Below are 54,890 nucleotides of genomic sequence, written 5' to 3'. Positions count from 1 at the left end.
ATCGTGTCCACGATCGCGGATCGCGGACACGATCTCCCATAATCTACACGGACTCCATCACGCCATCACCATCGTGCCCCACGCGCGCGTGAACGGGGAAACGGCCGGGCTGAGTCGCTTACGATTATGTGGAAATGGGCCGGTATTCGAGAGGACGCCAAGACGCTGAACGCCATCTTTCGCGTAAAGACGCTGGTTGCCGAATCGGATAGTTTAACGACGGCCATCCTCAAGGAAGAGTGGGATCGAGTGAAGCAGGAAGTCGCCTATCCAGAGCGGATGATCGCCAAAGTTCCCCCTCCCTGAGGTCTCCACGTCCGGAAATAGTCTTTCATTCACCTCGGAAGCGGCCCTTCATCTGCTGCGAGTTCGAATGACGGTAGAGCGGTCGGGCGCCGCCAAGCAAAACGGTTTGCCAGCTTTTTGCCAGCATCGCCAGGTGGTGCAGCGATTACGACGGGGATGCCGCACCCTCGGCGGCCCGCGCTAGGTCGGCGGTCCGCTGCAGTTCGAGTTCCAGGAACGCCATATTCAGCGACGAGACCAGTTGTGGCGCCTGGTCCTGCGTGAGTACGACGGGCTCGACATACTGTTCGACGAGTGCCAATTTGACTGCCGCTATTTTGAGGATGGTTTCCAAGGTGCTAGTCAATTTCGTATTCGTTGACATCTTTGGTCTTATAGGTAGTACTTCCATAGCAGCGTCGAGACCGTCATCGTGGTCGAAAACGCAATGAAGGCACCGGAGAGAACGAGTGCGGCCCAGTTGCGCCGTTTGCTCGTATCCCTTGCGCCGAGGACGCATGCGGCAAGGAGGGCTGGCGCGATAAAGTATCGCCCCTGCACGCCATTGATCACGTCAGCAGGCAGATCGGTCCACGACATCAGGAGCGCCATAAACGTTAGCGGGACAGCTAGCATCGCGGCCATTACCGCCAGCGCCCGAGTGGCGCCGCCAATTCGCCTGGAGAACGATATTGCGACCGCGCAAACCAGCGCAGCGCCCGCGACTTCGTATGCGACGGCGGGCATCGGCCGGTCAAGCCACCCCAGGATGCCGACGAACTCGCGCCAGTAATCGCGGATAACGGCGTGGTCGGTGACAGTTCGCCATGTGATTCCCACCAGATCAGATGGGTGATGTGCGTAAAATTCGACAGCCTGTTTCGATGTCACAGAGCGCGTCAAACGAAAATCGACATTCGAAGACATAGCGTAGCCTACCCATCCTACGGCCGCCACCGAGCTGACAACGGATGCGACGAGGGCACGTTTGTCATTGCGGACCAAGAACACAGCCGATGGCAGGACGAGGACGCCAGCCATTTGCGGGCGGCTCGTGACCAGCATGAACGCTGAAAGAATTAGCAGCGCTCCTTTCCAGGCAGAGAACACTTCATCGCGTTGCATGCCGACGCGGAAGAGACTACCGGCAAGAACAGTCCACGCGAATGACATACCGTCGGCCGAGGCGCTTGATATTTGAAACATGGTCATCGGCAGCGCAAGCAGGCATATCACCAGCGCATTCGGTGGGAAGATGCTAAACGCATAAGCGATGATCGTTGCGACCGCCGTCAGCGCTGCGAATCTAGCGAGCCGGTAGGACGTGCCGACGCCCAGATCGAGCGTCTGTCCTATCCGAAAGCCAAGGGCCTGAGGCAAGTACCCGAGTGGGAAATACGGGGCCGCGCCGGAAAGGCCTGTGTAATCACGTTCATGTGCCCACCTGATTTTCGAGGTTTGCTGGGCCGTCTCGCGGCTAACCCTCGCGTCTGGCTTCGCAGCGAGCGCTTGAGCCCACGTGGCCTGGTATTGCTGCAAAGCGTCGTCAACGTCACCGCCGGTCGATAGCTGCGGCAAGGTCCTGGTGTGCGACAGGATCGAAAGCAGATACGCCCGATCGGTGTGTCCGATCTCGTCGGGCGACTGCATTGGCGGTATCAGGGCAGAGAGAATGCTGCCGATGATGATAATTGAGAAGAGGGCGATCGCGCTGCGCTGAAAGTGGCTCATTCATTCCTCAAACGTTTCTTTTTTTGTGGAACGAATGAGATCTCACGCTCTTCTCATCACCTGTCCCTAGACACTACTTGACTGCCAGCTTTTGGCCGGCCTCGCGGGCTGGTGCAGCGATTACGGCGGGTATCCGGCACCCTCGGCGGCCCGCGCCAAGTCGGCCGCCCGTTGCAATTCCATTTCCAGCAACGCCATATTCAGCGAGGAGACGAGTTCTTGCGCCTGGTCGCGCGTGAGCAGGACCGTCTCGACATGCTGTTCGACTCTCCAGGCGTTCGGGAACGCCCGCCCGCATAGGCGGATGGTGAACTGATCGTTGGGCGAGTCGACGGCAACCTTCCAGCGGCCGGTCGGGATGAGTATTCGCGGCATCATGCTTTCGCCCGTGGACCGGGTCTTCCTGTAAGCGACATAGATAAATTAGAAACTTATAAAAGCCTGATAAGGCCGCATGATGCGGTTGCGGAAAACTTCACCCAGTTATCGAACTTGCCTACGCGCCCCGGCACCCTGCGCGGGTTCCGCGGTTGTGCCGCCTTGCGTCCGTCATTCAGCCTTCGGCTTGCGTGGCTTGCGGGCTTTCTTTTCGGGAACTGGTGACTCTGAGGCTGGAACCTTGATGGCATTCACCACCGCCGCACTGTAGGCGTTGCGTGCCGTCTGCGCGATGGCAAGCTGCTGTTGCAGGCGACCGATTTCAGCGTCGACAACCTGGATGTTCTGCACTTGCATGCGAGCTTCTTCGGGCAGCTTCGCCGTGGCGTAGTTGGTGCCGTTGAGCGTGATGTATTCGGGTAGGGACATGGAGTTACTTGGAAAGGACGTTCTCATTAAAGCGAAAAACCCCGCCTCCTTGTGAGAGACGGGGTTCATCTGGTTCACCGGCACCGCTCACTACGTAAGCGGTGCATGGGTGGATACAGATTAGGCGATATGCACAACACCGGCGCCTGCTGCCGTGCCAATCGACGTCGCACTCACGCCAACCAGTTCAACAACGTGCGTGGAAGCTGCGCCCAAGGTGCCGCCGTGCGTCGATTCGACCACGTAGGTATTGCCACCGTTGACGAAGGCTGCAACCGTGTCAATAGCGCCAACCACAACCTTCTCTGCGGCGCTGATGAGCTGAGCAACCGTCGCCGTCGAAAGCGCCGAGCCTGCGAACGTAATCAGGCCGCTCGCGGTCGTCGCCGTCAGATTTGCCACGCCGGTTTGCGCTGCGGTGAACGTGCCAGCCGTTGCAATCGTTTCGGTAATAGCAGTGTTGGTCGCCGTCGAGAACTTCAGGATGTCCGACGTAGCAGCCGTCGAGCCAAGCGAGAAGCCGTTCACCAGCGAGAACGCGCCCGTACCGCCGTCAATGAACGCGCCATCAGTGACGTTGATGGTGTCTGCAGCAGCGTGAGCTCCCAACGTGATGGTCGCGTTGCCCGTACCAACAGTCGCACTGGTGCTGCTGGTGTTGACCGTGCTGCCGCCCTTGACGTTGGCCGAGAGGTCAACGACGTCACCAGCCACTGCGGTGTTTTGCAGCGTGATGGTGTTCGCACCAACCGAGCCCTTGATTGCCAGAGCATTGGTCGTTGCGAGCGATGCGTCGAGCGTGAACGCGCCAGACAGGCTGTGAGCGTCGATGACCGTATTGGCGGCCGGTGCGACTGCACCCGTCGTCAGCGATACGGCACCCGCGCCGTCGAAGGTGATGCTGGAAGCAGCACCCATGCCGGTCAGCGCGCTGATATTCAGCGTGTCGCCAGCATTGACCACGTGGAACGCAACGTTCTCAATACCTGCAGCCGTCAGTGCACCCACCTTCACGATCGACGAACCGGCAGCAGCGCCTGCAGCGACGCTGTCGTTGACCGTCACGTTGAGCGTGTCGATCTGACCAACCGTTGTCGCGCCCTTGATGCCGAGCGTCAGCGAGCTGCCTGCGTTCGAGTAATCAATCGTGTTGACTGCACCTGCGGTAGCGTTGGCCGAGTTCTGGATGGTCACGCCTGCGCCTGATGCCAGGTTGGTCAGCGACGTCACTGTAGCAGCACCAGCTATCGCCCCACCATTCACGACAGCGGCCGTGATGGTGTTGTTTGCCGCCAGCAGGCTTGCGTCTTGCGCGACACCGCTCTCGACTTGCAGCGTGTTGAAGCCCTTGTACAGAGCGCCAACCGCTGCCGTTGCCACGTCACCCATGGCAGTAATGTCCAGCGTGTTGCCCGTACCCGTGCCCGCATTGACCGAGGCGGTGCTGTTGAGCACGATACCGCCGGTCGATACGAAGTTGTTGTTTGCGCCGCCCTTGAACGTCAGACCTGCGCTACCGTTCGTGAACTTGACGCCGCCTGCAGTCATGCCCGAAGCGTCAACGGTCGTCACGGTGCTGGACAATGCTGCGCCCGACAGATCAACCAGAGCCGCTGCACCGGTAACCGTGACGGTTTTCAGTGCTGCGTCGCTGATAGCGCCGGTCGTCAGGTTCGTCGATGCGTTGATCGTAAGCCCCGTGTTGGTCGCAGCCAACGTCAAGCCGCCCAGCTTATTCGCTGCGCCAGTCGAGTTGATGGTTGTCGACGTCAGCGACGCGCCGGTTTCCGTAATAGCACCACCCTTGGTACCGCCGGACACATTGAGCGTGCCCGCAGTAACGGCGGCGGCGTAGTTAGCCGTCAGGTTGCCGTTCGTCATCGTACCGTTGCCGATCAGACCAGCGCTTTGACCAGTAGCCAGATTGTTGACGGTAAGGTCATTGCTCGACAGGTTGGAATTGAAGGCGGTTGCGCCTGCAAAGTTGCTAGCGTTGATAACGTCGGCAACACCGGTGGAACCAACTCCTGCAGTGCCATCAACAACAACGATGGATTGCGTTGCTACACCGGTTCCGCCAAGAGTCAGGTTAGGAACGTTGCCGGTAGCCGTAGAAGTAAACACTAGGGTCGAGCCGGTAGAAGACGTCACTGTGTAGCCAGCCGGCAAGTTTGCTGCGAAAAATGCAGCCACCTGAGCGCCCGTCGAGCCAGTACCGCCATCAGTGAACGTCACGCCACCGAGGGTAACCGTTTGACCGTTCGTCACCGCACCAAAGGTCACCGTAGCGGCTTCCTTGGTTCCTGCCGTGGCGGCCGTGCCGTTGACGTTCCGAACGTTGATGGTTTGAACGCCGCTAACTTGCGCAGCGGCAATATTGCCACCGGTAGTGCCGCTATCCGTGTAGTTGAAGACGTTATTGGCGCCGGTACCCTTGACCGTGTCAGCAGCGCTCAGTGTGGTCTGGTCAGCATTGAACACGGTGTTGCCGGTCGTGCCCGTGATGCTATCCACACCCGTAGTGAGCGTACCGAATACCCCTATCTACATGGTTGATTTCGTTTACCTATTTTGATGAATTTCCGTGAGTCAGTAGTAGTGCTGACCGAATCAACCGGAAGATGAAATTAGATTTGTCGCAACACCTGATGCCACGGCAGTTAGCGGAGGAAGGAGCCTGAGTCAGCAAGTCAGCGAATCTCAAATATCTTCCGTCCATACCTGTTCGAGAAAAGAAAAAGCCCCGCAGAAGCGGGGCTTGGCAGGTGCTTTCTCTGCAGCGCGCACTCATCTAAAAAGGCCGGTTGCATGCGCAGCTGCGTTCGCGTTTGCGCGCTTTCGGCCCTCAGTCAGATGCAGATAAACCGCGGTCGTTTTCAGTTGGGTGTGTCCCAGCGCTTGCTGCACGTCAACTATGTCGGCTCCTGAATCCAGCATCATCGATGCGTACGTATGCCGGAGATCGTGCATTCGCAGACCTTCGAGATTGGCCTTATTCCGCGCGGTTACCCAGGCGGATCGACATGATGTGTAGGGTTTCCCGGTGGTCGGGTTGGGAAAGACCCACGGCCCCGCGGCGGCTTGCCGACGATCATGTAACAGTTCTAGGACGCCGACGGAAAGGTGTAGGACGAAACCCTTCTTTGCCTTGTCGGACTCCGCGGGCACTGTCAGCGTACCTCTGGCCTCATCCAGCCACTCCCATTTCATCGCCAGGACGTTTTCCCTTCGCAACCCGGTGGCTCCCATGACACGAAGAATGTCAGCAAGGCTGTCATTGTCCGACTCCGAGGCGGCGATCAAAAGTGCTTCCAGTTGCGACCGCGTCAAAAACCGCCCCTTCACCCTGCGGACCGTGGTGAGCTGCAGCGCGTGGCTCGGGTTCTCGGTCAGCGTATTACTCTTGTCCCGGATCGCCGCGTTGAAAATGTGCCGTAGGAGAATGAGGATGCGCTTGACTGAACCGTCCGAGAGGCGCGCATCCGGTTGCGTTTTCCAGCGGCCGCCGGCTACTAGCTTCTCTCTGAGAGCGGTGTTGAACTCAACAACGTCGTGCCCGCTAACCTCATCCAAACGCTTTTTGCCGAACACAGGCTGGATGTGGTTCCGATAGATCGATGCATGCGCCCGGTAGGACCGGCTTGTGTTCTTCACCGCAGGTAAGAACGTATCGAAGAAGAAAGCGTCCATCGTTGGGAACGACTTCCGGCGAGGACGTGCTGAGTCGCCTCTGCTCAGCTCCAACTCTGCGAGGCGCGCTTTGGCCAGTGCGCGGGCAGCGTTCGCCGATACATCCCCGACGCGGGCCAATTTTTCCTGCCGTTGGACACCGGTCGCGTCGCGATAGACCATGACATAACTCATGGTGCCCCGGTGAGTGATGTTGACTGCAAAGCCGGACTGCTCCTGGTCAAACACCACTACTTTGTTCCTGCCCGCCGGCATGACGAATTCTTTCAGCGCCTTCTCGGTAATGTGTAGGTTCATTTTGTTTTTAACTCCTCGTGGACGGGCAACCGCCCTTTGATCCGTTGTGTCTTGGGTATTGCGCGAATCTGTCCTATCGTTGATTTCTCGTGTCCTGTTGCCCGATGGGAGGCGGTCATGACCGATACCGGGTTCTGGCTATGTATCCGCTGCCGTCAAGAGATTCCGACCAAGTTGGTCGAGCCCGGCATCGACGACTTCGGCCTCTATTTCATTTGCCCTTTATGCAAGCGACGCAACCAGCTCGAGAGCCTTGGGCGTCAGCGCGGGGCGCTTGTCCTGCGTCAGACTGGTAAATAGCAGTTCCTTGCAGATGGCTCAGTTCAGATGCGCTTGAATTTGACGACCCATACCCACGGGTTAGCGTCCCAGCCATTGCGTCGGGCGTCTGAATCAGCACCTTCGAACCGAGAGGCAAATCCGGACTCGATGAAGATGCGACGGGGCGACCAAAGCTTGTCCGGAGCGACGACGAGTAGAGCAATCTTTTGGAGACGGCCATGCAGTTTGACTACAAGGAGTTCCACATCGACGCTTCGCCTCTCGATGAAGGTGGCCGTTACTACGCTCGTGCAAGGATCTACCAGCGGCCCTCGGCGGGTGGCGAGTTCGTGGAAGTGAAGTATTCGGGCGACCTCGGGGACTATCGCTCCGACGCGGACGCTTTCGAGGCGGCGCAGCGTTGGGCCATCCAGTGGTGCGACCAGCATGGCGCTTAGGCAGCGTGCTGCGATTTCTCGAAAATCACGATGGAGACAGCCATGTGGGACAAGATCGAACACAACGGATACGAAGTCTGGGTCCTGCCGATCCTTGCATACGGTCCCCCGGCCCCGACCACCTTGTGGCATTACTCGGCCTACATCTGTCGACACGGGTCCGATGCCCACCTCGCTGGGCAAAGCATTCGCTTCCAGGAACTTGTCGCCACTTTCCGCAGTGAAGAAGCAGCCCGAGAGGCGGGGTATGTCGAAGGCAAGCGGCGCGTCGACATGATTCTCAAAGGCGCTTCCGGTGCCGACAACGGCTGACCACAGCTCTAGTTGTTCGAAATGGGACTCTGGATTCAACCCTGCTCGCCTTGCGCTGACCTTTACGGACAGCCGGCCGCCGTAGCGCCACACGAAGACCTGACGCTCAATGGCGCGGGCGCCGTGAAGGATGCACGAGTAGAGGAGCACTACACCTGCCTGCGCTGCGGCGGCGTGTTTGCGCGCCTTCTCGCCGGGCCGCCGGAGCGCCAGATTTGGATGTTTTTGAACGCCGGGCAGCATTGACGGGGTTGTTGAACTTATCGCCGGTACTATCATCATCCGTGAAACAGGGAGGGCGACATGCCTCCGCGCACGAAGTACTTTAATTACTGGTATGAAATCTCGGCCACTTCGGCGGGCCCGGATGCTTCGCAATGGCAGGGTGAGCTGAGGCTCGTCAGAGAAGCGCTTGACGGAACTGAGGAGACTATTTTGGACCGGCACCTCGTACCGGGCTTCTTCGATACCGAGCCTCAGGCGCGAGACGCTGCCGACGCGTATGCGCGTGTATATATCGATCAGCTCTGACCGAAAACAGGTGAGGGTGTAGGCGGTCATGGCTGTGGGCTCCATTCGAGCAGCGGTTGATCGGCCCGGACATAGAGCGGATGACGCGGCGAGCCGTCTTTCGTCGTCCCAAGGCACCAAAGGCGCGCCCCGGCGTCAAGCATAATGCTGGCGACGCGGGCGGCCCGCTCGGGCTTGGCGTTCGATCCCCATGCGCACACAACGTCGCCGCACTCGCGGGCAAAGTTCCACAGGTAGTCGTCGTTATCGGGGCCGACCGGGTCACGGTGCGTCCAGAGTGCCGCCGGATTCGTCGAGCGCAGCGCGTAGAGGTTTGCAACCGCGAGGCCGTTGCAGTTCCATAGCTTCGCGAAGCCGCGGCAGCGGCGAATCGTCGGGTCGTCGAGCTGCGCATCGGCGGTGCTTGGGTTGAGCATGACGAAAAGCGCCGTCGACTTCATCGGCGCCAAGGATTCAGCGGACCGCGTCAGGCGATAGCGATAGGTGCCGCAAGGGCTGATAACTGCGCTCACGAGCCGACCTCCTGCTCACCGGAAGATGAAGCGGCAGAGAACACTTCGCCTTCGAGCGGCTCGGCCAGTTCAATCACCCACTCGTTGAGCTTGCAAAGTTCGTCCATCTTATTTTCTCGTCTGCTTAATTCGATACGCATAAAAGCGCCTTCAGAAGCCGCTCCGAATCGGCTTATGGCGGAATAGGCGCATATAAGGCTGCGGTCGTTCTTTGGGTGGTTAACTAAAATGCATAACTGATTCATCAAAAATAAACCAGGCTAGAGAGGGCCACATGATTGCCCACGAGCTGGAGACATACCGCGGCTTTACTATCTACATAGCGCTGCATGAGACCCCGACACACTGGGTCTGCGAGCTCACCTTCGAGCGAAAGGAAGGGCCGGGATGCAAGCGCAGTCCACCCATGTTCAAGCACCAGGCGCGCAGACTTAACAGGAGCATGCTCACTCTCTCCATGGAAATGCAGTTCAAAGCGCGGATGCTGATCGACGAGTGGATAGACGAGCACCCCAATTGACGGAAGCGCCGTCTCGATAGCCAGTCGTAGCCTGCAACTGGAACCGCTTTCTTGAATTCGGTGCGGCGATTCCATTCGGTCGCCGCATTGTGCTTCGAGCGATGCCAGCCGATCGCCCAAGGCCCGTTCATCAACTGGAAATCGCAGTTCGGGCAGCCGATGCCGAAGCAGTCTTTCTCAATCGTTTCGATTTCCGCTTTGCCGCTGCAAAACGGGCACGGCAGCAGGCTCGGCACTGGGTCTGTATGAGTGGTCATGGTGTACTCAATTTCTCCCCGTTATCGAACCATCGCCCGGACTTCCCGCAGATCGATGGCATACGTTCTTCATCTTCACCGCCGAATGCCCTGTGAGATTCGGCAAGCAGGAAAACTGGGTATTCGTCAAACAGGTCGGCTCTGAGATTTCTCGGATGCCGGCACTTCGGGTGCTCGCCGCTCGTGCTGTGTATGCAATCCGAGCAATCAAGTTTCATGTGGGCACTACCTGCTTGCGGATGTCCGCAGCCTTGGTCTGCGAGCAGCCGAGAAACTTCCGGATCTCGGTCACGGTCGCTCGCAGCGTGCCAGCGGCGACTGCTTCCCGCACACGGGTAACGTCATCAGGACTCTCGATTTCAGCTGACTCCGTCGCCGCTACTGCGTTACTGGCGTCCGTTACTGCCGTGACTGACTCGGCGCTACTGCCTTGCGGGGCGGGCGCTACCGCGATTTCAGCCACGTCGTCCGATTGGAGCGCGAGCAGCCAGGCGAAGCAGGCGACACCTTCGAGCACGGCGGCGAACGCTAGGCCGGCGATCAGATCGGCGTGCGCAACGGGCAGGCCGAACGCCGTCAGCGCACCAGTCACCGGGTCAGCCATCGCCGCGGCGCGCGCGGCGGCGGCGCGGTCCTGCGCAGCTTCGGCGCGCTTCGCTTCAGCCGCTTCGACGTCCAGGGCATCCAGTCGCGCGGCCAGCGTCGCGCGCTCGATCCGGACGGTTGCGCACCAGTCGCCGCAGCGGCGTTCGGCGACACGAGCCAGTCGCGCCACGGCGTCGGCGCGGTCGGCGGCGATCTGCCCCAGGCCGCGACTGTGAGTCACGACCACCGGGACGGCCCCGGCCCGCAGCTCGCCGGCATGCTTTTGCGCCATCACGAAGAAAACCGCATGGCCGTAGCAGGTAGCCGCCATGCAGGCGAGCCACAGCACGGCGCCGAGCACGCGGATACGCCAGCCATGCGAACGGCAGAGGGCAGGGAGCAGGTGAGCGGCCACAGCAAGCACGGCGCCGACGGCGATCCACAGCGCGCGCTCTGCAACCCATCCGCCGCGCTGCCAGCCTGCGAGGATGGACAGACACGCAGCAGTAGCGGTCGCCGTGACTGCGAGTAATGCCGGTTGCGTTCTCATGGGCATAGCGGTCATGCCTTCGGGAAACCGTCGTGCGTGCGGCCGTCGAGCTGGCGGCCAGCCAACTTTTTGCCGACGCGATCCATCAGCATGCGACCGTCGAGCCGGACGTTGCCGGCCGCTGCGAGCCGCGCGCCGTCATCGAATGGAGGCACGTAGCCTTCGGTTGCCAACAGGAATTCACCGGATGGCAGTACGCCTGCGGTATCGCGCAGGCCGGCGCGCTCGCCCCAATCCTCATCTGTCCACTCGCCCCACTGCTTGAATAAGAACGGGACGCCAGCGGCTTGGCATTGGTTGCGAAGCATGCGGGGCCATGCTGGGTGCATCGGGCGCGCGCCGTGGCCGCTCTCGCCGCCGACGATGACCCAATCAATCAGCGACTGGAACTTACCCGGCACATGCCACGGTCCAATCATGGGGCGAAGATCGACCGGTCCAAGCAAGGGTTCCATCGACAAAAACCGAACGCGCGCCGGCACGGCGAGCAACTTCGGGATGTCACGGTCGGCTTCCGCTTGATTGACGATCGTCGCACCGAGCCACACATTCCACGGCAGGTGCGTGATACCGATCTCGGTCAACATCGACGGGACGTTGCCGATACGCTTTGTCAACAACAGCCAATCGAGGTTCGGCGTCTGCTTGATCAGTTCAAACAGGTCCGCTCGCCACGCCGGATCCACAGCGTTATCGAACACGTCGGCGAGCGACGCGCAGAACACGCGCTGCCGGCGACCGTGCTGATACAGGAAATTGCCGTGCACCGCGTTCCAGTGCAGAGGCTTGCGCCAGTTGGCGGCCGACGTGCGGCGCCGCGGCGCGCCCGGTCCCCAGTTGATCGCGGTGCCGCCGGCATAACGTGCATTGCGCGTCTCGGCATAGCAGTGATCGCAGCCAGGGCCGACCTTTTGGCAACCTTCCCACGGATTGAACGTGTGATCGGTCCACTCGATTTTGCTGTTCTCGCTCACTTCTTCCTCCGTGCATGCAACCAGCCCATCCCCACACCCACCGCTATCGCTCCCAATACAGAGAGAGCGAACCATTCGAGGGCGGTCATTCAAATGACTCGCTTGAACTCGACGACCCACACCCACGGGTTGGCGTCCCACGCTTCGGGGCCATTGATCGATTCCCAAAGGCAGTGGAACGAACTGCGCGGCGAGTAAGTGCCATCCACGCCGCTTCGACCGTAGGTGCTCCAGAAGCCGGAAGCTGTCTTGCCGATGCCCTCAGCAATGGCGTCTTGCTCGCTGATGTCCTGTAGCCGCTCGACGCGCACGCCGGTGACTTCGAGCGTGATACGCGACGCCCAGCGCGGCATGTGGATGGACGGCTTCCACGAGCCATAGACGTATTCGTCGGGAGTAAAACCGTCAGCTTTGTAGACCACGTCATCGTCGCGCCTCGATTCGGGGGCGGCGTTGCCGCGGTACATGTGAGCGAACGTCTCGCGCACCCACAGACGGTCACCGGGTTGGCCGTTCGGGCACACTAGGCTATCGCCCGTGCGTGTGTGCCAGATCCCGCCTTGCAACGGCAGAGCTTCACAGGCAGCCGTACGGCCGCCGTTCTCACCGCCAATGGTTGTCGGCTCCCACTGGCCGAGCGGGTTGTTGTGCGGCAGCTTCACAACGCGACGCGTCTGTGTCTTGCTGCCGTCGAGCAGAGCGCGCACCATGTGCCCGCTGAGAAGGATCGGGCGTTCCTTCACGGCGCCACCTTCATGGCGATACCGCCCACGAGCGGACCAATCGGCAGGCGACTCCTCGCTTCAGCCGTGCGGGCGCGCGCAGAATCCAGAGCACCTTTGATCTGATCGGGCGCCTTTCCCGCCAAGATGCGGCGGCCGTTTTCAATTGCGAAGTCGATTGAGTCGCCCATGCTGAGCCGAACGCCGGTCTCAACATGAGAAACGTGCCAGTAGCAGATGGCATTGGTATCGCCGATGTGCGGGCGGTGCACCGCGTAGATCTCGCCCGGCGCCTCTGCGAACTCGACTGGCTCGCCGATCACTTCTTCGAGGCAAATGTCGCCAACAATGAAAAAGCGCATGTCAGGTATCCAAAAAGAGTGGGCCAGTACAGGTCCCACAAAGCCGCGGCCTTCGGTGCGGCCGGACCGGTTACTCGGGTGAGCCGAGCAGGATCTTCGTGGTGGTTTGCTCTTCGATCTGAGACCAGATCGCGCGGAACGCGACTTCGAGCACCTTGTGCGGGCGCACCAGCTCGTACCAGATTTTCAGAGTGCCGTTTTGCACGCGGTATTTGATCCGGGCGTCGACGGAGTAGGGCGCGCCGTTCTCGAAAACCGGAATCGACAGGGTGATCTGCGACGGCATCGCGATCTTGTTGCCAGTCGCGTTGACGTCTTCCTTCCAGACGAAGTTGGTGCTGCCGTCCTGGAGGCGAGTTGCCGAGACGAAATTGCCTTCCTTGCTGGCTTCGAAATTCAGCGCGACGCTGAGCATGGTCGAGCCGTCCGGGCTGACGATGTCCGGCAAGTTGTCCTCGATCAGTTCCGCGAGTTCGAGCTGGGTCATCGGCTGGCGATCTTTGCCCGTCCACGTCTTCCATTCGCGGGACGCCGGAACAGCGAACTCCAGCCGATACCCGCGCCAGTTGGCCCCCTTCGCCCAATGGTCACCCGACAGCGCATCGTCGTACGCGAGGTGGTCATCGACGACGCCTAAAATCTTCGCGGGGTCGAGCGACGCGTAGATGAGGCTTTCCGGGCGCTTCTGACGGTTGAAGTAAGACACGAAGCTGTTGGCGTCGCGAAGTTTCACAACGCCAGCAGCACGTGCCGGGCTTTCGTCGCGTTCGAGCAGGTGCTCGACCTTGTAGCCTTCCGGCACGACCACAAACGGCACGCCGTCGTTGAGGGGGCTCTTGTGCGGACCGGCGAGCGAGATGCCAGCTGCGAGGATAGCGGCGGCGTCTTTTTCGCCTTGGAAGTCTTTAAGCATGGGTTATCCGTGTGATGTAGAGGGTGAGGTTGGTTGTGCGGGCGTTAGCCGTGCGCAACAGAGCGGGAATCGGCAAGCGAGATGCCGGGCAATTCGGTCTGCCGCTCGCTGTGACGCGACAGGTTGTTTTCGACGGTCGGGAAAAACACTTCGGCCGACTCTTTTTCCTTCGGCAGCGTCGCGACTACCTTGCCGGTCACTTCAAGCGCGTCCTGCACTTTGGCGAACGGCTTAACCTCGACGGTGATCGTGATCTTTCCGGCCTTACCGGTGTCGCGGACCATTGCGACCAGGGTGTTTAGTTCGTTCGTTGCTTCCTCGACGACAGCGCCCCCGCGCAGTTCCATCAGGGTTTGTGTGAAGGCCTTCTTCATTGTTTGACTCCGTGTTGTGAAGGACTGCGGGTTAATCACCGACGCGCGGATAGTGCGCATCGAATTCGTGTTCGCCGAAGGCCTTGTGGTGCGCCCTTGCTGTGCGATTCATGCCGCCCACCATGCTCCCGATCGCCGCCCCAACGCATAGGGAAGAAAGGACTGCTAACCAGAATGTGATGATCGAGACCATGGGTGAGCCTTTACGGGATCAGGTGTTATGCATCGACACGCGAACACGTTCGGTATCAGCGTCGTCCCATTTCTTTGTGATGCCGAGAATCAGGATGATCACTACAAAGGCGGCGCACATGCGCAGGCAGAATTTGAGATCGCGCATCACAGAGCCCCGGCGCGGTAAGCGACGCAGAGGAACCACACGCAACCCACTGCAGCGCCGCACACCAGCATCATTCCGAAGGCCTTGATCAAGCCGCCATGCACGTGATAGCAAGCGGCCAGCAGATCGTTGTCGCAAGCGGTGCGATTCATGCACATCTCCTGTGGATATTCCAGCCAGCTTTCAGTGGAGCGTCTCGGGTCAACCACACATGGGGACGATCCGATACGGGCTATTTAGAGTCGCCGCGCCGACTTGAAACGCCCCGCTCAAAGCTGAGTGCGTGAGACGAATTTAAGCACACTTAATTCATCCCGGCAAGAAAAATTAAGCGTGCTTAAATTGACGAAAAGCTTTCTACGCGCCATACTGTACATTCATACAGTATTTAATGCGCAGAAGACGAGAACGCGGGGAAGCTGGGATGAGAGGGCAGGCAGGAGAAGCGAGAACTGGCGTGGGGCCGGGCAGCATTGCGATTATTAGCCGCTGCAAGAATCCAGCTCATATAGGCATGATTGTCCGCGTTGTTGGTCGGCATGACACGCCGGATTTCGATTGGGATGTGGAGATGCTTAGAGCGCCGGTGAGGGGTTACGCGACGCGCACGGGCGATGTCGGGGTCTTTAAGTACGCCGCGGTTTACGACTGGAACCTGAGCCCGCTGGAGGGGTTGGGGCATTCATGTCAAGCAGCTGAGCTTGAGACTGCTCTTGCAGCTTGAGCACGGCGGTTAATGCGCCTTGCATAGCAGGAATGGCGATTTCAGCGACGCCAATTGACGTCGCCCTCTTAAGATCGGAGAGCAGCCCTTTCGCCGAGTCTGGCAGCTCGTCCAATGCGTCGCGCATAGGCCCGCGTTTATCCCAAAGCCAATCAGGCCGCACACGAAGAAACCGCGCAACGCGGAAAACGTGAGCCGCCTTGAGATTCTCGGTATTCACATCCCCATGCATCCACTGAGATACGGCCGATGGGGAGATTTCAGCCTTCGCTGCAATCTCCTTGTTCCCAATGGGTGCACCCAGCTCCGTCTCGCGGATTTTGGTTGCGTGCATCAGGCGCCCTACGAAGGTGTCTAAGTCATTCATTTCAGCAGGCTAAACTCTCGCAGTTAAGTGCACTTCACTTCTAGAGTTAAGTGTGCTTAAATTCGGGCATGAGCAAATCCAACGTCAACTCGGAAGCAAGCCGCATCATCGACTGCCTTGGCGGCACAGGCGATGTAGCTCGCCTCTTTGATGTCGACCCCGCGGCCGTGTCGCAGTGGCGCCGGAATGGAATCCCGCGTGCACGACTTCAACTTCTTCGCCTCACGAAACCGGAGTTGTTCGCTGCAGACGCGCCCGTGCGTGAGAAGGCGATCTTTCAACCTCAGGTAGCTTGATATGAAACGAGTGTATGCGCGAGTCGTGCTGCGACTGATCTGCATGATCGAGTGGCTGGTCCGCACCGCTCTTAAGGAGCGGGAGTGGAGCGCTACCCGCCTTAACAGAGAGGCTGCCTGACATGAAAAAACTGTATGCGCGGTTTGTGTTGTGGCTAGCAGAACCGGTGTTTGAAATGCGAGAGCCGCAGTCGGTGGCCGCACTCCAGCCGATTCTTGCTGACATGGCCGCGTCCCTGCGAAAGATGGATCGCGCTAGCAGGGCGATGGCTCACTTTTCTGGCCAGTTCACGGACACTCACCATTTTTTTACGCAAGGAGTTCACATGCATCTTCCGCACCATCAAGACATGCTTCGCCGCGCAACGAGCGACACGCTCGATTCAGTCATCGCGAAGATCCGCGCAGGGAACCCGGCCGCATTCCATGTCGAAGAGACGAAGGGCGGGACGGTCGAAACGCTGTCGTCGCGCGTGTTCTTCGACCAGCCGGTGCGCAACGAGCCGTGCAAGGGCTTCGTCATGGCCTACATGCTGCCGGCGGCCTGAAATGGCGCTTAACGCATCCGAGCAGAAACAGATCCGCGAGACACTGTGCGCGATTGTCGTTCGCGGCCTACGGCATCCCGATGAGTTGAAGACAGTACGCGAGGCTTTGACGGAGTCGTTTGAGGCGTTGAAAGAGGCTGCAGCGCCGCGAGCAGCAGTAACGAAGTGATCGCGGCGCCGTCCGCGGCAGTGGTTGCCGTAGCGTAAGCGGTAGATGTCATTTTCATTTTTCTCTCCCTGTCGCACGCGTTGGCTTAGTAGTCCTCATCGCGTGCAGCCAATATAGCCACTAACGGGTGACAGATCATGCGAGACAATTCGCACAAGTCGCGAATCCAGATCATCCGCGACCATGTCGCAGCCTGGCGCAAGTCGCATGGCTGGAGTCGCGAGACGGCCGCGGCTGAGATCGTTGCAGCGCATGAGCGCATCGGCGGCCATCTGTCCGGCGTTATCGTTTTCGATCGCAGCACGGACGTCTACTCGACGCAGAAGAACCACGCTGATCGCATCTGGCGCTGGCTCGACGACGAGTCGAAAGACAACAACCTGATGCCGGCGAACTTCGAAAACTCGATTCTCGCCGCGCTGCCGATCCAGCGCAGGGTCGACCTGCTCAACGAGATCCTCGCGCAGATTGATTGCGTGAGTCGCGCCCGCCATTACGACCCCAAGGCGGAGCTCAATGCGCACGAGCTGGTGCAAACGATCATGCGCGCCAACCACCGGACCGAAGCCGACGCAGCCGATCTGCTCGACGGTATCGATCCCGGCGAGCTGCCGCGCCTTCATAGCAGCCTGGTCGACGACATCCGCATCAAGCAACGCACTCTGCGCGTCGTCGAGTCGGCTCTTTCGACGACCGGCGAACCGGTCAAACCCGAACAACTCCGGAAGGTGTCCTGATGCGATCCACACATACGCAACTGGCCGGATACGACGCGGTCACCGGCACGAAACGCTGCACGCAGAAGCAGATGATCCTCAACCTGTTTTACAGCCCGCACCTGACGCTCACGCGACAGGAAATAGCGGACCGCACGAACTTGCGCCTGTCGAGCGTGTGCGGCCGCGTGCGCGATCTGCTGGACGACGAGGCGCTCAAGGTGCGCGGCACGCAGAAGTGCGCGGCGACCGGCGTCCAGAACGAAACCTTGGGCTTGCCCGCCGGGGTGGATGCGTGAGCATCAAGGTCCAGACGATGGTCTGGGATCGCTACCCCGGCGAGGATCATGAGCTGCTGCTTGCGCTGAAGCTGGCGGACTTTTGCGACGACAACGGCGAACACATCTTCCCGAGCATCGACACGATGGCGGAAAAGACACGTCGGTCGCCGCGCGCGGTTCAGTACCAGATCCAGAACATGGTGAAGAGCGGATGGCTGATTCTGGTCGCGAACGCCGGCGGTGGCCGTGGTCGATCCTGCGAATACCGGATCAGCCCCGACTGGATAAACGGTGCAGAGATTGCACCCATTTCTTCTGGCCCAAAGGGTGCAACGATTGCACCCAAAAAAAGGGTGCAACGGACGACAGAAAAGGGTGCAACGGACGGCGTAAAGGGTGCAACGGGTTTCGCAAAAGGGTGCAATGGGTTGCACCCGATTCACCATGAACCACCAGAAGAACCATCAGAGAACCACCAACCTGCGCGGCGTGCGCCGCGAGTTGCGTTGCATGCGGAACTCCTGAACATCGAATTGCCCGGCACGATTCCGTTCGCCGTGTGGGACATGTGGTGCGAACACCGCGAGGCGAAAGCCAAGGACGCACCCTGGACCCGGCCGGCGGCCCGCGTATCAATCAAGAAGCTCGAAATGCTGGCGGCTGCAGGCCAAAGCCCCGAGGTTAGCGTCGAAGAAGCGGTGCTGCGCGGCTGGACCGGTCTGTTCCCGGTGAAGGCTCAGCCGATGGCGGTCGTCGGCGGCACGGGCGCGGCAGTTCCTGCCGATTGGCACAAGTCGAACGCTGGCGTCGCTGAGCGCGCCAAGCAGCTCGGCGTGACCCAGAAGGACGGTGAGGTCTTCATGCGTTTCAAGGCGCGCGTCGTCAAGGCGGCTGGCCCGGGCGAATGGATGGAAGACATGCTGCGCGACGCGGCGCGCTTCGGCGATGAGCAATACGACGCCCTGTACGGCTACTTCAACGACATCCCCCGCGACAAGAACGGCAACACGGAGGCCGCGTGACGAAGCGAGCACCCTGGCCGATGGTTGTCCCGGCGGGCACGACGACCGTCGGTACCGCACGTGTGCGCGACGACGCGCGGCCGATCATGACGACTGCCCAACGCCGGATCTATGAAAAGACCGGCAACCCGCCGCAGACGAACGCGTTGGACGACGTCGACGATAACGATCCGTTTGCACCGGCGCTGATCAAGCAGCACCCGGTGACGCTCGCCGCGAAGAAGCCGTCGAAGTACCGCAACACGAAGTGCGAGCACGAAGGCATCAAATTCGACAGCCAGCGAGAGCGGTCGCATTGGTTCCTTCTGATCCAGCAGCAGGCCGCCGGGCTCATCGGCGATCTGCGGTTGCAAGTCCCGTTCGTGCTAACCGAGCGCAAGCAGCGCGACGATGGCACATGGGAACGCAAATCGACATACGTCGCGGATTTCACCTACCTCCGCGACGGAAAGCTCGTGGTCGAAGACGTCAAGTCTGAAGCGACACGAAAGAACCGGACCTACATCCAGAAGCGCAAGCAGATGCTGGACAAGCACGGCATCACGGTGAAGGAGATCAAGTAGATGGCATACACGACCATGAGCAAACAGCAGCGCGAGATCTGCGAATTTCTGGCGCTCAATCCCAATTCGACCAATGACGAGATATGCACTGCGACCGGCTTCACGTACGAGAGCGTCAAGAAGAAGCTGCGCGTATTGAAGGAAAGCGGCCACGTGAAGGGGAGCGAATCGCGCTATCGCTCGCTCTATGAGCTGACTGGCAAGCCGTTCCCGCGTAGCGCGGACTATCGGCCGAATCCGCGCTATCTAGCCAGGAAGGACAGGCTTGCGACGCGTGTGCAGAGCAATGACACCCTGTTCGCCGTTATGCATGCAATGGTCGCGACCGGACGGGTGGCCGCATGAAACTTTATCTCGCAGGCCCGATGAGCGGCTATCCGGAACTCAATTTCCCGCGATTCCATGCAGAGACGGCCCGGCTCCGCGGCCTTGGCTTTGAAATTGTCAATCCTGCCGAGATCAACGCCGATGCGAACGCGGGCTGGCTCGCATGCATGCGCGCTGACATCAAGCAGCTTGTCGACTGTGACGGGGTCGCGCTGCTGCCGCGCTGGAACGAGTCACGCGGCGCGTCGATCGAGCACAACCTCGCGCGCGATCTCGGGCTACGAGTATTTCAGGCCGCCCACGTGATCGGTCTCGCCGGCGAATTCCCTGTGCTCTCGCAAGGTGCGGTGGTCGAGCTGCTGGAATCGGAGGCTGTTTGAAGCGCTCGGCACCAATGCCGCGCAAGACGTCGCTCGCGCGGACCGGCTTCAAGCGCAAAGAGCCGGGCGTATTCAAGGCGCAGCTCGACCGCACTACGCAAACCATGATGCGCGCGGGCATCAAGCGCAAACCTCGCAAGCCGAAGGCCGGCGACGACAAGCGTATGCGCGATGCGTGCCGCGAGGAACCTTGCTACCTGCGCATCGCGGGTGTGTGTACGAGTGACCCGCAGAAAAGCGCGCCGGCGCATCGCAACGAAGGGAAGGGCATGGGGCTGAAGACTGCCGACTATTTCACCGTGCCGGCATGCCCGACGTGTCACCACGAATACGACCAGGGCAAACGCTTTCTGCGCGAGCACAAGCGGGCGCTCTGGAACATGGCGTTTGCGCGCTGGGAGCCGATGCGCGCGAGCAAGTTGGGACTGGAAATTCAGGAGGCGGCTTGAGACTGATCGTGAGACTCCGTCTGCCATCGACGTGGCTGGGCAGGCGGTGGAAGGAAGACTACGAAATATTTGAGTGCGTCGTTGTGCGGATACACGGGCCGGAAAAGAGGTTCTCGCACGGCAAGGCTGGCGCGACATATATCCGTGCCGACGTCGATTTGCCTGAAAAGTACCGTACGCAAAAACTGCTGGATCTGTGGAACCCGGACGGAACGTATCCGGTGGAGGTAGTGGTGAACCACAACCGAAAGACGCTGGCGGCGTTTCTCGCCAGTGGTGATCTGGAATGGGACGTTAGGGGGCAGTCGTGAATCAAGTGCCTTTCGTTCTGCCGTCCTCCTCGCCGAAGCTAAATGTGGACGGAGGAGACTCTGCGACCCAAGCCACAACGCTCGGCGGCAATGCAAACCAGTTCATCTCATCACGGTTACCCCGCCCGCGTTGTGGTTTATGTGGCACGAGTTGCAGGAAGCCGTACCCCGTGCTTATGACTTGTTCGCACCTAATAAGCAAAAGCTCGGGTTCGCCTGGACCAGTATTCAGACGCATGACTGCCGGGCTACTTTCGATTTGCATAATGAGGTGTCTTATCGAGGGATCAAACCTGACAGCTACGAAAAGTTCACGCATTGAATTTTTCCTATTCAATCTTTTGCCGCATTTAAAAACGCTTTTGACACTTTCTCGATCCAAACAAATCGAGCAACTGGCTTGGGATGCAATCTATCGGGCACCTAATGTCTATTGGATTTGCCAACCGAAAGTGAAGACTACACCGCACGAGATGCCCAATCAATGAGTGCACACGCCTACATCCAATACGCCGACGTACCTGACGCGTTGACGGCATCGAGCAGCCAGCACGTCGACAGCCTCACCGGCGCCAAGGTCATTGCCTTCCCGGGCTGCCCGCTGTGCGGTCACATCGAAGTTCTCAGCGACAGCCGCATCCAGATCGAATTCCCGTTTCCCCGCGGCGCCGAGCTGCGCGGCGTGCTGGTGGACTGGCTGATGCATTGGGGAATTCACTTCACAGTGGTCATGTGACGGCCGCAGCCAGCCATCGAGCGCATACACAAAATCAAGAACAAAGGATCGACATGGAAACCAGCCGACACGAAGGCATCTTCAGGAGCGCACAGGAGGCCGTCGTCTTCGCTTGCAACTACTCCAGCCAGCAATACGCCATGTCACCCATGGCAAAGATGCTGCAGCGCGGCGTGCACGGCAGTGGGCGCGGGCTGATCGGTCTGGATGGCGCGGGCCAGGCTGGCATGGTGTTCGCCGAACTGCAGCGAATTGACTACTGGCAGCTCGCCGCGCTCGTCACGGGCAGAATCGTGCGCAGCGAGCGATGCGATTGCCGTCGTTCGTGCTGCCGCGGCTGGAAGCTCAACCCGGTGTTTGAGGAAGCAGTGAATCAGCTTGCGGATCATGTCGCACTTACGCTGACGCCCGTGCCGCCGGTCAAGGAGTTCCGCGTTGCCGTGATCATGAAGTACTTCGGCGAGAAGGTGAGCCCACAGGAAACAGCAAAGCACCTGGGGATTTCGAAGAACGCAGCCGAGCGTCACATCACGGCGATCCGTAAATGCATCCGTGAGTTGGAGAAGAACGGCATGACGGCATTCAGCGAACGGCTCGATGAAATCGGCATGCTAGTAAGCAATGCTTGACGTGCGGGAAACACCCGCATAAACTGCGTTTTCATATACCGTACCAATGGTGCGAACAGAAAGCCCGCAACGCGAAAGCCGAGCGGGCTTTTTCATTTGCGGTATCAAATTCAAGATCCTTAAGGCCAGTGATGACGACGATGCGAGCGAAGTTGCAGGTAGGTTTCGTGCAGGAACATATGGGCTGGGTCGATCCGACCTCCGGCAAGACTCCGGAAAAGTCGATGGAGACGCTGACCATGCATGCTGTGTGCAAGTCGACGCCCTATGGCGATGACGGCCTCGACGAAGACAACACGTTCGCGAAGTGGTCGCCGGGCGCGAATCTGTCAATCAATATCGCGAACCCGGAACTGTGGGGCAAGTTCAAGGTGGGCGACAAGTTCTACGTCGACTTCACGTCGGTCGCCTAAGCTTTAAATGGCGCAAACACGGTTCAAGCCGCGCGTGACATTAGCATGGTGGCTCAAGCCATACTTGCGCGCGCCCGTGAGCTGCTGCGTTCTCCGTGGCTATGCGCCAGATCAGGCGAAGCTGGAGGCAAAGACCAATCGCGCAATGCGCGTTGTCGTTCAGTAACCATGCCCGGTCGCCCGCTGCGCCCGTGCAAGCATCGCGGATGCGCGGCGCTTGTTCCGGGTGGTTCGAGCTACTGTGCCGCTCACGCGAGCGAGGCAACAAACTGGAAGGCAGATCGGGAGCGGGGCAATCGCCATCAGCGTGGATACGGCACGGCCTGGGACAAACTCCGCAAGCAGATCCTGCAGCGCGACGCTGGCCTGTGCCAGCCATGCCTGCGCGCGGGGCGCGTCGCGCGCGGCACGCATGTTGACCACGTCGCAGCGAAGGCGCGCGGCGGCTCTGACGACCACTCGAACCTGCAGACGATCTGCATCGAATGCCACAAGGCGAAGACCGCGACGGAGCGGCGCAAAAGCGCTGTGGCCGGTCGGCCCGCCCAAGGGTCGTGACCGGGTCGCGGCGTACGCTGGAGGGCCGTGCGGGCGCTGCGCGGTGCGAACTTTTTGCAAGGGTGGGGGTAGGCAATCCCTGTGGTCGATCGGCTTTAGGACCGCGTGTTTGGTTTGATTTTTACGACCGCGAAAAATGAAAATCGGGTTTGCGGCCTCGGGGCGATCGCAACGCGTAATAGTTACAACGCCAGATTGGCGAAAAATGATTGCAAACGGAGAAGAAAATGGCCGGTGTCAAGGGTCGCTCCGGGCGCCGCGCCAAGCCAACGGCCATAAAGGAACTGGCCGGCAACCCCGGCAAGCGGGCGTTAAACAAAGACGAGCCGGACTTTGGTCTCGCAACCAATATTGAGTGCCCCGTCTGGATCAGAGGCCACGCGGCCGAAATGTGGGACCGGGTGGCGCCAGCGTTGTGTGCGAACAAAATCATGCAGGTCACGGATCTGCATAACCTCGAAGCGTTTTGCATGGCGTATTCCCGATTGCGGCTCGCGGAGGACGACATAGGGAAGAACGGAATCGTGGTTGCCGGCGCGCAGGGCGGCCCGATGAAAAATCCCGCTGCAACCGTAGCGAACGAGGCGGTCCGGCAAATGGCCACGCTCGGTTCACTGCTCGGCCTTGACCCATCCAGCCGGCAGAGCATGACTGGCGGCAAGAAAAAAGACAGCGGCAATCCTTTTGCCGCATTGCTCGGCGGCTAGACCTGATGGCGACAACAATTTCGCGGGTGGAGCGAGGGCTCCAGTTCGCGCGTGACGTCGTGCGCGGCAAGAAGCCCGCCGGTCGCCTCGTGGTGCTCGCCTGTCAGCGGCACCTCGACGACATCGCGGCGAGCCGGAAGAAAGAATTCAGGTGGAAATTCGATGCAGCGGCGGCCGAACGCAAGATCGCGCTGATCGAGCTGATGCCGCACGTGAAGGGCGAGTGGGGCTTCAAGCGCCAGCTCGTGACGCTCGAGCCGTGGCAGATATTCGGCCTGATGGTCACTTTCGGGTGGCTGAACAAGCGCACCGGCAAGCGCCGCTTCCGTGAAAGCTACTGGGAAGTGCCCCGAAAGAACGGTAAATCGGTCATCGCGGCCGGCGTCGGCCTCGGCATGTTCCTGATGGATGACGAGTTTGGCGCGGAGGTGTACGCCGGTGCGACCACCGAGAAGCAGGCGTGGGAGGTTTTCCGGCCCGCGCGTCTGATGGTGAAGCGCTCGCCGTTGCTCATTGATGCGGCAGGGATCGAAGTGAACGCATCGAACCTGAACAAGCCCGCCGACGGCAGTCGGTTTGAGCCGCTGATCGGCAACCCGGGCGACGGTTCGTCGCCGTCCTGCGCGATCGTCGACGAGTATCACGAGCATGACAGCTCGGCGCTCTACGAGACCATGCTGACGGGTATGGGCGCACGGCGGCAACCGCTGATGTTCATCATCACGACCGCCGGCGCGAACATCGAAGGGCCGTGCTACGACAAGCGGCGTCAGGTCATCGAAATGCTGGAAGGCACGGTACCCGATGATGAGCTTTTCGGCTGGATCTGGACGATCGACGAGGGCGACGAGTGGACCGATCCTCGCGTGCTCGCGAAGGCCAACCCGAACATCGGGATTTCGGTCTATCAGGACTATCTGGAGAGCCAGCAGAAGCGCGCAATCAACTCCGCGCGCTTCACGAACACGTTCAAAACCAAGCATCTGAACGTGTGGACATCGGCCAAAACCGGCTATTTCAACCTCGAAGACTGGCGCAGCTGCGAGGATCTGACGCTCACCCTCGAGCAGTTCGAGGGGCAGGACTGCATTCTTGCGCTCGACCTCGCGCGCAAGCTCGACCTGAACAGCATGGCGCGGCTCTTCTGGCGCGACATCGACGGCCGGCGCAATTACTACAGCGTCGCCCCGCGTTTCTGGGTTCCCGAAGACACGGTGAAGAACACCGAAAACCGCCGGATGGCTGAGCGGTACCAGAAGTGGGTGAATCAGGGGTGCCTGCTCGAAACGGCGGGCGCCGAGATCGATTATCGCGACATCCAGCACGAGGCGACCGAGGCGAACCGGGTGTGCCCGGTGCAGTGCGTCCCGATGGACCCGCACGGCGCAACGAACCTCGCGCATCACCTTGAGGACGAGGGGCTGACGCCGGTCACCATCGTTCAGAACTACACGAACATGTCCGATCCGATGAAGGAACTTGAGGCCGCGGTTACGTCAGGGCGGTTCCATCACGACGGAAACCCGATCATGACGTGGTGCGTGAGCAACGTGGTCGGCAAAAACCTGCCGGGCAACGACGATGTCGTGCGCCCGATCAAGCAGGGCAACGACAACAAGATTGATGGTGCGGTAGCACTGATCATGGCGATCGGCAGAGCGATGCTGTCGGAGCTCAATGCCGGCTCAATTTACGACCAGGGGGTGGGAATTTGAATTTGATCGGTATCTCGGCCTGGATTGTCGGCCTGCTCGGCTTCGCCCTGCTGGTGGCGGGCGTGGCCCTAATCAGCGTACCCGCCGGACTGATCGTCGCGGGCGTATTGCTGCTGTGCTGGGCCTATCTGGCGGACCGTGCGGCAGCGCGCATCGCGCTGGGCGTGGTCAGCGCGCCGCAAGAGAAATAAGTCATGTTCTTCAGCAAGCAGCTCCTGTCCAGCCTCGCGATAACCCAGATGGGCTCGTCCGGCTGGGTGTCCGCACTGATGGGCAGTGCCCGGTCTGATGCCGGGCAGGTCGTCACCGCGGCTTCTGCGCTCTCCCTGACAGTGCTGCAGAACTGCGTCTCGCTGCTGGCCGAAAGCATCGCGCAACTGCCAATCGAGATCTATGAGCGCTCGGGCGAGGATCGCGTTCCTGCTGTCGACCATCCGTTGTACACGATCCTGAAGTATCAGCCTAATCCGTGGCAGACCCCGTTTGAGTATCAGGAGCAGGCACAGATCGCCGTCGGCTTGCGCGGCAACAGCTACAGTTTTATCGACCGCGACTCGTCCGGGGTAGTGCAGGGGCTGTATCCGCTAGACCACGAGGCCGTGACGGTCATGAAGGGCTCTGACCTGATGCCCGTGTATCGCGTGTATGGGTCGGATCCCATGCCGCAACGGCTGGTGCATCACGTGCGCTGGATGTCGATCAACGGATACACGGGGCTCTCGCCGGTCATGTTGCACGCGAATGCCATCGGTCATGCGCAGGCCATCCAGCAGTACGCCGGGAAGTCGTTCATGAACGGCACAGCCCTGTCCGGCGTCATCGAGCGGCCCGGTACGCCGATCAAGGACCAGGCATCGATCGACAAGATCACGGATGCGTGGGCGGCCAAGTTCGGCGGGTCAGGGAACGCGAAAAAAGTGGCGTTCCTGCAGGAAGGGATGACGTTCAAGCCTTTGTCGATGACCAATGTGGATGCGGCCCTCATCGAGGCGCTACGGCTGTCGACCATCGACATCGCGCGCATCTACAAGATTCCGGCTCACATGGTCAATGAGCTGGAGCGCGCAACGTTCAGCAACATCGAACACCAGGAAATCCAGTTCGTCATCTACACGCTGCTGCCGTGGATCAAGCGCCACGAGCAGGCGAAAACGCGGGATCTGCTGCTGCCGTCGGAGCGCAAACAGTATTTTATTGAGTACAACGTGGCGGGCCTGCTGCGCGGTGATCAGGCATCACGCTATGCGGCCTACGCAGTGGGGCGGCAGTGGGGCTGGCTGTCGATCAATGACATCCGGCGTCTGGAAAACATGCCGCCGGTCAAGGGTGGCGACGTGTATCTGAGTCCTCTCAACATGGTGGACGCGTCAAAGCCGATTCCGGTGCCCACTACTGGGAGCGGGCCGACCAAACTCGCAGTCGAAGACATTCAAAGGATCCTTTCGTGAAACCTCACCTCAGACTCGCGAGCCTGATCTTCAACCAGCCGCAGCTTGTCAGCGACCAGATGATGTCGCTGGCCGTGCAATGGGCCAATCAGGCCCTGCACCTGAACATCGTCAACCTGTCCGTGCACGGCGCCGAGCCGAAGATCATGGAGGACGACGACTACGCCGGGGGCGCGCAGATGGCGACAGCGGCAGACCGGCGTCGAGCCGTGGTAGCGGATACGGGTCTGGACATCATCCCCGTATCGGGCATCCTTGTGTCGCGCTCGGCGCACATGAATCCGTGTGAACCGATGACGAGCTACGAGGGCCTGCGCTCTTCGGTGAATCAGGCTGCCGCAGATCCCGCGGTCGAGCACATCATCCTTGACATTGACAGCAACGGTGGCAGCGCGACCGGCGCATTTGAGCTCGCTAACGACATCCGCGCGGCCGCGCAGATGAAACCCATCACGGCCATCGTCAACTTCTCGGCTTTCTCGGGCGGCTATCTCATCGCGGCCGCCGCGTCGAACGTGATCGTCAGCCAGACTTCGGGTGTGGGCTCGATCGGCGTGATCGCGAACCACCTTGACGTCTCGAAACGGGACGAGCAGCAGGGGGTCAAGGTCACGTCAGTCTATGCCGGCGACCACAAGAACGACCTGACGCCGCACGCGCCGCTTACCGACCAGTCGCTGCAGTTCCTCACCGGCATGGTCCAGAACAGCTACCAGCAGTTCGTCGATGCGATCGCGAACTTCCGCGGCCTGAGCACGCAGGCGGTCAGGGACACCCAGGCGGGCATCTTCTTCGGCAGGCAGGGCGTGGACGCGGGGCTTGCCGATAGCGTCGAGACGCCACAAGCGGCAGTCAATCGGATCGCTTCGGAGGTTCGTGCATCCCGGGCAGATCGCCAGTCGAAGATGGCGTCCCGCAAAAGCGTGACCGCCCAGGCTGCAGCGATGAACATGCGGACCACCTACTGACCCACCCCGATTCGAACTTGAGCGCGTTCGCGTCTCAGTCGAGTACCGCCGCCTTCGGGCGGCTTTTTATTGGAGATCACCTTGAACATCAATGAACTTCGCCGCGAACGCGCCAATATCAACCAGCAGGTCCAGGCGCTTGCCGCTATTGAGGCCGGCGGCGCTGCGCTATCGGCCGAGCAGCACACAGAATTCACGAATCTGAGTGCGAAATTCACCGACATCACGGCTCAGATCGAGCGTGCCGAGGCCGCCGAGCGCATGGCTGCTGCCGCTGCTGTCGCCGTGGACCCGACGCCGGCCGCCATCGCGGCGCCCGCTGCCCCGAGCATTCCGGCTCAACCGAAGGCGCCGGAGGTAAAGGGCGCGAAGATGGCTCGCATGGTCCGTGCGCTGGCTGCCGCGCGTGGCGATGCGCAGCTCGCCTCGAAGCTCGCCATCGAGCGCGGTTTCGGGGAGGAAGTCGCCATGTCGTTGAACACGCTCACGTCGAGTGCGGGCGGCATTCTGGTGCCGGCGAACCTGTCGAGCGAGGTGATCGAGCTGCTGCGCCCGAAATCGGTGGTGCGCAAGCTCGGCGCCCGCACTTTGCCGATCTCGAACGGCAACGTCACCATTCCGCGCCTGAAGGGTGGCGCGGTCGTTGGTTATATCGGGGCAGACACCGATATGCCCGCGACGGAACAGCAGTTCGATGATCTGCAACTGACGGCGAAGAAGCTCGCTGCGCTGGTGCCGATCGCGAACGACCTGCTCAAATATGCCGGCGTGAACCCGAACGTCGATCAGATCGTGATCGCCGACCTGACTGGTGCCATCGGTGCGCGCGAGGACAAGGCGTTCATCCGCGATGACGGCACGGCCAATACGCCGAAGGGCCTGCGCTTCTGGGCGCTGGCCGGCAACCTCATCCCCGCAAGCGATGGGTTGACGCTGCAGAAGGTCGAGACTGACCTGAACAAGGCCATTCTCGCGCTCGAAAACGCGGATGCCAATCTGACGACTCCGGGCTGGATCATGGCGCCGCGTGTCTTCCGCTACCTGTCGGGGATGCGCGACGGAAACGGCAACAAGGTCTACCCGGAACTCGACAGCGGAATGCTGAAGGGCTACCCGGTCGGCAAGACCACGCAGGTGCCGATCAAGCTGGGCGTCGGCACCAATGAGTCGGAAATCTATTTCGCGGACTTCGGCGATCTGTTCATCGGCGAGGAAGAAACGCTCGAGATCGACTACAGCAAGGAGGCGACCTACAAGGACAGCGAAGGCAATGTCGTGAGCGCATTCCAGCGCGACCAGACGCTTATTCGCGTGATCGCGAAAAACGACTTCGGCCCGCGCCACGTCGAGTCGATTGCTGTGCTGACTGGCGTGACCTGGGGCGCGTAAGCGATCAATCGTGATCATCTGGCCCGTGCTCGTTCAGGCGGGCCGTTCGTCGGAGCAAAAGCATGAAGCTGGTCAAAATCAGGCGCCACCACCGGGAGTATACGCCGGGCGACATCACCGGATTTGGTGAAGCGCACGCCCAACGGCTGATCGACGCGGGCATCGCTGAGGAGCACATTCCGGAGGCGCAAGACGCCAAAGAGGCGAAAGCGGCCGCCAGGAGCGACGCGTCGAAGCCGGCTGCCGGCAAGGGGTAACCGGGATGGCCGCTGTTCTCGTTGAGTACCTTGACGCCGCCGAGCCGCTCAGCTTTGAAGATGTCGCGGCGCAAGCCCGGATCGACGGCGAAGACGAACGCGATTTCGTCGTGTCGGTAGTGATACCTGGCGCCCGGCAGGCGGCCGAAACGAAGACTGGCGCCGCCATTCGAAAGGCGCGATACACGGAGCGGCTTCCGGCATTCCCCGCGGGTGATTTCCCGTTGTCGATCGGTCAGGTCACCGCCGTTGACAGTGTCACGTGGCGTTCAGCGTCGGGCGGCACGGTGGTGCTCGATCCGTCGCTGTATGAGGTCATCCAGGAGGGGCGCGAGACGCGTCTGGCGCCCATCGGCACAACCCCATGGCCGAAGGCGTCGGCGGTGACGATTACATATCAGGCAGGCGCCGATCTCACCCACTTCCCGACTGTTCGTTCGTGGATGCTGCTTGCCGCGGGATGGGCCTACGACCAGCGCGAGCTTTTCGCGCTTGCGCTGGGGCGGCAGGCGATTGAGGAGATGCCGTCCGGCTTCGCGGACGCGCTTCTCGCTCCCATTACCGTTCCGCCGAGGTTCTGAATGAAAGCGGGCACCCTCAATCGCAGGATCTTGATCGAACAGCCGGGCGCCGCGAGGAACCACACCGGGGGACTGGCGGCACAGGCGTGGGTCGCAGTTGCGACTGTCTGGGCTGGTGTTCGCCACCTCTCCGGCGTCGAAAAGGATGCGACCGGAAAGTACGGCGGCATTGTGTCGGTCGCCCGTACCGAGTTCACGATCCGTCAGCGCACGGACATCGACGGGACGATGCGCGTGTCTTTCAAAGGCAGCTATTACGGCATCGTCCACATAAACGATGTGCTCGATGCGCACGACCGAATGGTTATCACCTGCGAGAGCGGCGCAAAGGATGGAGCGTGATGGCGAATCCCAACAGCATTGCCGGGCTGAGTGCGCTCAGCTCGAAGATTGCATCCCTGAAAGACGATATTCAGAAAAAGGTCGCGTTCTCTGCATGTCTCGCTGGTGCAAATGTGATCAAGCGGGAGGCGATAGCGATCGCTGCGTCCAAGGGTTTGAGGCTCACCGGCGCGCTGATCAACAACATCGCAGTGAAGCGTGAGAGCAATCCGCCGCCGGGCGTTGCGCAATACAACCTCGGTGTGCGGCACGGCCGCGCGCTCGGAAGCAAGGCTAAGGTCGAGTTTTCAGTGCGCGCGGACGGCAGTATCCGCAAGGCCTATGTCGATGATCCGTTCTACTGGTGGTACCTGGAATTCGGTACGAAGGCGCACGACCAGTCGGCACCGAAGGCACGCAAGCTGGCTTTCGAGTCCGACGGCAAGGCAGTCTTTGCCATGAAGGTGCGCAACCCGGGCATCCAGCCAATGGGTTTCATTGGGCCCGCGTTCGAGCGCAAGTCGGACGACGCGCTTGCCGCGATGAACGCGCGAGTCGCGAAGTTTATTGCAGACGGTGCGGCATGAGTCTGAAAGAAGATGTCTATGCCGCGCTGAGCGCAATTCTGCCGAACACCTACAACGTCGAATTGCCGCAAAACCCGACGTGGCCGTCAATCGTTTATTCGGTGCACACCGAGGAAGAGGATGGCTGGGTGCTGGGCGGTGGCTACGACCTGCACACCGTCACAGTGGCGATTCTCGATCGCGATACCGATGCGATTGGCGTGCTGCGCGATCAGATCGTCGCCACCTTCGAGCAGATGGACGATTTCATCATCATCGAATCGGAGGGAGACAGCCAGTACGAAGGGAACGCTGCGGTGTACGCGTACCTGATCATGCCGAAGCTGCGAACTCGCCGTTTTTGAAACCGAGCATTAGCCCGCTTATGCGCCCGCACCAGCGGGCTTTTTTATTTGAGGATCCTCATGTCTAAACTCACACGCAAGACCCTGATTCTGGCGGTCATCGAGACGGTCGTCGGCACGGATGCAGTCCCGACCGCAGCATTGAACGCGATTCTCGCGCGCAACTGCACCTACACGCCGACCGCCGAGTTTGCCAGCCGCGATGTCATGCGCCCGTACCTCGGCAATAGCGAGCAGTTGCCCACCGCCATCCACGGCCAGCTTGACTTCGAGATCGAGCTCGCCGGCGCTGGTGCGGCGGGCACGGCACCCGCGTGGGGTGCACTGATTCAGGCGTGCGGATTTTCCGAGACGATCACCGCAGGCGATAACGTCAAGTACGAGCCGATCTCCGACAACCTGCCGACCGTCACGCTGTACTACTACCTGGACGGTTTGTTCCATAAGTTGACGTCGGGCCGCGGCACAGTTGCGTTCGACATGACGGCAAAGAGCATCCCTGTGATGAAGTTTAAGTTCACGGGGCTGTATAGCGACGTTGTCGATCAGGCGATGCCGGCGGGCGTCGATTACACGCATTTCCAGAAGCCGCTCGTCGTCAACAAGGCGAACACGCCGAACTGGTCTTTCCAGGGGGCAAGTTCGCCGCTGCAGGCGCTGTCGATCGACGTCGCCAACTCGGTCAATTACCGGAATCTGGTTAAGCAGGAATCCGTCGACATCACCGATCGCAAGCCGGCGGGCAGCGCGACGATCCAGCTTGACTCGGTCGCAACGAAAGACTGGTGGGCTGCAGTGCGCGATGCCGTCACGGGTCCGCTCACGATCACACACGGCAAGACCGCCGGCAACATCATCCAGATCGATGGTCCTGCAGTGCAGGCGACGAACCCGGCGTACAGCGACCAGAACGGCACCGCCATGCTGGGCCTGAACCTGACGTTCGTGCCGGTGACCGGCAACGACGAAATTGTCATCACCGTCAAGTAAACCAGCGCGGCGCGGTCCCGCGCCGGCTTCACACACTGTTCACGCCCGCGCTGCGGGCTGCTCACCAGTTAAAGGGAATTTCAGGGATGGCATTCAAACTCGCTCAATCGGAAACCTACCAGCAGAAGATCGAAGTCCAGCTCGTCGGAGAAAACGGCAAGGTGGAAAAGCATGACTTCAAGGTCACTTTCAGGCGCTGCTCGAACGACAGGCTGGAAGATCTGCGCGGCAAGACCGGCAAGGAAGTGCTGCAGGAAGTCATCACCGGCTGGTCGGGCGTGACCGATGACGACGGCGCGGCGATCGCATTCAACGAAGAGAACTTCGATGCTCTGCTGCAGATTCCCGCCGCGTCGTTCGCGCTGGTCAAGGGCTTCTGGGAAAGCATCGTGGTGGCACGCGAAAAAAACTGATCGGGGTGGCGCGTCATTGGGCTGGCGATAAGCCCGATGATTTCGCTGCCGATGAATCAGTGGTCGCCGCGCTTGAGGCGGCGGGCGCGCCGCGTGAGGCGGTCGATGCGGCGCGCGCGCAGTGTTCAGCTGAGCATTGCTATGTATGGCGGGAGAACTGGGAGGTCTTTGAGACCTTCGTCGCGCTGTCGGGGCAGTGGCGGTACCTGGCGGGCCCGATGGGACCACCTCAGACGCTCGGTCTCGATTACGCGCTGGTTGAGTCAGCGCTGCGCCTGATGGGCTTCAGTTCCAAAAAGCGCGTCAAGCTGTTCCCCTGGCTTCGGCTGATGGAGGGCGAAGCACTCGACGTGATCCGTGCGCGCGAAGAAGCGCAGCAATCTCCCTGATAGTTGTCCAACGCCCGCTGCACGCGGGCTTTTTTACATCTCACGCCCATGCCCTCTCTCGGTTCCCTGATCGCCAAGGTTTCGCTCGACTATGCCGAATTCGAGCTGGGCGCAGATCGCAGCAGCCAGGCCGCGCTCAAGATGGGCAACGACATCGAGCGCGCGGTCACGCGGGCGATGGGTTCCTACAGGAAAAGCGTCGGCGACATGTCGGCGGCCAATGACGATCTCGGCGCGTCAATGGCGCGTGCGTCGGCCGGCGCGGCGGCGCTCGCCGAGTCGGAGGACCAGGCGACCGCCCGTATCAAGGATATGATCGCGCGGTCACTGGAAGCCCAGCAAGGGTTGCAGCAGGTTGCGTCCGCATCGCAGAGTGCCGCTGATGGCATGGGGGCGCTCGGTGCGTCGGCTGATCAGGTCCGCGCTAACGTGGCTGCACAGACGCAGGCGATGATCGACACCCAGCGTGCGACGGTGCTGATGAACGACGAGATGCAGGCGCTGCGCACGACCATGGCACAGGGCAATGCGACATTCGCCACGCTCGGAGACCAGTACTCCCGGCTCGATCGCGCGATGGCGACCGGCAAGCTCTCGATGCAGGAATACGATGCGGCGCTCGCGGCGCTCGGGAAAGACGAGGACAAGCGGCTCCAGGCGCTCAATGCGCTGACCGCCAAATATGATCCGCTTGGCGCGGCGACGCGCAAGCTCGCTGCGGATCAGGCGCTGCTCGACGATGCTTACAAGTCGGGTCAGGTGACGACGGAGCAGTATCAGCAGGCGCTCGGCGGAATCAAGGCGGATCAGGCCGTGGTCGAGCTTCGGCGTCTGGCAGACCAGCAGGCGCAGCTCGAGCGGGCGTTCAGGTCCGGATCGGTTTCGTCCGCAGACTACAAAAAAGCGCTTGCCGACATCGGCACGAACCGGACCGCCCTGAGCGAAATCGCAGGCGCGGCGGAGACCGCTGGCGCCGGGATGAGTCATTTCGGTCTGGGGACGGCCGGTGCGCGCACGGAAATCCTGCGCCTCGCCAATGATCTCGCCAACGGCAACTTCGGTCGGTTCGATCAAAGCGCGATGGTGCTCGCCGAGCGCATGGATCTGCTGGGGGCCCTCACGTCGGGCACGGCTCTGGCCATCGCGGCCATTGCCGTACCGATTGTTGCGGCAGGCGCCGCGATGGTGATGGTCGCGCGTCAGAACGATGCGATGAACGAGGCTCTGGTGCTGACCGGGAACTATGCCGGCACCACGGTGGACGGGCTGCGTTCGATGGCGCAGGCCGCTACTGCTGGTGGGGCTAGTTTCAATACTGCGGCCGATGCCGTCACGCAACTCGCCGCGACCGGCAAGCTGACCGGCGAAGAGATCTCGAATCTCGGGCGGACCACCGCCGATGTAGCGACGTACACCAGCATGTCGGTCAAGCAGATGGTCGACGAGTTCACGAAGCTTGCGGAAGACCCGGTTAAGGCATCGGTCAAGCTTAACGATACGTACCACTACCTGACCGCCTCGACCTACGATCAGATCGAGGCCCTGGTGAAGCAGGGCGACGCGACCGGCGCCGCCCAGGTCGCAGTTGAAGCATTCTCGACGTCAATGGATGCCCGCACCCAGGAGATCGCCAGGAATGAGGGCGTCATTCTCTCCGGCTGGCGCGAAATCAGGAACATGATCAACGGAGCCATCGAGGCTGTCGGGAAGTTCGGGTCAGAGAGTCCTGCGCAAAACATGCAGTTCTGGCAATCAGCGAAGCAGCGCGCGAACGCTGGCATTGGCGCGTCGTGGACCCCTGATGACGAGGTTGAGCTGCAAAAGGCAGTTGCCGCCTATCAGGCCGCCGTGAAGACGGCAGAGGACAAGGCGCGAAATGACCGCCAGCAGCAACAGCTCATCGATGGAAAGCGTGCGTACGATACATGGAACGCGCAGTTTGCTACGCCAGCGGAAAAGCGCGCGAAGGAGATCCAGACGTACATGGATACCATTGCGACGCCGCTCGGCCTCGGTCCTGATCAGCAGATTGCCGACGAGCAGAAGATCAACGACAAGTACAAGGACAAAAAGACGGGTTCGTCGCGCAGCGCCGGCCTGGTCGACAGGACACAACTGCAGGGCGAAGTGCAGGCGATCAAGGACTCGCTCGATCAGGAGCTTTCCTACGTCAGGAGCGCCCAGACGCAGCTCGATGCGCTGTACAAGAGCGGCGGGATCAGCGAAAACGCCTATTACACGCAGTCGCGCGAGAACCTCGTAAAGGCGGCGTCCGATCGGGCGAAAGCGTTTGACGACGAGGCGGCCATCCTCGCCAGGGGGCTGACCAACCACAAGCTCACCGCGGCGCAGCACGCGACGCTCCAGAAGCAGATCGATGATCTGCACGCGAAGTCAGCGGCGGCGATCGAGAGCGGGATGCTGGGTATCGCTGACTCGGCGGGCAAGGAACAGGAGGCCCTGGACAAGGCAAACAAGGCTTTCCTCGACTCGATCGACAAGCAGATCACCGCTGCCGACAATCAGGACCAGTCGCTCCAGGACCAGATCGATACGTTCGGCATGACGAAAACCGCGCTTGACCAGCTGAATGTCGCGCGCGCCGACGAGGCAGTCGCCACGATGGAAGCCGGTCGTGCCGAGCGGCTCCGGAACGACGACATGGCGGATACGACGGTTATCGACGCCAGAATCAACAAAGAGAAGGAGCTTGCCGCAACTCTGCGCGGAGTCGCCACCGATCAGGCTGCGCTCGACGACAAGAAGCAATTCCAGAAACAGCAGGACGATCTGGTTAAGACGTGGCAGGGCACGATCGACGGCATCGGCACGGACTTCCATAACGGCTTCCTGCAAATGCTGGGCGACGGTGCGAAGGGTTGGGCGAGCTTCACGGATTCGCTGAAGAACACGTTCGAGACGACGGTCGTGAACGAGCTGTATAAGGCGTTTGCGAAGCCGATGGTGATCAGCGTGATTGCGCAGATTGCTGGTATTGCTGGCGGCAGCGATATTCAGGCTCAGATTCTGCAAAACAACGGCATGGCATCGAGCGCGCTCGGCGGCATGAACAACCTGTCGACTGGATACAGCGCGCTCACGAAGGGCTATGGGATGCTTCAGGGCTATCTTGGCCTTGGCGAAACGGCGTCAATGACCTCTGGTGCGGCGTCTGCGATCGGAGGCACCCTTGCCGGCGGGTTTGGCAGCAGTGGTCTCGGCGCAGGAATCGGCGGCGAGGTGGCGTCATCTACGGCGGGGATTGCCGCTGCTGAAGGAGTGGGGGCTAGCGGTACGTCCAGCTTCGGCGCGGGCGCTGGATTGACCGGCGCAGCATCGTCTTTCGGATGGGTTCCTGTCGTCGGCTGGATCTTGGCCGGCATGGCGGCTGACGCGAAGTTGATGGGGCAGGGATGGAATCCCGACAACGGCTCGATGAGCGGCGCCGGCAAAGTGCTCGGCTCCGCAACCATGGCCTCGTATGATCTGGCAAAGGCAATCGGCATTCCGTCGGGTATCGCAAATATCCTGACCGGCGCGTCGACGATTTCACGCCTGTTCGGTCGCAAAGATCCGACAGTAGACAGCGCTGGCGTCGATGGCAACGTGACGGTGGCCAACGGTTTCCAGGGGCAGGACTTCACGGACTGGACCGCGAAGGGCGGCTTTTTTCGTAGCGACGCTCACGGCACTGTCAATACGCCTGCGACGCAAGATCAGCTCGACCTCATCAACGGCACTGTCGTGGGCACGGTTGCGGTGATCAATCAGCTTTCCGGTGCCATCGGCGGCATTGATGGCCTGCAGGGCAAGTTGTCGGCGTTTAATTACAGCATCCGCAACGACTGGCGCGACCAGACGAACGTCACGAAGTCGCTAACGGACCTGTCAAATGGCCTGGTCGACGCGATCATTCCGCTTGAACAATACCAGCAGACCGGAGAGACGCTCACGCAAACCGCCGTCCGACTTACTGGCGTGTTCACGTCGACGAACACGCTTGCTGATTTGCTCGGCAAGACGATGACGCAGGCGTTCGGTGCGGTGGGCATTGCCGGCACGCAAGTTCGCCTGAACCTCATCGCAGCGGCTGGCGGCATCGACAATTTCAATTCGGAGGTGTCCGCCTACGTCAAGGCGTATTACAGCAACTCGGAGCAGCTTGCGCAGGCGCAAAGCCAGATGACGCAGACTTTTGCGTCGCTGGGGCTGGCGTTGCCCAAATCGAAAGATGCATTCCGCGCCGTGGTTACGTCGCTCGACCTCACGACGACGGCAGGGCAGAACACGTTTGCCGCTCTCATGGCGCTGGCACCGGCTTTCGACCAGTACACGCAGGCAATGAAGCAGGCCGCCGATGCGCAGCAGGCGCTTTGGAATCAATACTTCAGCGCGGTCTACACGCCGACGCAGCAGCTGGCGATGAACACGAAGCAGTTGCAGGACCAGTTCAACGCGCTGGGCGTTGCCATGCCGAAGACAAACGCCGATTTCCAGACGCTGGTCGAGCACATGGACACGTCGTCGCAGCCGGCCAAGGATCTGCAAAACGCATTGCTTGCGCTTGCACCGTCCTTTGCGCAGGTAACGTCGGCCGCGGATCAGGCCACGCAGGCGGCGCAGCAGGCGGCGGCACAGAACCTGCAAACGGCGCTTGGCGATGTTCAGACCGCCTACGACACGCAGTCGAAGGCGATTCAGGCGAATATCGACTCGATCAACCAGTTCATCAGTTCGCTGACGAGCCTGAAACAGTCGTTGTCGCTAGGGTCGTTGTCGACGCTCTCGCCACAGGACAAATACCTCGCCGAAAAACAGTTGTTCGAAACGACGTCGGCGAGCGCGGCCGCTGGTGACGCCCCGGCCAAAAGCAATTTGCCACAGATCGCTCAGGACTTTCTCACTGCGTCGCAGGCATACAACGCAAGTTCGCAGGCGTATGTCGACGACTACAACGAGGTCCAGCAGGCGCTCAGCGCGAACATCGCGGTGGCGCAGCAGCAGCTGAGCGCAGCGCAGCAGCAGCTCAATGCGACGAATCAGATGGTGCAGGGGATTTTGAACCTGAACCAGACGACTCAATCGCTTGCTGATGCGCTGAAGACGTACTTTGCGGCGGGCGGCACAGCGTCTGCGGCGGCCAATACGTATGGTGGTGCGGCGGGCGGCAACCTCAACGCGGCGCAAGTGCAGGCGACGGCCATTAATGGCCTGATCCCGTACAGCGCCGCAAATCCGTATGGGCCGATGGGCGGCTATTCGGTTGGCGACTGGCAATCGTCGATGTCAGGAGTTTCTGATGCCGCAAAAGCTGCACTGGGCATGACGCTCGGCGCGGACGGCACGTATGGCTGGAATGTGGTCAACGGCTCACACGCCGGCGGTCTGGATAGCGTGCCGTTCGACGGATACCGCGCCGAGCTCCACAAGGGCGAGGCGGTGGTGACGTCGACGAACAATCAGAAGTTGTCGCGGATGTTGAGCGGTGACTGGTCGCGCTTCGGCAATAGCGATAACGCTGCGCTCATCAATGAGGTCAAGGCGATACGCGCAGAGATGGCGCGGATGAAGGAGCAGCTCGTTGCTGTAGGCGTCGCCCGTTTGCAGCAGGCAGACCAGCAGCACGGGGAGAGCAAGTCGGAGCTGAGCAAGCAGTCGCGGCATCTGCAAAACGCTGTCGATGCGGCATCGCGCACCGCCAACCACACGAGCAAAATCAAGTGACGATAGCCATTGATGCGACTGGCTACCGGCTGTCGGACGGCACGTTGCAGACCCTTCGTTTCTCCGACGATGGGTTTATGACGCTGCCGTCCGACACGCCGGCCAACGCCTATTACGAGCCGCGCCTGAGTGCTCCTCCGCACTTTGCGCGGTCCCTTTTTAATACTGCACAGGCGAGCTTCGGCGCATCGCAATCGACGCCCGGCGACATTGTTCTCGAGAACAGTGACGGCGGCATCGATTACCTGCTCACCGACTATGCATTCGACGGCCGGCCGTTCACGATGCGCGTCGGCACGCTCGGCACGCCGTTCGGCGCATGGACGGTAACAGCATCGGGCACGCTGAGCGATGTGAAGGTCAGCAACACGACGACGCTTAGCCTGGTGGTCAATGATCGCCTGCAAAAGCTCACGCTCACGCAGCAGCGCCCGACGTACGGCGGCACCAATGTGCTGCCGAACGGCATCGACGGAACGGCCAACGACCTCGCGGGCCAGTACAAGCCGCGAGTCTATGGCTCGGTGCTGAACATCGCGCCGAAATGTGTCAATACATCGAACCTGATCTATCAGGCGTCCGATCAGGCGAACTGCTTGATCACCGCGGTCTATGACAACGGCGTCTTGCTCACGCAGGATGCGGACTATCCCGACCTTGCGACGCTGCAATCGACGCAGCCCGCGTCAGGCCATTACCGGCGCTTTCAGGGCTATTTCCGGCTCGGCGCAAGCCCCGCGTCGCAGGTTACGTGCGATGCAACGAGCGGCACAACCGGGCCAGCCGGCATCCTGCAGCAGATCGCACTCGATGCGGGCTTCATTTCGGCCGACATCAGCGCCGCAGATGTGACGGCGCTCAACGCGCTGACCTCGGCGCCGTGCGGCGTCTGGGCTGACGGCCAGGTCACGAGTCAGTCGCTGATGGATGCCATCGCGGTCAGCATCGGCGCGTACTACTCGTTCGACCGCTTCGGCGTGTTGCGCATGGGTCGCGTGACTGCGCCGACCGGCTCGCCCGTCGCAACCTTCGATGATGTCGTGCTCGAGCAGGTGAACATCAAGGAAGCTGGCATCCCAGCCTATCAGGTGACGATCAACTACGCGAAAAACTACACCGTGCAGAACCAGCCGGCCGGCAGCGTGACCGTCGACCGGCGCACGTGGATCTCCCAGGCGTCGCGGAGCCAGGTGGCGACGAGCGTAGCAGTGCAGACCGCATGGCCCTCCGCAACAACGCAGACGTTCGACACAGTGCTCATCAACGCATCAGACGCGCTGGCCGAAGCGAACCGACGGCTCGCGCTGTTCAGCCGCCGGATGCTGCTGTCGGTCGACATCGACCTGTCGCAACTCGGCACGCTTGACCTGGGCAGCGTGGTCGGCTTCACGTTTCTGCGCTACGGCCTGCCATCGAAGCTGATGGTGGTCGTGGGCGTCGACGCGGGCGCCGATACGCACCTTGCAACACTCACGCTATGGGGATGACGTGGCAAATGTCCTACTCGCATATCCTAACCTGACGGACGGCGCGACGCTCTCGGGCGGCAGTTGGCAGGCGCCGCTGACCAACCTGCAGGACCGGCGTCTGGCGCGCGTCGCTCGCACTACCGACTGCACGACGCCGAACACCCAGTTCGCCATCGACCTCGGCAAGGATCGCAAGCTTCAAGTCGTCTCGCTCGTCAGCCACAACATGAGCACGCAGGGTCAATGGCGCGTGCTAACGGGCGACGACCCGACTTTCGTCACGAACAAATACGACTCCGGCTGGCAAGTCGCATGGCCGGTCGTCTATCCGTTCGGCACGCTCGAATGGGAAGACGACAACTGGTGGGAATGCACGATCTCGCAGGACGCCCGCGCCGGGTATCCGGGCATTCTGCTTGACCTTCTGCCGAGCATTGTGCTCGCGCGCTACGTCAAGGTGCTGTTCAGCGATGCGGCAAACGCGGCAGGGTATCTGCAGTTTGGCCGTCTGTTCCTCTCGCCTGGCTGGCAGCCCGCCAACAACATGTCATACGGCGCGTCGTTCAATTGGGAAACGGATACGAAGGTTGCGCGCTCGCTCGGCGGCACGCCTTACTTCGACCGGAAGAACCCGCGTCGAGTCGACAAGTTCTCACTCGGGTTTCTGAGCGATGCCGAGGCGAAGGCGACGGTGTTTGAGATGCAGCGAACGCTCGGCATGGATGGCGAGCTGCTTGTCGCGTGGGATCCAGGCGACGCGCTGAACCTGATCAGGCAATCGTTCGTCGGCCGCATGCGCGCGCTCAATCCGATCGCCACCGTGTTTCTGAACAACAACAGCAACGCATTTGAAATCGAGGAAACGTCCTGATGACGAACCAAGTTACTTTCCCGACCAACGTCGGCGGCGATGGCTCAACCGTCACTGACGACAGCAGCGCGACGACTGGCCTCGCCAACGGCGGCTTTCGCACGCGGTTGCTGCCGATGTTCACGAACATCATCAACATCGCTAACTGGATTCTCGGACAGGCGGGCAGCATCGCTGCGAAAATCACGGATGCCGAGACATCCGCCTCAAATGCGGCGGCCAGCGCAGCGACGGCCGTCAATGCGCCCGGCACAGCCGCCACGTCGACGACACCGCTGACGATCGGCACCGGCAACCAGTCGCTGACTGTGCAGGCCGGAAAACTGTTCGTGGTGGGGATGACCGTCACGATCGCGAACACTGCATCTCCGACGAACGTCATGTCGGGAATCGTCACCAGCTACAACAGCGCAACGGGCGTCCTCGTCGCGAGTGTGACTTCAATATCTGGCAGCGGGACTTTTGCGGCGTGGACGGTGGCGCTCTCGGGCGCCGCGGGTGCCACGGGTGCAACTGGCCCAGCTGGGGTGCTCCCTTCTGGCACGATCACCTACTCGGCCGTCAGTCCTGGAGCCGGCTACCTTAAGGCCGATGGCTCTGTCTACAGCCAGTCCGCATATCCAGCATTGTTTGCCGCAGTTGGAAGTTTGCCGGCGCTTTCTGCCCCAACGGGTCGCAGCACTGCGGGCCCAGGGAACTACACGTCCGTGGCCGCCTATCTGAACGGGAAATTTCTGGTCTGCGATACCGCAGCCTCCCTGTCCACATCTCCCGACGGCATCACATGGACCTACCAGAGCTCACTCACGACAACTATCGCTGGCTCGGCGGGTGGATTTGCATACGGAAACGGCAAGTATGTATGCGTCGGCTGGTATCAAAACGGCGGGTATGCCGTCACCACGACATCGACAGATGCCGTCAACTGGACCGGACAGAGCCGTCCTTTGCCTTCGAGCGCTCAGTTGATCGCTGTGGCGTTTGGCAGCGGCTTGTTTGTCGCAGTCGGGACTACTGGGGTAATTGCCAGTTCATCGGACGGAGTGACGTGGACGCAGAGAACGAGTCCGTATAGCAGCACCTGGTATTGCATTACATATGCGGCGGGGTTGTTCGTCGCCGCCGGCGCTAGCGGGACTATCGCAACATCTCCCGATGGCGTGACCTGGACTGCGCGTGCCAGCGCGTTCGGGGGGAATGAAATCCGATCCATTGCATACGGCAACGGTAAGTTCGTCGCTGTGGGTGCAACTGGAATGCTGGCGACGTCTCCGGACGGTGTGACGTGGACTGCTCAAAACACAGTCTTTGGAACAAGCGAAATCTACGCTGTGACATTCGGCAACGGGTTTTTCGTAGCCGGCGCATATGGAGGTGTGCTTGCCGCGTCTTCTGACGGCGCGACCTGGACAGCGTTCAATAGCGGCGGCAGCTCAAGCGGCCAAATTTCGGGGCTGGCCTACGGTAATGGAATGTTTGTGGTCACCGGCACATCCTACGGCGCGGCCACTGTGGAGACGCTGTCAACCACCTACTCATCCACATCGCAGTTCGTGCTGCCCAAGCCGGCTGCCTATCTCGGCGCAAATCCCTACATTAAGACGTGACCATGCAGACCCTCTACGGAATGAACGCGTCCGGCGTATCGACGGGCGAAACACGGCAGATTGACGATCAAGAGGGCATCGAGCCGGGCTGGGTTCCGGCCGAGCCGCCGGCGCTCGCTGCGGGTGAGGTCGCGATCTGGGCTGCGACTCAATGGCTAGTTACTCCTGAGCCACCGCCCGACGTCGATGGCGCAAAGGCATCGCAGACAGCGCTCGTATCGGCAGCGTGCCAAGCCGCCATCGTCGCGGGCTTCACATCTTCGGCGCTCGGGGCGCCGCACACGTACCCAGCCAAGCCGACCGATCAGCAGAACTTGAACGCATCGGTCGTCGCGTCGATCCTTCCGGGCGTGGCTGCGGGCTGGACTACGCCGTTCTGGTGCGCTGACGGCTCGGGCACATGGGCCTACGTGATGCACACCGCAGCGCAAATCCAGCAAGTCGGGCAAGACGGCAAGGCGGCGATTCTCGCGTGCCTGACGAAGAACCAGCAGCTTGCTGCTCAGATCGATGCCGCGACGACCGTCGAAGCCGTGCACGCCATCGTGTGGAGCTGACCATGAGCCGACTGAAACTGCTGATGGTATGGCTGCTGTGCACGCTTGCCGCGCCGATCCTTTCTATCGCAATGCTCTGTCAGGCTGCGTTCGGATCGACCGACCGCGCGCTGTCGATGGCTGTTGCGCAAGACGAGTGCGGCAATGCGCTGTTCGGCGGCGCTCGCGGCGAAACCATCTCGACGCGCACCGGCAATGCGCTGATTCAAGGGAAGCGCTGGGCGAAGATCGCGGCGCCATGTATCGACGCTCTGTTCGGCGCGGGGCACTGCCTGGCCAACGCGACACTGCCTCACTGATCCCGTAAAGGCTCACCAACTCCCTGACCCGCCACCCGGCGGGTTTCTTATTTGAGGCCTTGATGATTCAAAACGACACGGTCGCCAGCGTTGTAAAAGTCGCGCCTCCCGTCGCAGTGAGCGCAATACAGGCGATCACCGAATCGCTGCCGAGTTTCGTGCTGTGGGTTACGGCCATCTACACCGTTCTCCAGCTCTACGTTTTGATTCGCGACAAGATTTTGCGACATGAGGAGGGCGGTGATGAGCAGTTTTGATGACGCTTTCGATGCGCTCATCGGCAACGAGGGCGGCTACTCGAACAATCCAGCGGATCCGGGCGGCGAAACGATGTGGGGCGTCACGGCGCGGGTCGCGCGCGCGTCGGGCTATAGCGGCCCGATGAAGGACTTGCCGCGCGACACGGCGAAGGCGATCGCAAAGAAGCTTTACTGGGATCCGCTGCGGCTCGACGAGCTGGACGGGCGCGTGGCCTTCCAGATCTTCGACGCCAACTACAACGGCGGCCATCCGGTGATCTGGATGCAGGGCGCCGCCGGCGCAAAGGTCGACGGGCTGATCGGGCCTGCAACGATCGCGGCGGTGCAGGCCACTGATCCGCTCCGGTTCATGTTGCGCTGGAACGCGCTACGCCTCCGCTATTTCACGTCACTCAAGATGTTCGGCACCTTCGGTAAGGGCTGGACGAATCGCATCGCCAACAACCTCATGAAAGGAGCTGCATGATGCCGCTTATCCCTATTGCAATGGCGCTCGCGCACTTCGTACCGATGATCGCCGGCTGGCTCGGCGGCTCGAAGGCCGAAGACGTCGCCAGCAAAGTGGTGAGCATCGCCCAGACTGTGACAGGGCAGTCAGCGCCCGACGCGGCGCTCGCTGCCATCCAGTCGGACCCGAATCTGGCGATGCAGTATCAGAAAGCGGTGCTCGACCAGCAGGCGCAGCTCGCACAGATCGCCGCTGATGTCGAGAAGGCCGAGCTCGCCGCCGACGAAGCCAACACGGCAACGGTCAACCAGACGATGCAGGTTGAGGCCAAGGCGGATCACTGGCCGACCTATGCATGGCGGCCGTTCGTCGGATTCTGTTTCGGATTCGCCTGGATTGGGGCGTACTTCATCATCCCGCTACTGCGCGGCTGGTGGCCGAGCATTGCTCAACCGAGCATCCCGCCCGAGGCGTGGATTGCAATCGGTGGCGTGCTCGGCGTGGCGAGCTTCTTTCGCGGGAAGATGCAAAGCGACCCGCGTGTGATGAGCGACAACCGCGGATGAAGTTTTGCGTACCAAAGTTAGTTTAACCGCGCTTAGTTGGGCGGAAAAAGACAGAGCGACCGGGAGCATGTTTGCGCATGCTCCCGGCCGCCTCTTACCCCGTGGGCGCTGGTGGCCGCGAAACAGCGCGTAAGGAGGTGATTAACTTCAGCTGGGACGATGCCGCGCAGCCAGCCGGACTGTTTTAATCGGCCCCAAAAGTAAAGAGTCCGCTTCGGCGGGCTCGTTTTTGCGTTGCCCAGCAAGTAAAATCGGCCGCTGCGGATTTGCTACAGCAATGGTTTGGGATTATCTGGAGGGCGTTTTGCTCGTCATTCCATCCTCAACTATCGCCGAAGGAAGATCGTCAAAGTGACTTTGAACGGCTCAGGTCGGACCCAATTCAGCCGTCCGTCGGCGATCTTCGAACGGCCGATAGGCGCTGAACTACAGCCGGCGAGCAATCCGACCTCCTTGTCGACGGCGACAGGAACATCTCACCAACGCTGGGTAGCCGTCAACGCGTGAGCGACGCTCAGTTCGATTGGCTTGGGGCGGACCGATGTATGCCTCGCGCGGTCGATCGCAAATCCTGCTGGTTCCGCTGCTACCTGCAGCAGCATTACGATGGTCAGTTGCAACTTCTTCCCAATATCCGACAGTCATAACCCGACCCGGTTCGAGACCTGGCGATGAAACGAGCGCCCGTCTCAACGTACGCATCCGGGTCGCTTCGCCAACCGCCCATACGAACACATTGCAATTGTGTGGACACCGGGCAAAGGGATTGGCGCCAAGCGCGTCCTCTTGGGTAGGCAATGCCGCGCCGTGCCGTCGCACGAGTCTGCGACGGCACTATCACAGGACTCTAAACGACGAGCACCCTCGCTTCGATTTGCTGAGCGCTGATGCAGGGCGCAGTCCCATGCGCGTCCGTGACCGTGTAAATCGCGCTAACGCTCAATTCCATGGTGCTCGCGATTTCCAGAATCCCCATCGTGAGCGGCACCGCCGCTGCCGGTCGCGCGCCGAAGAGCAGTTCAGCGAGCCTGCAGCAATCGTCCATCGTGGCGTTATGCGCAGGCAGAAGGAGCGTCTCGAGCGTGACGGGCGCGCTGAACTGCGGTTCACGACCCTTCGCCGCACCCGCGAGAACCAGCGGAATCACCCGTTTGATCACCGGCGCATCTTTGCCTTGCCAGTTGTGGATATTGATTTCGGTCGAGTAGTGGCCAGGACGCACCGGAGCACATCCACAGCAATCGTCGCGCTGCTCGCCGCATACGAACTTGACGCTGTACATGAAAAGCCGGAAGTTGGCCGATGTGACGACGACCGGGTCTCTTCCGGGCTGCACGATGCCGATCCGCGGTGGTTCGAACGACCCCGGATTCATGCACACGTCGACTTGGTACGAGCCGTCGCCCAGATCACTCACCGCGCTTCCGAGCGTGCTATCGGGTTGCGGCGCGAGTGTAAACCCGTCAACGCGGCCCGGCCCCATCAGATTTCCGTACTTGTCTCGCGGCGTGAACACCATGCGAACGCACGAACCCCCGTTCGCGTCTGGAGGCAGATTTGTAGTGGTGGCGGTCGTCTTGTCCGGATCGACGCCGACTTCGACGTGAATCGACCACGTCAGTTCACGCATGCCCATGCAATCGTCGCCGTAGGTCGCCTTCGCGTGGAACGTGTAGTTGCCTTCGGCTTTAAGAAAATCGACCAGCGGCTTGCCGAACGTTGCCGTTGCTTCGAACGCGCCGTTGGTGTTCACCGAGTCGTTGAACAGATCGATCGTGGTGTCGATATACGTGACGACCGGCTTGCCGCTCGACTGCTCGATTGACTGCAGCGTCGCCTGGCGCGGCGCTATCCCGTCCGCGTCGATGTTGCCCGCGGGCGCAAGCCCCGTCTTGCTGAGCACATTACCGATGCTAGTGTCGGGATACGTGATCGTCATCGACGTATTCATGCCGTCGGGCCAGCCGCCATCATCATAACGGATGAGCACCATCGGATTGATCGTGTCGCCGGTGTAGTAGCGGCGACCTTCACGGAAGCGGCGCATCCGCGGCCCACCGCTCGGAATTATGTTGATGAAATAGCGCAGCGCCGGCGTGGGCGGCGGGAATTCGCCACCGCCTCCGGGTCTCACGACGTTGACGCTCCAAAGTCCGTCGCGTTCGCCGCCGACGGGAAGCGGGACGCGCAGGAACGTCCACGTCCTGCCCGACGAAGACTCGACAGTCGGCGCATTGATCGTGATCACCGCGCCGCCGGGCGTCGTGACTTCTGCGTAAAGGGCCGCGTTGGCATTGTCCCAACCGGCCACCACCGTGATCGCCTCTTCGCCGCAGATACGGAACGGCAAAGCGGTCCCCGCCGGCTGGTTCGCTGGCAGATCGAATTCGGGGTCCATCAGGATGCCGTATTCGAAGATGTTGCCGAACGCGGTAGCGAAAAATTTCTCCAATGACAGGCCGCCGCTCGCACGCGTATAAAGGCCACCATGCGACCCGGCGAGCGTCTGAAGCAGCGCGCCGTCGAGATTGGATTCGCTGCCGAAGCCGATAGCGTGAACCGTCGTGCCGGCAAGCGAGGCGTCAACGGCCGCAATCATCGGCGGCTGGTTCTGCAGTCCGTCCGTCATCAACAGAATCGCCTTCGGGCTGGGTCCGCCCGCGCCGGCCAGTTGTGCCTGCGCTGCGCCGAGACCTCCGCCGATGCTAGTCATCCCACCCGGCGTCAAGCCAGGCAACTTGCCCCCGATATAGGGCGGCGGACCGATCAGCGCATTCTTCGACGTCGGTGTGACAGTGTTGATCGCAAAGTCGACGGGCGAACTGGCCGACGTGCTGAACGAAACGAGACCAAGGCGATTGCCTGTATTGGATCTCACGAGCTGAACGAACAGCGACAGCGCATCGCGGGCCGCATCGATCTTCGGCCGGCCCGTGCCGTCGTCAAGCGACATACTGCCTGAGCGGTCGAAAACCAGCATAACGTCACGTGTGACGGGCGGCGGCGGAGCCGGGGCGATGATCTGCAGTGTCGTTGCAATAGGAAAATAGTTCAGCATGCCACCGGCGCAAGGATTGCCGTTTGACAGAATGCCTACGATGCGTCCTGCGGCATCGAACAGCCCCGACCCGGAACTGCCGCCCGATACATGAACGTTGGTGGGTACGTTGATCGCCGATGCATTGCTGTTGACGACTGTGGCAAATCCTTCGCCATGCGGTATCGATAGTTTTTTGACGGCACCGTTTGGATGGTGCACGCCAAATATCTGCTCGCCGACGAGAGGAAGATCCGGGCGCATCTGGATGATCGGAACCCCGGCCGGCGCTTCGGCCAATTGCAACAGGCTGTAGTCGCCCGTTGAGTCATAGCGGTGCGCGAGCACCGCTTTCACCTTGTAAAAACGCGGATTGTAACCAGCAGGCTGGCTGCCATCGCATTGCGTTTGGTAGTCGAAGGTAACCGAGCCGTTCAGTGCTTCCGCCGGCGTGTGGCAGTGTCCCGCAGTAATGACCTTGTCAGAATCCACGAGGGTGACCGAGCAGGTCGAGAGTTGCTGAACGCCAGTGAAGTCGCTCGCCTCGACGGACAAGATCATTCCGACGCTGCGCGACACCCGGGCACGTATGTCGGTGGAAGGCGTAGCACATGCGGCATTCTCCCAATTCGGCGGGTTGGCGCAATACCAGAATGGATCGTACGTTGGCTCCTCGTAGGCAGGCGCCTGGTAGAACGGATCGCAATTTGAAAAGCTCGGATGGTCGGTTTCGCCTTGATGCCGCTCGCCTCGGCCGTACCGGTCCAGTTGCACGCTGCCCGTGCCTGGCCCGGCAGCAACATACGTGATCTGAACGCCGGCCGGAAACGCGTAGATATTGACGGGTCGAGTCCAGAAAGAAGGGCCGTCGCCGGCTGTAAACCGGTCGATGTCATAGCCAAGATTGACCTGCAACTCGTCGCCGGGCCGGAAGTTGAGGTTCTGGAAATGCAAGACCAGATACTTGGTTCCTCCCGGAGCAGGCGACGCAGGCGGATTGAATACGGTAGTCCCGGGACCAATTGCGATCGGGGCGCCAAGGATCTGAATCGTTCCAGTGATATGCGACACGGCCGTTCTCCTCTAAAGGTTATCGGCGGGCGGTAACCTGTTTGACGTCGATCGAAACGCCGCTTTCCGGCATCGATCCTGACGTCGTATAGACGGCCGTGACTGCGACATCGGCGCTTGCCGTGATCTCGATCAGACCGGTGGTAAGGGGTAGCGATTCTTGCGTTACCGCGCCCAGGAGTTCTTCTGCAATCCGGCAGCAGTCATCCATCGTTGCGGTTTGCGCAGGCAAAACGATCCGGTCTTCCGCGCGCGCGCCGGCCGTTCGCGGCTCCCTTGCGATCGCTGCGCCGGACAACACGAGGGGGACGAAGCGTTTCAGGATCTCCACTGGCTTCAGCGAATAGTTGTGGATCGCGATCGACGTGGCGTATCGACCCGCCTGCACAGGTGAGCATTCGCAGCTGCACGCGTTTTGCGGCCCGCAGACGAAGTCGACTGCATAGACGAACTGGCAGGCCGGCACAGTGATCTTCACGGCCTTGCTTGCGACAGTCTTGCCGTCGGCCAACGCATCGATGGCGCCCGTAACGACCTGCTCCTCTGGTCCGCAGGGTACGCCGGTGAATCGAATCTTGAAGGTCAGCACGTAATCCTGCTCGCCGGCAAGCGGGCCGTAACCAGCGGGCGGGTCGATCGAAGTCACGAAGGGCGCGACGCTCGACGAAGGTACGAGTTTCACGTTTTGTAGCGAGCCGACTGCGGCCTTCACGAGCGCAATGATCGTGTTCACGATATTTCCCGCATTGATGCCGACCGCGAGCGCCCCGCCCGTCGCAGCGGTCAATCGGCTGGCCTGCCCCGGCGCGCCACCAGGCGCGCCGCACTGAGGTTGATAGCCGTCGGCGTTGACGGTCGGATCGCCGTCGAGGCCAGGCGTCGCGGTGGAGATGGCGAGGACGATGATGCCCTCGTTGACGAGCCTGGCGATAGCGCCGGCCTCGGTGACGGTTGGTGCGCTCGAGACCGCATTGCAGATCGGATCGTGGCTGGGCGCGTCACCGAACCAGACGACAATGCGCTTGCTCCCCGCACGCCAGCCGATGCCGGGTCCTGGTGGCACTGCGAGGCTGTCGAGCGCGAACAACGCCGCTTCTGCTAAGTCGCCGCCGCCGTTCGCAGACCACGCGTTGATACCCGTGGCAACGGCCGCGGCGGCGCTGGTCGGACTGACTTGATGCTGGAAGCCATAGGGATCGCCGGACGCGAAATCCTTGTAGTTGCCGACCCCGAACATCAGGTCGAGGCCGAGCGCGTTAAGCGACGCCAGGACATTGTTTGCACCGACCTGGACGGCGTTCAGGATCGTGCCCATCGAGCCGGTGGTGTCAGCCAGAAAATAGACGTCTGCTTTCGTCGGTCCGGCGTTCTTGGGGACAGTGACGGTGATGGTTTCGTCGAGCGTCGCGCCGGGATTCAGCACCAGAACATTGGTGTCTGGGTTGATGACGATGGGCGCTATTACCGATGCCGATTTCACGTCGAGAACTGGCCGGTCGAAGCGTTGCTCGAGGGCGTCTGTCGACTCGAGCGCTTGGCCGTGGTCGTCGACAAGCACGCTATAGGCGGCGCCGTTGGCATTGCCGGCATCCACCAGCTTGAATCGATAATACGGCTTGCTCGTGTCGGGGTGTCGTGCCTCTGCGACGTCCACCACCAGTGGCGCTTCGAGCCGATGCTTCAGGGCCGCGAGCGCGGCCGCCTTTTCGGCGTGCGACTTGTTGGTCATCGATTCACCTCTGAAGGTTGGAGACACGACGAGCTTTACAACCCCGTGTATCCCGATGCCGAGCCGGGCACGGGGTTCGAATGCGTGCGGGTACGCAGCCATCGCTGTTTTGCTGGTATTTCAGCACGGCCGAACGCCGACGCGTCTCGATTGTATTGAACGTACCAGATGCTTTCCGTGGCGGACGCTCTCTAAAGGGACTACCAGTGGCAAAGTTCTGACCGGTTTCAGCTGTCAGGAAGATAAACGGGCATCGGCAACACGGTTTAACGGAAGGGCCGGATTCTTTTGGGTCATGCAGGAATCGGTCCGCTCCATCCGGCGAATGCGACCGAATTTTTGCGGACGTCAACGAACGCTGTGGTTTCACGAGTTAGTGCATAAAACCGTCGCGACAAAAACGCAAAAGCTTTGATACGATATATTCGACTGTCTCATACTTGCCAGCCACCACCTCACGGAAAGTCATACTGCCTAAACCGCTCGCCGCCGATCGCGTCGACCGGCGAGTTACCCTTACCGACCCGCTGCAGCCCTTCAGCTAGTTTCTGCGGATGTCAAGGCCGTGCTGACCGCAACTAAATGAGTGATGCGCCTAGGCTGCTCGGCTCGCTCTTTAGTACACAAGGGCCGTTCGCTTGCATCTCGGTCAAACACGACATGGCGATTCTATTTTCCGTATTAAAGTACATCACCAACAACTTCTCAATGGAAATTTTAACCACCGCGGCATCGAACATTTAATAGTCTATGGAATTCATTATGACTATGATGTGAAATGATAAACTTGCACCTGACGTTCGTCCGATAGTGACTGGCGTGTGCCGATCCGCACGTATAATCAGTCCATAAATTGGCGGGAAAAGCAGTAAATATGCTGTTTAGATTTTCGCGCGAACGGAGAGGAGAGGCGCTGTGAAACGCATACTAGAACAAACTGATTTTTTCTGATGCGCTGGTTACATTCGCGCTGTTGCGGATCGGCCCCGCTTCTGCGAATCGCTGCGGATGCCAACTGCCCACACCTCGGTTAACTACTGCACGTCAATTGGCAACGCGGAGACTTATTTGTCCGTACGTGTCTTAACGTAAGCTTACGAGAATGGGCGGCGGTCCAGCGCTTGCATTTAAAAAGGCCGCTCTGCGTAAAGCGACCGACGAATCGTCGGTCGCCTTCTCTTTGCCAATTGTGACTCTTCGCCCTGTCAGCAGACATTCGGCATGCGCCTGGGAAGGACCGTCGATGGCCGGCTACCGCCCGACGCGTTTAACTCAGGTCGACCCGTTGCTGCCGGTCGAGCCGCGCGCCTTTGCTGGTGGCTCGTCATCAGATCCAATTGCGTGGACCCAGTAGACGCAGCCCGTCTCGGGGTCCGCTTGGACCTGCCGGCGATCACCGCGTACGCACAACGCATGAGATCCGCCGGCAATGTCGCCGCCCCAATGCTCACAGGAACGGCAGGGGCGGTCGGTTTCCGAAGAATTGAATAGACCCATGATAAACCACTGTATAAACATACAGTGTATCCCGGACTTGCGGCGGTATCATAGAACCGTCTCAAAACCCGGAGCCGGCCATGTGCTATTCAGCGCAGATCGTTGCGGACTATCGAAAATTCGTGAGAGCGTTCGGGGCGCGGCTGAGCTTGCGGGAGTTCGCGGAGCTCTACTTTGAGCGCGCCAACGGGAGCAAGGCAAAGATTCCGAAGGCGATGGACGCGGCGTTCGCCGACCCCCAGACCGAGGAACAGCGCGGGATCAAGGCCGCAATCGACCGGTACAACGCCGAGCAGGCCACTGCGCTCGAGCAGGAATTATTCAGACAGCGGACCCGACTCGCTGACGCTGAACGGACGCTTCAAACGAAAGCCACCAAGGCAGCCACAGAAAGCAAACGCATCGCCACGGACAAGATCGACGCGACGATCCGCCGCCTCGACGATCTCAGGCGGACCGAACTGCAGGACCGCTACGCGCGCATCTTCCCGGGTACGTACGCACCTGTCATGGTCATGGAGAACGGCCAGCGGGTAATCAAGCCGATGCGCTACCAGTGCCGGCCGGCGGGTAAGCCGAAGTTTTACGACACGAAGTTTCCGGGCACCTACAACGCGCGCCGCGACAATCTCGAAGGGTTCTGGCGCGATCTCTTCGGCTATTCGCACGGGCTGATGGTCGTCAACGCGTTCTTTGAGAACGTCAGCCGCGCCAGGATGGAAGGGCGCGAGCTGCAGGATGCCGAAAAGGACGAAAACGTGGTGTTGGAGTTTCGACCGAATACCGGCGGAGAAATGCTGGTTGCCTGCCTGTGGTCACACTGGAAGGCGCCGGGCGAGCAGGATCTCCTTTCGTTTGCGGCGATAACGGACGAGCCTCCGCCGGAGGTCGCGGCGGCCGGCCACGACCGCTGCATTGTCCCGATCAAGCCCGAGAACATCGACGCGTGGCTGTCACCCGATCCGGCGAATCTAGGGGCGCTGCACGCGATCCTCGACGATCGTGACCGTCCATATTACGAACATCGGCTCGCGGCATAGATGCCTTCGGTCGACCAAGACGAGGGGCGGGCAGCGGCAGCGTCGGACTCACTTCGGGCCACGAGCGGTCTTTCGCAGTCGGTTGGCGACCGTTTATTGACGAGCGACGAGCCGCCATTTTGTAAAGCAACGACCGATGATTCGGCAGACTGACCTACGCCCGACGGTGACTTCCGTTTGAGCGATCCGTTCGCATGCGTCTCGCCCAGACATGGGCTCGGTCATCACAGTCCGCAGTGTGTTTGTGTTTTTTTATGACCAGCCTGTATGTGATCGAGGACATTGTCAAAGATCGGAAGGTCGCCCACTGGACTGCCGGTTGACGGCTGTCCTTCCAAGGGCTGGGCTAATTTGCCGGCCGGCATTCGCCTGCCCTCCACGTGGGTCGTCGTGAGTAAATAAGTACATATTACAAGACTGTAAAAAAATTTCGCAACAACCGGAATCATCCGGGCGGCGATGGTGTACATTTGTCTGACAATTAGTAATTTTTAGCCTACCCTAAGTTTCTCTGTCACCTGATCTCCGGGAGCAATTTTGCCAGACGACTCCAGGCACCGACCAAACCGCCTTCATGATGCCTGTCCATGCAGGCCCACACAGTTTGAACACGGTGGCCATTGACGCTTTCAGGTTGCCGGATAGCAGGCAAATGTGCACGATGGCATTGCTGCTGGTGCTATCGGTGCCGTTCGCCCACGCAGCGCCGACACAGGAATTTGCCGGCGCCCCGGCGCGAGGCGCCATCGCTGCGCTGGCAGCGCCAGCGGCCACGCCGGTTTCGCAGGAACCCGCCGCGACCGTTCTGTTTGGTACGGACTGCACGCTTCCCGCTTCCCTGTTGATTCCCGCTACGCTGGATGGAGTGAATGCGACGCTCATCGATCCGGCGGGCCCCCGCCAGCTGCATTGCATTTCATTGCACGAGGCATCGAACGTTGGGCGCGCAGGTTCTGTCACGCGGTCCAAAGCCCGCGGGGCAGATTCCCCCCCGTCGACAGTCGCGGACACGGCAGACGTTAGTCTGACCGGTACGCCGGCCAGCAGCGACAACGGAACCCCGGCTTCAATCTCCTTTCCAGTCGTTACTTTTCGCGTGCAGGGATTTACCGATCCGCCGGCCAGTCCGCTGGTGCCGACCGGCTGCGGACAGGATGATGTGTGCGATCGCCTGGCACCGCCTGCCCCGCCTGCACGGCTTGAGGGGGCCCCTGATGCGGACCACTCGGCGCGCAAGCCGGGGGCCCGGCCGCGCACGCCTGCAAGGACACCGATCAATCTCCACCTGCTGTCATGGCTGGGCCTCTGGCTGGCGTTGTGGCTGATCCTGCTGGGTCTGTGCGCGCTGGCATGGATTTTCGTCAAACGCCGATTCGGTCCCGATGCCAGGCTGATGCGCGCTGCCCGGGCCGGATTAAGGAAAGGGGAGTTCCGTCTGGAATACCAGCCGGTGGTCAGCCTGCGCGACGGCAGGTGCGTGGGCGTCGAGGCGCTGATCCGCTGGACCAATCCCGAGTACGGCTCGCTGGGACCAGCGCATTATATGAGCCGTCTCGAGCACACGGCGCTAATCGGCCCGCTGACCCGGTTCGTGCTTTCAACGGCGGCCCGGGAACTCGGAGCGCTGATGGCTGAC

The 54,890-nt window shown here is 60.8% G+C and carries 65 protein-coding genes; 44 read left to right on the top strand and 21 right to left on the bottom strand.

The window, feature by feature from the left end:
* Positions 1-126 precede the first annotated feature (126 nt).
* A complete protein-coding gene (locus tag ABQJ48_RS33170) occupies positions 127-306 on the top strand; it encodes a hypothetical protein (protein WP_367842159.1) in 180 nt (59 codons plus the stop codon).
* A gap of 145 nt (positions 307-451) precedes the next feature.
* On the opposite strand, the gene ABQJ48_RS33165 is transcribed toward ABQJ48_RS33170, so the two are convergent.
* From ABQJ48_RS33165 to ABQJ48_RS33140, 6 genes are all read right to left on the bottom strand, one after another.
* Positions 452-652 carry a hypothetical protein gene (locus ABQJ48_RS33165; protein WP_367842158.1) on the bottom strand — a complete coding sequence of 67 codons (201 nt, stop codon included), beginning with the start codon at positions 650-652 and terminating at the stop codon, positions 452-454.
* Between the two features lie 26 nt (positions 653-678).
* Positions 679-2,016 (bottom strand): DUF2142 domain-containing protein, encoded by a 1,338-nt coding sequence (locus ABQJ48_RS33160; RefSeq protein WP_367842157.1) that lies wholly within the window; start codon positions 2,014-2,016, stop codon positions 679-681.
* Positions 2,017-2,136: 120 nt separating this feature from the next.
* The gene (locus ABQJ48_RS33155; RefSeq protein WP_367842156.1) at positions 2,137-2,394 is read right to left on the bottom strand and encodes a hypothetical protein; all 258 of its coding nucleotides are present in this window, start codon (positions 2,392-2,394) and stop codon (positions 2,137-2,139) included.
* Between the two features lie 171 nt (positions 2,395-2,565).
* Positions 2,566-2,823 (bottom strand): hypothetical protein, encoded by a 258-nt coding sequence (locus tag ABQJ48_RS33150; protein WP_367842155.1) that lies wholly within the window; start codon positions 2,821-2,823, stop codon positions 2,566-2,568.
* A 120-nt stretch (positions 2,824-2,943) separates the two neighbouring features.
* Positions 2,944-5,337 carry a beta strand repeat-containing protein gene (locus ABQJ48_RS33145; RefSeq protein ID WP_367842154.1) on the bottom strand — a complete coding sequence of 798 codons (2,394 nt, stop codon included), beginning with the start codon at positions 5,335-5,337 and terminating at the stop codon, positions 2,944-2,946.
* A gap of 273 nt (positions 5,338-5,610) precedes the next feature.
* Positions 5,611-6,810 carry a tyrosine-type recombinase/integrase gene (locus ABQJ48_RS33140; protein ID WP_367842153.1) on the bottom strand — a complete coding sequence of 400 codons (1,200 nt, stop codon included), beginning with the start codon at positions 6,808-6,810 and terminating at the stop codon, positions 5,611-5,613.
* A 117-nt stretch (positions 6,811-6,927) separates the two neighbouring features.
* Here ABQJ48_RS33140 and ABQJ48_RS33135 point away from each other — a divergent pair, with 117 nt between their 5' ends.
* From ABQJ48_RS33135 to ABQJ48_RS33120, 4 genes are all read left to right on the top strand, one after another.
* Positions 6,928-7,110 carry a hypothetical protein gene (locus ABQJ48_RS33135; RefSeq protein WP_367842152.1) on the top strand — a complete coding sequence of 61 codons (183 nt, stop codon included), beginning with the start codon at positions 6,928-6,930 and terminating at the stop codon, positions 7,108-7,110.
* 200 nt (positions 7,111-7,310) lie between these two features.
* Entirely contained in the window at positions 7,311-7,529 is a 219-nt protein-coding gene (locus ABQJ48_RS33130) for a hypothetical protein (RefSeq protein ID WP_367842151.1), read from the top strand.
* Positions 7,530-7,571: 42 nt separating this feature from the next.
* Positions 7,572-7,841, top strand: a complete 270-nt coding sequence (locus ABQJ48_RS33125; protein ID WP_367842150.1) for a hypothetical protein — start codon at positions 7,572-7,574, stop codon at positions 7,839-7,841.
* Between the two features lie 303 nt (positions 7,842-8,144).
* Positions 8,145-8,372: a hypothetical protein gene (locus tag ABQJ48_RS33120; protein ID WP_367842149.1), complete on the top strand. Its 228-nt coding sequence runs from the start codon at positions 8,145-8,147 to the stop codon at positions 8,370-8,372.
* A 26-nt stretch (positions 8,373-8,398) separates the two neighbouring features.
* On the opposite strand, the gene ABQJ48_RS33115 is transcribed toward ABQJ48_RS33120, so the two are convergent.
* The 12 genes from ABQJ48_RS33115 to ABQJ48_RS33060 all read right to left on the bottom strand — a co-directional run bounded on the left by ABQJ48_RS33115 (position 8,399) and on the right by ABQJ48_RS33060 (position 15,572).
* On the bottom strand, positions 8,399-8,884 hold the full coding sequence (locus tag ABQJ48_RS33115) for a DUF1643 domain-containing protein (protein WP_367842148.1): 486 nt from the start codon (positions 8,882-8,884) through the stop codon (positions 8,399-8,401).
* Positions 8,881-9,024 (bottom strand): hypothetical protein, encoded by a 144-nt coding sequence (locus tag ABQJ48_RS33110; RefSeq protein WP_367842147.1) that lies wholly within the window; start codon positions 9,022-9,024, stop codon positions 8,881-8,883. The genes ABQJ48_RS33115 and ABQJ48_RS33110 overlap by 4 nt, the downstream gene beginning before the upstream one ends.
* 175 nt (positions 9,025-9,199) lie before the next feature.
* Entirely contained in the window at positions 9,200-9,640 is a 441-nt protein-coding gene (locus ABQJ48_RS33105) for a Lar family restriction alleviation protein (protein ID WP_367842146.1), read from the bottom strand.
* Positions 9,641-9,875: 235 nt separating this feature from the next.
* A complete protein-coding gene (locus ABQJ48_RS33100) occupies positions 9,876-10,796 on the bottom strand; it encodes a hypothetical protein (RefSeq protein WP_367842145.1) in 921 nt (306 codons plus the stop codon).
* A gap of 11 nt (positions 10,797-10,807) precedes the next feature.
* Positions 10,808-11,770: a phage Gp37/Gp68 family protein gene (locus ABQJ48_RS33095; protein WP_367842144.1), complete on the bottom strand. Its 963-nt coding sequence runs from the start codon at positions 11,768-11,770 to the stop codon at positions 10,808-10,810.
* 89 nt (positions 11,771-11,859) lie between these two features.
* On the bottom strand, positions 11,860-12,513 hold the full coding sequence (locus ABQJ48_RS33090) for a hypothetical protein (protein WP_367842143.1): 654 nt from the start codon (positions 12,511-12,513) through the stop codon (positions 11,860-11,862).
* Positions 12,510-12,854, bottom strand: a complete 345-nt coding sequence (locus ABQJ48_RS33085) for a hypothetical protein (protein WP_367842142.1) — start codon at positions 12,852-12,854, stop codon at positions 12,510-12,512. The genes ABQJ48_RS33090 and ABQJ48_RS33085 overlap by 4 nt, the downstream gene beginning before the upstream one ends.
* 70 nt (positions 12,855-12,924) lie before the next feature.
* Positions 12,925-13,767, bottom strand: a complete 843-nt coding sequence (locus ABQJ48_RS33080) for a DUF2303 family protein (protein WP_367842141.1) — start codon at positions 13,765-13,767, stop codon at positions 12,925-12,927.
* 44 nt (positions 13,768-13,811) lie between these two features.
* Positions 13,812-14,201 carry a hypothetical protein gene (locus ABQJ48_RS33075; protein ID WP_367842140.1) on the bottom strand — a complete coding sequence of 130 codons (390 nt, stop codon included), beginning with the start codon at positions 14,199-14,201 and terminating at the stop codon, positions 13,812-13,814.
* Positions 14,202-14,352: 151 nt separating this feature from the next.
* Positions 14,353-14,481, bottom strand: coding sequence for a hypothetical protein (locus ABQJ48_RS33070; protein WP_367842139.1), 129 nt, complete (start codon positions 14,479-14,481; stop codon positions 14,353-14,355).
* Positions 14,481-14,633: a hypothetical protein gene (locus tag ABQJ48_RS33065; protein WP_367842138.1), complete on the bottom strand. Its 153-nt coding sequence runs from the start codon at positions 14,631-14,633 to the stop codon at positions 14,481-14,483. Before ABQJ48_RS33065 ends, ABQJ48_RS33070 begins: the two co-directional genes overlap by 1 nt.
* A gap of 474 nt (positions 14,634-15,107) precedes the next feature.
* Positions 15,108-15,572: a helix-turn-helix domain-containing protein gene (locus ABQJ48_RS33060; RefSeq protein WP_367842137.1), complete on the bottom strand. Its 465-nt coding sequence runs from the start codon at positions 15,570-15,572 to the stop codon at positions 15,108-15,110.
* Positions 15,573-15,640: 68 nt separating this feature from the next.
* Between ABQJ48_RS33060 and ABQJ48_RS33055 the strand changes: the two genes are divergently transcribed.
* The 37 genes from ABQJ48_RS33055 (at position 15,641) to ABQJ48_RS32875 (ending at position 44,880) form a co-directional block, all read left to right on the top strand.
* The gene (locus tag ABQJ48_RS33055) at positions 15,641-15,868 is read left to right on the top strand and encodes a Cro/CI family transcriptional regulator (RefSeq protein WP_367842136.1); all 228 of its coding nucleotides are present in this window, start codon (positions 15,641-15,643) and stop codon (positions 15,866-15,868) included.
* 326 nt (positions 15,869-16,194) lie between these two features.
* Entirely contained in the window at positions 16,195-16,416 is a 222-nt protein-coding gene (locus ABQJ48_RS33050) for a hypothetical protein (protein WP_367842135.1), read from the top strand.
* A gap of 306 nt (positions 16,417-16,722) precedes the next feature.
* Entirely contained in the window at positions 16,723-17,322 is a 600-nt protein-coding gene (locus tag ABQJ48_RS33045) for a hypothetical protein (RefSeq protein WP_367842134.1), read from the top strand.
* Complete coding sequence (locus ABQJ48_RS33040) at positions 17,322-17,600, top strand: hypothetical protein (protein WP_367842133.1); 279 nt, start codon at positions 17,322-17,324, stop codon at positions 17,598-17,600. Before ABQJ48_RS33045 ends, ABQJ48_RS33040 begins: the two co-directional genes overlap by 1 nt.
* The gene (locus tag ABQJ48_RS33035) at positions 17,597-18,604 is read left to right on the top strand and encodes a helix-turn-helix domain-containing protein (RefSeq protein WP_367842132.1); all 1,008 of its coding nucleotides are present in this window, start codon (positions 17,597-17,599) and stop codon (positions 18,602-18,604) included. Before ABQJ48_RS33040 ends, ABQJ48_RS33035 begins: the two co-directional genes overlap by 4 nt.
* Positions 18,601-19,167, top strand: a complete 567-nt coding sequence (locus ABQJ48_RS33030; RefSeq protein ID WP_367842131.1) for a DUF1064 domain-containing protein — start codon at positions 18,601-18,603, stop codon at positions 19,165-19,167. Before ABQJ48_RS33035 ends, ABQJ48_RS33030 begins: the two co-directional genes overlap by 4 nt.
* Positions 19,168-19,512 carry a hypothetical protein gene (locus tag ABQJ48_RS33025; protein ID WP_367842130.1) on the top strand — a complete coding sequence of 115 codons (345 nt, stop codon included), beginning with the start codon at positions 19,168-19,170 and terminating at the stop codon, positions 19,510-19,512.
* 20 nt (positions 19,513-19,532) lie between these two features.
* Entirely contained in the window at positions 19,533-19,874 is a 342-nt protein-coding gene (locus ABQJ48_RS33020; RefSeq protein ID WP_367842129.1) for a DUF4406 domain-containing protein, read from the top strand.
* Positions 19,871-20,323 (top strand): nuclease domain-containing protein, encoded by a 453-nt coding sequence (locus tag ABQJ48_RS33015; protein ID WP_367842128.1) that lies wholly within the window; start codon positions 19,871-19,873, stop codon positions 20,321-20,323. The genes ABQJ48_RS33020 and ABQJ48_RS33015 overlap by 4 nt, the downstream gene beginning before the upstream one ends.
* Positions 20,320-20,634, top strand: coding sequence for a hypothetical protein (locus ABQJ48_RS33010; protein ID WP_367842127.1), 315 nt, complete (start codon positions 20,320-20,322; stop codon positions 20,632-20,634). Before ABQJ48_RS33015 ends, ABQJ48_RS33010 begins: the two co-directional genes overlap by 4 nt.
* A 484-nt stretch (positions 20,635-21,118) precedes the next feature.
* The gene (locus ABQJ48_RS33005; protein ID WP_367842126.1) at positions 21,119-21,370 is read left to right on the top strand and encodes a phage portal protein; all 252 of its coding nucleotides are present in this window, start codon (positions 21,119-21,121) and stop codon (positions 21,368-21,370) included.
* Positions 21,367-21,999: a sigma-70 RNA polymerase sigma factor region 4 domain-containing protein gene (locus ABQJ48_RS33000; RefSeq protein ID WP_367842125.1), complete on the top strand. Its 633-nt coding sequence runs from the start codon at positions 21,367-21,369 to the stop codon at positions 21,997-21,999. The genes ABQJ48_RS33005 and ABQJ48_RS33000 overlap by 4 nt, the downstream gene beginning before the upstream one ends.
* Positions 22,000-22,139: 140 nt before the next feature.
* On the top strand, positions 22,140-22,412 hold the full coding sequence (locus tag ABQJ48_RS32995; RefSeq protein ID WP_367842124.1) for a hypothetical protein: 273 nt from the start codon (positions 22,140-22,142) through the stop codon (positions 22,410-22,412).
* 168 nt (positions 22,413-22,580) lie between these two features.
* The gene (locus ABQJ48_RS32990; RefSeq protein ID WP_473094225.1) at positions 22,581-22,970 is read left to right on the top strand and encodes an HNH endonuclease; all 390 of its coding nucleotides are present in this window, start codon (positions 22,581-22,583) and stop codon (positions 22,968-22,970) included.
* Positions 22,971-23,197: 227 nt separating this feature from the next.
* Positions 23,198-23,677: a phage terminase small subunit P27 family gene (locus ABQJ48_RS32985; protein ID WP_367842122.1), complete on the top strand. Its 480-nt coding sequence runs from the start codon at positions 23,198-23,200 to the stop codon at positions 23,675-23,677.
* 5 nt (positions 23,678-23,682) lie between these two features.
* On the top strand, positions 23,683-25,392 hold the full coding sequence (locus ABQJ48_RS32980) for a terminase large subunit (RefSeq protein WP_367842121.1): 1,710 nt from the start codon (positions 23,683-23,685) through the stop codon (positions 25,390-25,392).
* Positions 25,389-25,583 carry a hypothetical protein gene (locus ABQJ48_RS32975; protein ID WP_367842120.1) on the top strand — a complete coding sequence of 65 codons (195 nt, stop codon included), beginning with the start codon at positions 25,389-25,391 and terminating at the stop codon, positions 25,581-25,583. The genes ABQJ48_RS32980 and ABQJ48_RS32975 overlap by 4 nt, the downstream gene beginning before the upstream one ends.
* Before the next feature lie 3 nt (positions 25,584-25,586).
* Entirely contained in the window at positions 25,587-26,840 is a 1,254-nt protein-coding gene (locus ABQJ48_RS32970) for a phage portal protein (RefSeq protein WP_367842119.1), read from the top strand.
* The gene (locus ABQJ48_RS32965; RefSeq protein WP_367842118.1) at positions 26,837-27,808 is read left to right on the top strand and encodes a S49 family peptidase; all 972 of its coding nucleotides are present in this window, start codon (positions 26,837-26,839) and stop codon (positions 27,806-27,808) included. The genes ABQJ48_RS32970 and ABQJ48_RS32965 overlap by 4 nt, the downstream gene beginning before the upstream one ends.
* 81 nt (positions 27,809-27,889) lie before the next feature.
* On the top strand, positions 27,890-29,197 hold the full coding sequence (locus tag ABQJ48_RS32960) for a phage major capsid protein (RefSeq protein WP_367842117.1): 1,308 nt from the start codon (positions 27,890-27,892) through the stop codon (positions 29,195-29,197).
* Between the two features lie 62 nt (positions 29,198-29,259).
* Complete coding sequence (locus ABQJ48_RS32955) at positions 29,260-29,454, top strand: hypothetical protein (RefSeq protein WP_367842116.1); 195 nt, start codon at positions 29,260-29,262, stop codon at positions 29,452-29,454.
* A gap of 5 nt (positions 29,455-29,459) precedes the next feature.
* Complete coding sequence (locus ABQJ48_RS32950; protein WP_367842115.1) at positions 29,460-30,035, top strand: head-tail connector protein; 576 nt, start codon at positions 29,460-29,462, stop codon at positions 30,033-30,035.
* Entirely contained in the window at positions 30,036-30,377 is a 342-nt protein-coding gene (locus tag ABQJ48_RS32945; protein ID WP_367842114.1) for a phage head closure protein, read from the top strand. It abuts the gene before it with no gap.
* Positions 30,377-30,943 carry a hypothetical protein gene (locus tag ABQJ48_RS32940; protein WP_367842113.1) on the top strand — a complete coding sequence of 189 codons (567 nt, stop codon included), beginning with the start codon at positions 30,377-30,379 and terminating at the stop codon, positions 30,941-30,943. The genes ABQJ48_RS32945 and ABQJ48_RS32940 overlap by 1 nt, the downstream gene beginning before the upstream one ends.
* The gene (locus ABQJ48_RS32935) at positions 30,940-31,287 is read left to right on the top strand and encodes a hypothetical protein (protein WP_367842112.1); all 348 of its coding nucleotides are present in this window, start codon (positions 30,940-30,942) and stop codon (positions 31,285-31,287) included. The genes ABQJ48_RS32940 and ABQJ48_RS32935 overlap by 4 nt, the downstream gene beginning before the upstream one ends.
* A gap of 60 nt (positions 31,288-31,347) precedes the next feature.
* Positions 31,348-32,277, top strand: coding sequence for a phage tail tube protein (locus tag ABQJ48_RS32930; protein ID WP_367842111.1), 930 nt, complete (start codon positions 31,348-31,350; stop codon positions 32,275-32,277).
* Between the two features lie 86 nt (positions 32,278-32,363).
* On the top strand, positions 32,364-32,690 hold the full coding sequence (locus tag ABQJ48_RS32925) for a phage tail assembly chaperone (protein ID WP_367842110.1): 327 nt from the start codon (positions 32,364-32,366) through the stop codon (positions 32,688-32,690).
* A gap of 59 nt (positions 32,691-32,749) precedes the next feature.
* Positions 32,750-33,079: a DUF1799 domain-containing protein gene (locus tag ABQJ48_RS32920; RefSeq protein WP_367842109.1), complete on the top strand. Its 330-nt coding sequence runs from the start codon at positions 32,750-32,752 to the stop codon at positions 33,077-33,079.
* A 48-nt stretch (positions 33,080-33,127) separates the two neighbouring features.
* Positions 33,128-38,803, top strand: a complete 5,676-nt coding sequence (locus ABQJ48_RS32915) for a phage tail length tape measure family protein (protein ID WP_367842108.1) — start codon at positions 33,128-33,130, stop codon at positions 38,801-38,803.
* On the top strand, positions 38,800-40,290 hold the full coding sequence (locus ABQJ48_RS32910) for a hypothetical protein (RefSeq protein ID WP_367842107.1): 1,491 nt from the start codon (positions 38,800-38,802) through the stop codon (positions 40,288-40,290). Before ABQJ48_RS32915 ends, ABQJ48_RS32910 begins: the two co-directional genes overlap by 4 nt.
* A gap of 1 nt (position 40,291) precedes the next feature.
* Positions 40,292-41,143 carry a hypothetical protein gene (locus ABQJ48_RS32905; protein WP_367842106.1) on the top strand — a complete coding sequence of 284 codons (852 nt, stop codon included), beginning with the start codon at positions 40,292-40,294 and terminating at the stop codon, positions 41,141-41,143.
* Entirely contained in the window at positions 41,143-42,750 is a 1,608-nt protein-coding gene (locus ABQJ48_RS32900; protein WP_367842105.1) for a hypothetical protein, read from the top strand. The genes ABQJ48_RS32905 and ABQJ48_RS32900 overlap by 1 nt, the downstream gene beginning before the upstream one ends.
* Before the next feature lie 2 nt (positions 42,751-42,752).
* On the top strand, positions 42,753-43,307 hold the full coding sequence (locus ABQJ48_RS32895; protein ID WP_367842104.1) for a DUF4376 domain-containing protein: 555 nt from the start codon (positions 42,753-42,755) through the stop codon (positions 43,305-43,307).
* 2 nt (positions 43,308-43,309) lie between these two features.
* Positions 43,310-43,606 (top strand): hypothetical protein, encoded by a 297-nt coding sequence (locus ABQJ48_RS32890; protein WP_367842103.1) that lies wholly within the window; start codon positions 43,310-43,312, stop codon positions 43,604-43,606.
* Between the two features lie 62 nt (positions 43,607-43,668).
* Entirely contained in the window at positions 43,669-43,863 is a 195-nt protein-coding gene (locus tag ABQJ48_RS32885) for a hypothetical protein (protein ID WP_007175746.1), read from the top strand.
* Positions 43,850-44,332: a glycoside hydrolase family 108 protein gene (locus tag ABQJ48_RS32880; protein WP_367842102.1), complete on the top strand. Its 483-nt coding sequence runs from the start codon at positions 43,850-43,852 to the stop codon at positions 44,330-44,332. Before ABQJ48_RS32885 ends, ABQJ48_RS32880 begins: the two co-directional genes overlap by 14 nt.
* Positions 44,329-44,880 (top strand): hypothetical protein, encoded by a 552-nt coding sequence (locus ABQJ48_RS32875; protein WP_367842101.1) that lies wholly within the window; start codon positions 44,329-44,331, stop codon positions 44,878-44,880. The genes ABQJ48_RS32880 and ABQJ48_RS32875 overlap by 4 nt, the downstream gene beginning before the upstream one ends.
* A 426-nt stretch (positions 44,881-45,306) precedes the next feature.
* On the opposite strand, the gene ABQJ48_RS32870 is transcribed toward ABQJ48_RS32875, so the two are convergent.
* From ABQJ48_RS32870 to ABQJ48_RS32860, 3 genes are read right to left on the bottom strand one after another with little or no spacing between them, the layout of a single operon-like run.
* A complete protein-coding gene (locus ABQJ48_RS32870; RefSeq protein ID WP_367842100.1) occupies positions 45,307-45,699 on the bottom strand; it encodes an SIP domain-containing protein in 393 nt (130 codons plus the stop codon).
* 28 nt (positions 45,700-45,727) lie between these two features.
* Positions 45,728-48,988 carry a trypsin-like peptidase domain-containing protein gene (locus ABQJ48_RS32865; protein WP_367842099.1) on the bottom strand — a complete coding sequence of 1,087 codons (3,261 nt, stop codon included), beginning with the start codon at positions 48,986-48,988 and terminating at the stop codon, positions 45,728-45,730.
* A gap of 19 nt (positions 48,989-49,007) precedes the next feature.
* Positions 49,008-50,717, bottom strand: a complete 1,710-nt coding sequence (locus tag ABQJ48_RS32860) for a vWA domain-containing protein (protein ID WP_367842098.1) — start codon at positions 50,715-50,717, stop codon at positions 49,008-49,010.
* Positions 50,718-52,294: 1,577 nt separating this feature from the next.
* Here ABQJ48_RS32860 and ABQJ48_RS32855 point away from each other — a divergent pair.
* Positions 52,295-53,254 (top strand): SOS response-associated peptidase family protein, encoded by a 960-nt coding sequence (locus tag ABQJ48_RS32855; RefSeq protein ID WP_367842097.1) that lies wholly within the window; start codon positions 52,295-52,297, stop codon positions 53,252-53,254.
* A gap of 661 nt (positions 53,255-53,915) precedes the next feature.
* On the top strand, positions 53,916-54,890 hold a 975-nt coding region (locus ABQJ48_RS32850), incomplete at its 3' end, for an EAL domain-containing protein (protein WP_367842096.1).

The sequence above is a fragment of the Paraburkholderia suaedae genome, assembly GCF_040812055.1.
Classification (GTDB): Bacteria; Pseudomonadota; Gammaproteobacteria; order Burkholderiales; family Burkholderiaceae; genus Paraburkholderia.
Note: the sequence above shows the minus strand (reverse complement) of the source record. Positions and strands in the feature narration are given on the sequence as shown.

Coding starts and splice junctions, on each gene's coding strand:
- ABQJ48_RS33170 (WP_367842159.1), top strand. CDS start 127: ATGTGGAAATGGGCCGGTATTCGAGAGGACGCCAAGACGCTGAACGCC.
- ABQJ48_RS33160 (WP_367842157.1), bottom strand. CDS start 2,016: ATGAGCCACTTTCAGCGCAGCGCGATCGCCCTCTTCTCAATTATCATC.
- ABQJ48_RS33155 (WP_367842156.1), bottom strand. CDS start 2,394: ATGATGCCGCGAATACTCATCCCGACCGGCCGCTGGAAGGTTGCCGTC.
- ABQJ48_RS33150 (WP_367842155.1), bottom strand. CDS start 2,823: ATGTCCCTACCCGAATACATCACGCTCAACGGCACCAACTACGCCACG.
- ABQJ48_RS33140 (WP_367842153.1), bottom strand. CDS start 6,810: ATGAACCTACACATTACCGAGAAGGCGCTGAAAGAATTCGTCATGCCG.
- ABQJ48_RS33135 (WP_367842152.1), top strand. CDS start 6,928: ATGACCGATACCGGGTTCTGGCTATGTATCCGCTGCCGTCAAGAGATT.
- ABQJ48_RS33130 (WP_367842151.1), top strand. CDS start 7,311: ATGCAGTTTGACTACAAGGAGTTCCACATCGACGCTTCGCCTCTCGAT.
- ABQJ48_RS33125 (WP_367842150.1), top strand. CDS start 7,572: ATGTGGGACAAGATCGAACACAACGGATACGAAGTCTGGGTCCTGCCG.
- ABQJ48_RS33120 (WP_367842149.1), top strand. CDS start 8,145: ATGCCTCCGCGCACGAAGTACTTTAATTACTGGTATGAAATCTCGGCC.
- ABQJ48_RS33110 (WP_367842147.1), bottom strand. CDS start 9,024: ATGCGTATCGAATTAAGCAGACGAGAAAATAAGATGGACGAACTTTGC.
- ABQJ48_RS33100 (WP_367842145.1), bottom strand. CDS start 10,796: ATGAGAACGCAACCGGCATTACTCGCAGTCACGGCGACCGCTACTGCT.
- ABQJ48_RS33085 (WP_367842142.1), bottom strand. CDS start 12,854: ATGCGCTTTTTCATTGTTGGCGACATTTGCCTCGAAGAAGTGATCGGC.
- ABQJ48_RS33080 (WP_367842141.1), bottom strand. CDS start 13,767: ATGCTTAAAGACTTCCAAGGCGAAAAAGACGCCGCCGCTATCCTCGCA.
- ABQJ48_RS33075 (WP_367842140.1), bottom strand. CDS start 14,201: ATGCGCACTATCCGCGCGTCGGTGATTAACCCGCAGTCCTTCACAACA.
- ABQJ48_RS33070 (WP_367842139.1), bottom strand. CDS start 14,481: ATGCGCGATCTCAAATTCTGCCTGCGCATGTGCGCCGCCTTTGTAGTG.
- ABQJ48_RS33065 (WP_367842138.1), bottom strand. CDS start 14,633: ATGAATCGCACCGCTTGCGACAACGATCTGCTGGCCGCTTGCTATCAC.
- ABQJ48_RS33060 (WP_367842137.1), bottom strand. CDS start 15,572: ATGAATGACTTAGACACCTTCGTAGGGCGCCTGATGCACGCAACCAAA.
- ABQJ48_RS33055 (WP_367842136.1), top strand. CDS start 15,641: ATGAGCAAATCCAACGTCAACTCGGAAGCAAGCCGCATCATCGACTGC.
- ABQJ48_RS33050 (WP_367842135.1), top strand. CDS start 16,195: ATGCATCTTCCGCACCATCAAGACATGCTTCGCCGCGCAACGAGCGAC.
- ABQJ48_RS33045 (WP_367842134.1), top strand. CDS start 16,723: ATGCGAGACAATTCGCACAAGTCGCGAATCCAGATCATCCGCGACCAT.
- ABQJ48_RS33040 (WP_367842133.1), top strand. CDS start 17,322: ATGCGATCCACACATACGCAACTGGCCGGATACGACGCGGTCACCGGC.
- ABQJ48_RS33025 (WP_367842130.1), top strand. CDS start 19,168: ATGGCATACACGACCATGAGCAAACAGCAGCGCGAGATCTGCGAATTT.
- ABQJ48_RS33020 (WP_367842129.1), top strand. CDS start 19,533: ATGAGCGGCTATCCGGAACTCAATTTCCCGCGATTCCATGCAGAGACG.
- ABQJ48_RS33005 (WP_367842126.1), top strand. CDS start 21,119: ATGAGTGCACACGCCTACATCCAATACGCCGACGTACCTGACGCGTTG.
- ABQJ48_RS32995 (WP_367842124.1), top strand. CDS start 22,140: ATGCGAGCGAAGTTGCAGGTAGGTTTCGTGCAGGAACATATGGGCTGG.
- ABQJ48_RS32990 (WP_473094225.1), top strand. CDS start 22,581: ATGCCCGGTCGCCCGCTGCGCCCGTGCAAGCATCGCGGATGCGCGGCG.
- ABQJ48_RS32985 (WP_367842122.1), top strand. CDS start 23,198: ATGGCCGGTGTCAAGGGTCGCTCCGGGCGCCGCGCCAAGCCAACGGCC.
- ABQJ48_RS32980 (WP_367842121.1), top strand. CDS start 23,683: ATGGCGACAACAATTTCGCGGGTGGAGCGAGGGCTCCAGTTCGCGCGT.
- ABQJ48_RS32970 (WP_367842119.1), top strand. CDS start 25,587: ATGTTCTTCAGCAAGCAGCTCCTGTCCAGCCTCGCGATAACCCAGATG.
- ABQJ48_RS32955 (WP_367842116.1), top strand. CDS start 29,260: ATGAAGCTGGTCAAAATCAGGCGCCACCACCGGGAGTATACGCCGGGC.
- ABQJ48_RS32950 (WP_367842115.1), top strand. CDS start 29,460: ATGGCCGCTGTTCTCGTTGAGTACCTTGACGCCGCCGAGCCGCTCAGC.
- ABQJ48_RS32945 (WP_367842114.1), top strand. CDS start 30,036: ATGAAAGCGGGCACCCTCAATCGCAGGATCTTGATCGAACAGCCGGGC.
- ABQJ48_RS32940 (WP_367842113.1), top strand. CDS start 30,377: ATGGCGAATCCCAACAGCATTGCCGGGCTGAGTGCGCTCAGCTCGAAG.
- ABQJ48_RS32935 (WP_367842112.1), top strand. CDS start 30,940: ATGAGTCTGAAAGAAGATGTCTATGCCGCGCTGAGCGCAATTCTGCCG.
- ABQJ48_RS32930 (WP_367842111.1), top strand. CDS start 31,348: ATGTCTAAACTCACACGCAAGACCCTGATTCTGGCGGTCATCGAGACG.
- ABQJ48_RS32925 (WP_367842110.1), top strand. CDS start 32,364: ATGGCATTCAAACTCGCTCAATCGGAAACCTACCAGCAGAAGATCGAA.
- ABQJ48_RS32915 (WP_367842108.1), top strand. CDS start 33,128: ATGCCCTCTCTCGGTTCCCTGATCGCCAAGGTTTCGCTCGACTATGCC.
- ABQJ48_RS32900 (WP_367842105.1), top strand. CDS start 41,143: ATGACGAACCAAGTTACTTTCCCGACCAACGTCGGCGGCGATGGCTCA.
- ABQJ48_RS32895 (WP_367842104.1), top strand. CDS start 42,753: ATGCAGACCCTCTACGGAATGAACGCGTCCGGCGTATCGACGGGCGAA.
- ABQJ48_RS32890 (WP_367842103.1), top strand. CDS start 43,310: ATGAGCCGACTGAAACTGCTGATGGTATGGCTGCTGTGCACGCTTGCC.
- ABQJ48_RS32885 (WP_007175746.1), top strand. CDS start 43,669: ATGATTCAAAACGACACGGTCGCCAGCGTTGTAAAAGTCGCGCCTCCC.
- ABQJ48_RS32880 (WP_367842102.1), top strand. CDS start 43,850: ATGAGCAGTTTTGATGACGCTTTCGATGCGCTCATCGGCAACGAGGGC.
- ABQJ48_RS32875 (WP_367842101.1), top strand. CDS start 44,329: ATGATGCCGCTTATCCCTATTGCAATGGCGCTCGCGCACTTCGTACCG.
- ABQJ48_RS32860 (WP_367842098.1), bottom strand. CDS start 50,717: ATGACCAACAAGTCGCACGCCGAAAAGGCGGCCGCGCTCGCGGCCCTG.
- ABQJ48_RS32855 (WP_367842097.1), top strand. CDS start 52,295: ATGTGCTATTCAGCGCAGATCGTTGCGGACTATCGAAAATTCGTGAGA.